Origin of the sequence: Acetobacter sp. (assembly GCF_052102375.1) — a bacterium.
In the GTDB taxonomy this organism is placed as follows: Bacteria; Pseudomonadota; Alphaproteobacteria; order Acetobacterales; family Acetobacteraceae; genus Acetobacter.
In genome coordinates, this window is sequence record NZ_JBQDXI010000005.1 from 1 (window position 1) to 57,671 (window position 57,671).

At 55.9% G+C, this 57,671-nt stretch carries 45 protein-coding genes (1 of these 45 running past the window's edge); 24 read left to right on the forward strand and 21 right to left on the reverse strand.

Annotated features, from left to right (window positions below; all coding sequences use genetic code 11):
• Positions 1–258: 258 nt before the first annotated feature.
• Complete coding sequence (locus ACTIDN_RS03160) at positions 259–1,893, forward strand: NAD-dependent malic enzyme (protein WP_415508723.1); 1,635 nt, start codon at positions 259–261, stop codon at positions 1,891–1,893.
• A gap of 94 nt (positions 1,894–1,987) precedes the next feature.
• Here ACTIDN_RS03160 and ACTIDN_RS03165 read toward each other — a convergent pair whose 3' ends face one another.
• Positions 1,988–3,967 (reverse strand): prolyl oligopeptidase family serine peptidase, encoded by a 1,980-nt coding sequence (locus ACTIDN_RS03165; RefSeq protein ID WP_441375949.1) that lies wholly within the window; start codon positions 3,965–3,967, stop codon positions 1,988–1,990.
• 329 nt (positions 3,968–4,296) lie between these two features.
• On the opposite strand from ACTIDN_RS03165, the gene ACTIDN_RS03170 reads away from it, so the two are divergent.
• Positions 4,297–4,878 (forward strand): DedA family protein, encoded by a 582-nt coding sequence (locus tag ACTIDN_RS03170; protein WP_441376016.1) that lies wholly within the window; start codon positions 4,297–4,299, stop codon positions 4,876–4,878.
• Positions 4,878–5,828, forward strand: coding sequence for an SDR family oxidoreductase (locus ACTIDN_RS03175; RefSeq protein WP_441375950.1), 951 nt, complete (start codon positions 4,878–4,880; stop codon positions 5,826–5,828). Before ACTIDN_RS03170 ends, ACTIDN_RS03175 begins: the two co-directional genes overlap by 1 nt.
• Positions 5,829–5,883: 55 nt before the next feature.
• On the opposite strand, the gene ACTIDN_RS03180 is transcribed toward ACTIDN_RS03175, so the two are convergent.
• A complete protein-coding gene (locus ACTIDN_RS03180; RefSeq protein ID WP_441375951.1) occupies positions 5,884–8,241 on the reverse strand; it encodes a helicase-related protein in 2,358 nt (785 codons plus the stop codon).
• Between the two features lie 417 nt (positions 8,242–8,658).
• Between ACTIDN_RS03180 and ACTIDN_RS03185 the strand changes: the two genes are divergently transcribed.
• From ACTIDN_RS03185 to ACTIDN_RS03200, 4 genes are all read left to right on the forward strand, one after another.
• Positions 8,659–9,516 carry a ferredoxin--NADP reductase gene (locus ACTIDN_RS03185; protein ID WP_048839176.1) on the forward strand — a complete coding sequence of 286 codons (858 nt, stop codon included), beginning with the start codon at positions 8,659–8,661 and terminating at the stop codon, positions 9,514–9,516.
• A 48-nt stretch (positions 9,517–9,564) separates the two neighbouring features.
• Positions 9,565–10,962, forward strand: a complete 1,398-nt coding sequence (gene gorA, locus ACTIDN_RS03190; protein ID WP_441375952.1) for a glutathione-disulfide reductase — start codon at positions 9,565–9,567, stop codon at positions 10,960–10,962.
• A gap of 37 nt (positions 10,963–10,999) precedes the next feature.
• Positions 11,000–12,373 carry a dihydroorotase gene (locus ACTIDN_RS03195; RefSeq protein WP_441375953.1) on the forward strand — a complete coding sequence of 458 codons (1,374 nt, stop codon included), beginning with the start codon at positions 11,000–11,002 and terminating at the stop codon, positions 12,371–12,373.
• A 99-nt stretch (positions 12,374–12,472) separates the two neighbouring features.
• A complete protein-coding gene (locus ACTIDN_RS03200; RefSeq protein WP_441375954.1) occupies positions 12,473–13,756 on the forward strand; it encodes an Hsp70 family protein in 1,284 nt (427 codons plus the stop codon).
• A gap of 82 nt (positions 13,757–13,838) precedes the next feature.
• On the opposite strand, the gene ACTIDN_RS03205 is transcribed toward ACTIDN_RS03200, so the two are convergent.
• Genes ACTIDN_RS03205 through ACTIDN_RS03215 form a run of 3 tightly spaced genes read right to left on the reverse strand, consistent with a single transcriptional unit; the run spans position 13,839 to position 17,459 of the window.
• The gene (locus ACTIDN_RS03205) at positions 13,839–14,303 is read right to left on the reverse strand and encodes a hypothetical protein (RefSeq protein WP_415508717.1); all 465 of its coding nucleotides are present in this window, start codon (positions 14,301–14,303) and stop codon (positions 13,839–13,841) included.
• Between the two features lie 13 nt (positions 14,304–14,316).
• A complete protein-coding gene (locus tag ACTIDN_RS03210) occupies positions 14,317–15,453 on the reverse strand; it encodes a DegT/DnrJ/EryC1/StrS family aminotransferase (protein WP_441375955.1) in 1,137 nt (378 codons plus the stop codon).
• Entirely contained in the window at positions 15,450–17,459 is a 2,010-nt protein-coding gene (locus tag ACTIDN_RS03215) for a polysaccharide biosynthesis protein (RefSeq protein ID WP_441375956.1), read from the reverse strand. The genes ACTIDN_RS03210 and ACTIDN_RS03215 overlap by 4 nt, the downstream gene beginning before the upstream one ends.
• 59 nt (positions 17,460–17,518) lie before the next feature.
• On the opposite strand from ACTIDN_RS03215, the gene ACTIDN_RS03220 reads away from it, so the two are divergent.
• Positions 17,519–18,550: an MraY family glycosyltransferase gene (locus ACTIDN_RS03220; RefSeq protein WP_441375957.1), complete on the forward strand. Its 1,032-nt coding sequence runs from the start codon at positions 17,519–17,521 to the stop codon at positions 18,548–18,550.
• 42 nt (positions 18,551–18,592) lie between these two features.
• Here ACTIDN_RS03220 and ACTIDN_RS03225 read toward each other — a convergent pair whose 3' ends face one another.
• From ACTIDN_RS03225 to ACTIDN_RS03235, 3 genes are all read right to left on the reverse strand, one after another.
• Positions 18,593–19,045: a hypothetical protein gene (locus tag ACTIDN_RS03225; RefSeq protein ID WP_415508713.1), complete on the reverse strand. Its 453-nt coding sequence runs from the start codon at positions 19,043–19,045 to the stop codon at positions 18,593–18,595.
• A gap of 180 nt (positions 19,046–19,225) precedes the next feature.
• Complete coding sequence (locus ACTIDN_RS03230; protein ID WP_048839053.1) at positions 19,226–19,642, reverse strand: MarR family transcriptional regulator; 417 nt, start codon at positions 19,640–19,642, stop codon at positions 19,226–19,228.
• Positions 19,643–19,803: 161 nt separating this feature from the next.
• A complete protein-coding gene (locus ACTIDN_RS03235) occupies positions 19,804–21,234 on the reverse strand; it encodes a leucyl aminopeptidase family protein (RefSeq protein ID WP_441375958.1) in 1,431 nt (476 codons plus the stop codon).
• A 106-nt stretch (positions 21,235–21,340) separates the two neighbouring features.
• Here ACTIDN_RS03235 and ACTIDN_RS03240 point away from each other — a divergent pair, with 106 nt between their 5' ends.
• The gene (locus ACTIDN_RS03240; protein WP_441376017.1) at positions 21,341–23,929 is read left to right on the forward strand and encodes a helicase-related protein; all 2,589 of its coding nucleotides are present in this window, start codon (positions 21,341–21,343) and stop codon (positions 23,927–23,929) included.
• Positions 23,930–24,098: 169 nt separating this feature from the next.
• Entirely contained in the window at positions 24,099–24,431 is a 333-nt protein-coding gene (gene fdxA / locus ACTIDN_RS03245; RefSeq protein ID WP_415508711.1) for a ferredoxin FdxA, read from the forward strand.
• 276 nt (positions 24,432–24,707) lie between these two features.
• Here the strand turns inward: fdxA and cyoD are convergent, their stop codons facing one another.
• Genes cyoD through cyoA form a run of 4 tightly spaced genes read right to left on the reverse strand, consistent with a single transcriptional unit; the run spans position 24,708 to position 28,565 of the window.
• Entirely contained in the window at positions 24,708–25,040 is a 333-nt protein-coding gene (gene cyoD / locus ACTIDN_RS03250; RefSeq protein ID WP_048839050.1) for a cytochrome o ubiquinol oxidase subunit IV, read from the reverse strand.
• Positions 25,040–25,645 carry a cytochrome o ubiquinol oxidase subunit III gene (gene cyoC / locus ACTIDN_RS03255; protein ID WP_048839049.1) on the reverse strand — a complete coding sequence of 202 codons (606 nt, stop codon included), beginning with the start codon at positions 25,643–25,645 and terminating at the stop codon, positions 25,040–25,042. Before cyoC ends, cyoD begins: the two co-directional genes overlap by 1 nt.
• A complete protein-coding gene (gene cyoB / locus ACTIDN_RS03260) occupies positions 25,645–27,636 on the reverse strand; it encodes a cytochrome o ubiquinol oxidase subunit I (RefSeq protein ID WP_441375959.1) in 1,992 nt (663 codons plus the stop codon). The genes cyoC and cyoB overlap by 1 nt, the downstream gene beginning before the upstream one ends.
• A 5-nt stretch (positions 27,637–27,641) precedes the next feature.
• Positions 27,642–28,565 carry a ubiquinol oxidase subunit II gene (gene cyoA, locus ACTIDN_RS03265; RefSeq protein WP_048839047.1) on the reverse strand — a complete coding sequence of 308 codons (924 nt, stop codon included), beginning with the start codon at positions 28,563–28,565 and terminating at the stop codon, positions 27,642–27,644.
• Between the two features lie 102 nt (positions 28,566–28,667).
• Here cyoA and ACTIDN_RS03270 point away from each other — a divergent pair, with 102 nt between their 5' ends.
• Complete coding sequence (locus tag ACTIDN_RS03270; protein WP_441375960.1) at positions 28,668–29,033, forward strand: hypothetical protein; 366 nt, start codon at positions 28,668–28,670, stop codon at positions 29,031–29,033.
• 152 nt (positions 29,034–29,185) lie between these two features.
• On the opposite strand, the gene ACTIDN_RS03275 is transcribed toward ACTIDN_RS03270, so the two are convergent.
• Positions 29,186–29,962: a Bax inhibitor-1/YccA family protein gene (locus tag ACTIDN_RS03275; protein WP_441375961.1), complete on the reverse strand. Its 777-nt coding sequence runs from the start codon at positions 29,960–29,962 to the stop codon at positions 29,186–29,188.
• Between the two features lie 193 nt (positions 29,963–30,155).
• On the opposite strand from ACTIDN_RS03275, the gene ACTIDN_RS03280 reads away from it, so the two are divergent.
• From ACTIDN_RS03280 to ACTIDN_RS03295, 4 genes are all read left to right on the forward strand, one after another.
• On the forward strand, positions 30,156–30,686 hold the full coding sequence (locus tag ACTIDN_RS03280) for a 2'-5' RNA ligase family protein (RefSeq protein ID WP_441375962.1): 531 nt from the start codon (positions 30,156–30,158) through the stop codon (positions 30,684–30,686).
• 247 nt (positions 30,687–30,933) lie between these two features.
• Positions 30,934–33,150, forward strand: coding sequence for a PQQ-dependent dehydrogenase, methanol/ethanol family (locus ACTIDN_RS03285; RefSeq protein WP_048839043.1), 2,217 nt, complete (start codon positions 30,934–30,936; stop codon positions 33,148–33,150).
• A gap of 56 nt (positions 33,151–33,206) precedes the next feature.
• Positions 33,207–34,619, forward strand: a complete 1,413-nt coding sequence (locus ACTIDN_RS03290) for a c-type cytochrome (RefSeq protein WP_441375963.1) — start codon at positions 33,207–33,209, stop codon at positions 34,617–34,619.
• A 255-nt stretch (positions 34,620–34,874) separates the two neighbouring features.
• Positions 34,875–35,462, forward strand: coding sequence for a uracil-DNA glycosylase family protein (locus ACTIDN_RS03295; RefSeq protein ID WP_441376018.1), 588 nt, complete (start codon positions 34,875–34,877; stop codon positions 35,460–35,462).
• Positions 35,463–35,490: 28 nt separating this feature from the next.
• Here ACTIDN_RS03295 and ACTIDN_RS03300 read toward each other — a convergent pair whose 3' ends face one another.
• From ACTIDN_RS03300 to ACTIDN_RS03335, 8 genes are all read right to left on the reverse strand, one after another.
• Positions 35,491–36,822 carry a glycerate kinase type-2 family protein gene (locus ACTIDN_RS03300; RefSeq protein WP_441375964.1) on the reverse strand — a complete coding sequence of 444 codons (1,332 nt, stop codon included), beginning with the start codon at positions 36,820–36,822 and terminating at the stop codon, positions 35,491–35,493.
• 110 nt (positions 36,823–36,932) lie between these two features.
• Positions 36,933–37,790: a carboxylating nicotinate-nucleotide diphosphorylase gene (gene nadC / locus ACTIDN_RS03305; RefSeq protein WP_441375965.1), complete on the reverse strand. Its 858-nt coding sequence runs from the start codon at positions 37,788–37,790 to the stop codon at positions 36,933–36,935.
• A gap of 16 nt (positions 37,791–37,806) precedes the next feature.
• Positions 37,807–38,805, reverse strand: coding sequence for a quinolinate synthase NadA (nadA, locus tag ACTIDN_RS03310; RefSeq protein WP_415508413.1), 999 nt, complete (start codon positions 38,803–38,805; stop codon positions 37,807–37,809).
• Positions 38,806–38,963: 158 nt separating this feature from the next.
• Positions 38,964–41,219 (reverse strand): FUSC family protein, encoded by a 2,256-nt coding sequence (locus tag ACTIDN_RS03315; protein ID WP_441375966.1) that lies wholly within the window; start codon positions 41,217–41,219, stop codon positions 38,964–38,966.
• Positions 41,220–41,364: 145 nt separating this feature from the next.
• On the reverse strand, positions 41,365–41,898 hold the full coding sequence (locus ACTIDN_RS03320; protein ID WP_048839036.1) for an adenine phosphoribosyltransferase: 534 nt from the start codon (positions 41,896–41,898) through the stop codon (positions 41,365–41,367).
• A gap of 168 nt (positions 41,899–42,066) precedes the next feature.
• A complete protein-coding gene (locus ACTIDN_RS03325) occupies positions 42,067–44,301 on the reverse strand; it encodes an ATP-binding protein (protein WP_441375967.1) in 2,235 nt (744 codons plus the stop codon).
• A 116-nt stretch (positions 44,302–44,417) separates the two neighbouring features.
• Entirely contained in the window at positions 44,418–45,692 is a 1,275-nt protein-coding gene (locus ACTIDN_RS03330) for a multidrug effflux MFS transporter (protein ID WP_441375968.1), read from the reverse strand.
• Positions 45,693–45,817: 125 nt separating this feature from the next.
• Positions 45,818–46,585, reverse strand: a complete 768-nt coding sequence (locus ACTIDN_RS03335) for a TVP38/TMEM64 family protein (RefSeq protein ID WP_441375969.1) — start codon at positions 46,583–46,585, stop codon at positions 45,818–45,820.
• 57 nt (positions 46,586–46,642) lie between these two features.
• Between ACTIDN_RS03335 and ACTIDN_RS03340 the strand changes: the two genes are divergently transcribed.
• The 9 genes from ACTIDN_RS03340 to ACTIDN_RS03380 all read left to right on the forward strand — a co-directional run.
• Positions 46,643–47,689, forward strand: coding sequence for a COX15/CtaA family protein (locus ACTIDN_RS03340; RefSeq protein ID WP_415508419.1), 1,047 nt, complete (start codon positions 46,643–46,645; stop codon positions 47,687–47,689).
• A gap of 337 nt (positions 47,690–48,026) precedes the next feature.
• Positions 48,027–49,613, forward strand: a complete 1,587-nt coding sequence (locus ACTIDN_RS03345; protein WP_441375970.1) for a 2-isopropylmalate synthase — start codon at positions 48,027–48,029, stop codon at positions 49,611–49,613.
• Between the two features lie 234 nt (positions 49,614–49,847).
• On the forward strand, positions 49,848–50,894 hold the full coding sequence (locus ACTIDN_RS03350) for a rod shape-determining protein (protein ID WP_415508407.1): 1,047 nt from the start codon (positions 49,848–49,850) through the stop codon (positions 50,892–50,894).
• 187 nt (positions 50,895–51,081) lie between these two features.
• Positions 51,082–51,987 (forward strand): rod shape-determining protein MreC, encoded by a 906-nt coding sequence (gene mreC, locus ACTIDN_RS03355; RefSeq protein WP_086651536.1) that lies wholly within the window; start codon positions 51,082–51,084, stop codon positions 51,985–51,987.
• A 15-nt stretch (positions 51,988–52,002) separates the two neighbouring features.
• Positions 52,003–52,569 (forward strand): rod shape-determining protein MreD, encoded by a 567-nt coding sequence (locus ACTIDN_RS03360; protein WP_415508406.1) that lies wholly within the window; start codon positions 52,003–52,005, stop codon positions 52,567–52,569.
• Between the two features lie 19 nt (positions 52,570–52,588).
• Positions 52,589–54,580 carry a penicillin-binding protein 2 gene (mrdA, locus tag ACTIDN_RS03365; RefSeq protein WP_441375971.1) on the forward strand — a complete coding sequence of 664 codons (1,992 nt, stop codon included), beginning with the start codon at positions 52,589–52,591 and terminating at the stop codon, positions 54,578–54,580.
• A gap of 3 nt (positions 54,581–54,583) precedes the next feature.
• Positions 54,584–55,741, forward strand: coding sequence for a rod shape-determining protein RodA (gene rodA, locus ACTIDN_RS03370; RefSeq protein WP_441375972.1), 1,158 nt, complete (start codon positions 54,584–54,586; stop codon positions 55,739–55,741).
• A gap of 189 nt (positions 55,742–55,930) precedes the next feature.
• Positions 55,931–57,325, forward strand: coding sequence for a sugar porter family MFS transporter (locus tag ACTIDN_RS03375; RefSeq protein ID WP_441375973.1), 1,395 nt, complete (start codon positions 55,931–55,933; stop codon positions 57,323–57,325).
• 345 nt (positions 57,326–57,670) lie between these two features.
• Position 57,671, forward strand: partial view of an efflux RND transporter periplasmic adaptor subunit gene (locus ACTIDN_RS03380; RefSeq protein ID WP_441376019.1) — a 1-nt sliver only. Its footprint extends 1,130 nt past the window's final position; a 1-nt sliver of its 1,131-nt coding sequence is all that appears in the window; its start codon straddles the right edge of the window (only 1 of its three bases is visible, at position 57,671); its stop codon lies off the right edge, out of view.

Genomic DNA, 57,671 nt, shown 5'->3' on the forward strand with positions numbered 1-57,671 from the left:
ACCATTCTGGCACATTGCGATGCCGTGCGGGGAGGACGGCAACCACCCCATCTCAAAAGGCAGCTTCGGCTGCCTTTTCTGCGTTTGGAACTGTTTAAATTCAGTTTCACATTCCCTCGTGCAGCGTAACTCACTCTTGAAAAGACCAAACGGCGACACTTAGAGTTTTGCTGCGTTCCATACTCATCACACCTCGCCCGCCTGTTCTTTGCCATACGGTTTGACCGGAATTTGTTTTCCACTTCAAAAGGGTTTGCCATGCCAACCGCTTCCGCCCCCCATGCACGGGGCCTGTCTTTGCTGAATGATGCCCGACTGAACAAAGGCACAGCCTTTTCTGCAGAAGAACGACGGCTCTATGGCCTTGAAGGCTTGCTCCCTACCCATGTGGAAAGCCCGGAGCGGCAGGTTGAGCGTGTGCAACGCCACCTTGATACCAAACCCAATGACCTTGAACGGTATATTTATCTGAGCGGCCTGCGTGACCAGAATGAAACCCTGTTTTTTAGGGTTCTGATGTCAAACCCCGCCAAGTTTGTGCCTATTGTGTACGCACCAACTCTGGCCACGGTCTGCAAGCAGTTCAGCCATATCTATCGTCGCCCGCGCGGCATGTATATCAGCCTGGACATGAGCGGTCGCATTGAAGAGGTGTTACGCAACTGGCCTGTAGAAGATGTACGGGTTATTTGCGTCACCACCGGTGGTCGTATTCTGGGCCTCGGCGATATTGGCGTAAACGGTATGGGCATTCCTATCGGGAAGCTCCACCTTTACACGGCCTGTGGCGCAGTACCGCCGGATGTGCTGCTCCCCATCCAGCTGGATATTGGCACCACCAACAGCGCCCTGCGGGCAGACCCCCTCTATCTGGGCCTGCGGCGTGAACCGCCCCCCGAGGAAGAGCTGGACGCTTTTGTGGAGGAGTTCATTCAGGCTGTCCGCACCGTTTTCCCGCGCTGCGTTATTCATTTTGAAGACTGGAAAGGCACAGACGCCATCCGGTATCTGGCACATTATAAAGACCGTATCCGCTGCTATAATGATGATATTCAGGGTACTGCCGCCGTCACGCTCGCGGGGCTGATCAGCGCCCTGAAAATCAAGGGCGAATCGCTTAAGGACCAGCGAATCCTGTTCCTTGGCGCTGGGTCTTCCGGGTTGGGCACGGCAGATATGCTTGTCTCTGCCTTCAAGCTGGAAGGATTGTCAGAGGAAGACGCGGTCTCACGCATCATGCTGATGGATGTAAACGGCCTGCTGGAAACCTCCCGCACGGACTTGTCCCCCTCCCAACAGCGTTACGCCAAGACGCTTCCTGCCTCCCGTGATCTGCTGAATATGGTCAAGACATTCAAACCTACCGTGCTGGTTGGGGTCTCGACGGCTGGGGGAGCGTTCACGCAGGAGGTGGTGGAAGCCATGACGGCCCTCAATGAGCGCCCTGTCATTTTTGCGCTCTCACTTCCTGAAAAAAATAGTGAGTGCACGGCGGAGCAGGCTTACGAATGGTCCAACGGGCAGGCGCTCTTTGCGGCTGGTATTCAGTTCCCTGAAGTTAAGTTGAACGGCAAGACCCATTATCCTGGGCAGGCCAACAATTTTTATATTTTCCCGGCTCTTGGGTTGGCCGTATACGCCACCTGCCCTGACATTATTACCGATGATATGGTGATTGAATCCGCCAAAGCCTTGGCTGATCAGGTGAGCCCTGTTTATCAGGAGCGTGGCCGGTTATTCCCGCCCCAGAGCGATATTCTGGAGGTTTCCATTACCTCTGCGGCGCGCATTGCCGAGTATATTTTTGACAAGGGTGCCGCAACCGTCGAGCGCCCGCAGGATATTCGGGCCTGGATTGAGAGCCTGACATACTCCCCACGGTACCAAAGCTAGACTCAGGGAGGCCGCAGAGCCGGAAGGCTTAGGGCACAGAGGCCGATTCTCTCTTGAGAATCGGCCTTTTCCTTATCCTGCTGAATTCAATGAATCAGGAAGCTGGCGTGAACCCGAAAACCTGTCCGTAAAAGGAAAGTTCAGCCGCTAAGGCCCGACGCAGCGTGCTTTCCTGCCGGAACCCATGCCCCTCCCCTGCGAATTCATGAAGTGTGCAGGATGTACCAGCTTTCTGAAGGGCTACGGCCATGCTGTGCGCCTGATTGGGCGGCACAACCGTGTCATCCAGCCCCTGCAACATGAGAACAGGCGCTTTGATCTGCGCTACCACGCTGATGGGCGAGCGTTCAAGGTAGACCGATTCGGCTTCCGGCCAAGGACCAATCAGCCCATCCAGATACCGGGCTTCGAATTTATGTGTTTCTGCCGCCAAAGCCCGCAGATCCGTCACCCCATACAGGCTGACCCCGGCAGCAAACAAAGAAGAAGAGGCAAGCGCCACTAAAACCGTCATCCCCCCGGCACTCGAACCACGAATTGCGAGTCGCTTGGGATCAACGCGGCCTGTGTTCACCATGTGCTGTGCAGCGGCAATGCAGTCTGCCACATCCACAACACCCCACGCGCCTTTCAGCCGGTTGCGCCATGCCCGGCCGAATCCGGTGGACCCTCCGTAATTCACATCGAGCACAGCAAAGCCGCGCGACGTCCACCACTGTACCTTAAAGGAAAAGCCTTCCTGTGCTCGGGCTGTGGGTCCACCATGCACAAGCACAATCATGGGTGGTTTTTCTCCTTCTGGTACGCGGGCTCTGCTATTTGCAGGCGCATAAAAAAAGGCATGACCAAGCGCTGGGCCATCAGGGTCAACGGGAAAGCGAATCGTCTCCGGCTTTGAAATATCGTGTCTATCCAGAGTTAAGTCAGCGGCCCGTTGCACAACATGCGCCACCCCACCCTGTGCTGTCCCAACCACTACGGCAGGCAATGCGTCACAGGGAGCTTCCAGCCATGCAAACCGGCCATCATCAAGCCGAACAGGGCATTGCTCCGGGTGGGCATGAAAACGCGTTACAGCTCCCGCTGCATCGGTGATCTGGCAGCGGGTTGTGCCATCCTGCACGGCCAGCACCACACATCCCCCCTCGGGCAACGGCTGATAGCTCCGCTGCCCGAACACCCAGGCAGGCTGACCAATTTCGCCCTCCGGAACAGGCGCGGGCGTTAAAGCAACATCACACTGCTCAAACTCCTGCGGCTGTATGCACCAGACGGTCCAACTACCAGTACGGTCAGACACAACCTGAAGCGTGCCATCCGCTGCCCAACGTGGTTCTATGAGGGATTCATCGTGCGTTGCCCCGGCCAGAACATGCCGGTTTGACAGACCAGAAATCTGCCCTTCCGGTGTACGTACCAGTGTGGCGCCGCAAAGACGTGTCGAATCCCACGGCATATTCGGGTGTTGCCACTCAATCCATGCCAGATAACGTCCATCCGGAGACACACTGGGCGCGGCCAGAAAATCCGGGCCCATATGCAGCACCTGTTCCGGGCCAGCCTGTACGCCTTTTTCAGTTGGTGTGAGCGCAAAAGCCACCAAAGCTGCTTTTGCTTCCCCCTCCGTGCGATGATCCTCCCGCACAGCCAGAAGGCAGGACGCATCCGGAGCAAAGCGCAGGTCAGCGTAGCGCAGACCGTCTGTGTGGCTAAGGCACAGCGGGGCCTCTGTATTTTTGGCAAAGAACCACAGTGCCCCGGATTTTTTCTCTGAAAATGCGACATGACCATGCCCCACTGCATACGGGGCACCGCCATATTCATGCACACGGGTGCCAACATCATACACCGCAGGCAGAACATCCTGCGCGCCAAGGTCTTCCTGCCACCGCCGCAGCACTGTGCGCCCTTTTTCGGCAGGTCTGCGTTCAAGCCAGTACACCATGGCACCATCGGCACTCACCTCAGATAGAGAGAGCGCCTTACCTGCCACTAGATCAACTGTAACCGGAGAGGGCCATGACCCACAGGGCAAAGGCTGACGGGCAGGAGCAGGCGTGGTGGAAACAGACATGGCAGTTTTCCTGACTACAGAAGCAAATGGCAAAAGCTGTTTCATGCCACATGGAAGCGACAAGACAGAGCGCCTATCTTCAGGCATGATACCGGTAGCCTCAACCCCCTTAGGGGCAGCACAGCAGAGACTGCCATGGCACCGCAGACTTTGCCCCACCATGGCACATGCTTGACACTCTGCCGTCTACAGGCTTCCTGCCTGCAAGACCTGCCATAGACAGAACTGGATGCCCTGTCCTGCTACACACTCTTGAATCCTTCTTTTCGCTTCAGCACCTCAACAGTCTGTTTGCTCATTACGGCTACGCTGTTGTGGGGATTGTGGTCATGCTGGAAAGCATGGGGTTTCCGCTACCAGCAGAAAGCCTGATCATAACTGGTGCGCTCTTCTGCGCGACCACCCATAAGCTCAGCATTACCGGCGTTATTATTGCTGCCGTGGCTGGTGCTATTATGGGCGATAATTTTGGCTACCTGATAGGGCGAGCCCTCGGCCTGAAGCTGTTGCAGAAATACGGCCCCAAATTCGGCCTGACACCTGAGCGCCTGCTGCTTGGCCGCTATGTATTTTTAAAGCATGGCGGGTCTGTTGTATTCTTTGGCCGCTTTATTGCCGTGCTGCGCATGTTTGTTGCCCTGCTGGCTGGCGCGAACCATATGCCGTGGCATACGTTTTTATGGCACAATGCGTTGGGTGGACTGTGCTGGGCTGGCGGTTACGCCATCGGCACTTACCTGTTGGGTAATGAGGTTCTGAAACTATCCGGGCCGGTTGGTATCGGGTTTGGTATCTGCGCCATCATTATCATCGGGGGCTCGTTCCTGTTCCTCAAACGCAATGAGAAACGTCTGACGGAGGAAGCCATGAAAGCCGCGGAAAAAGACGACCGTTTGCGGATAGCCTCATAATGCTGGGCCGCCATGAATGGGCCGTAACGGCCAAGCAACCCAACCTTGACGGACGGGTTGCCCTCATAACAGGTGCCAATAGCGGGCTGGGGTTTGAAGTGGCCTGTGGCTTGGCCACGCGCGGTGCACGGTTATTACTGCCTGTACGGAATGCAGAGCGCGGCACAGCAGCCCTTGCAGCGCTAAAGGCCCGTTGCCCCACAGCGCTAGTCGAGATGCTTACACTTGACCTGACATCTCTACACTCCGTAGCCGCCTGTGCAGCAGAGGTTGCCCAGCTTACGAACCGGCTGGATATTCTGGTTAATAACGCTGGTATTATGGCACCGGCCCAGCGGCAGGAAACGCAGGATGGGTTTGAAGTGCAGTTTGGCACCAACCATCTTGGCCATTTTGCCCTGACCTACCACTTACGCCCTTTGCTTGAGGCAGCACCGGGCGGTGGCGTAGTGACAACCGTTGCCAGTCTTGCTGCCTGCAAAGGGAGCATCCATTTTGACGACCTACAGTCCCGGCACCGTTACAGCCCGTTTGGGGCGTACCAGCAAAGCAAACTAGCCAACCTTCTGTTTGCACGGGAACTGGCACGCAAAGCGGGTGAAGCTGGCTGGAATATTCATTCTCGCGCGGCCCATCCGGGCTGGTCTTCTACTTCCATCATCGCCAATGGCCCGGCCTCTGCGCTGCCTGAAGCCTTGGGTAAGGTAGAACGCGTGCTGGGCGGTGCAGTTTTGCGCGTTATGGGACAGTCGGCTGCGCGTGGGGCAGAACCGTTGCTTTATGCCACGCTGGCTCCCACCGCACGGGACGGCGATTATTATGGCCCACAGGGCACCAAGGAGCGCCGGGGCCAACCGGGACCAGCGCATGTTCCTGCCGCTGCGTTAAAAGCCAGTACGGCTGAGCGCCTATGGGATGTGTCCGAACGCCTGACCGGTCTGGGTTGGTAAGACTAACAGGCTGGTAACGGTAGCGGGCTGGTTAAAGCCAGCCCGTACCTTCTGCCTATTTCCGCCGTTCGCGCCCGGATGTGGTGCGGGTGCGGCTCTGCTGTCGCAATACGCTTTCAATCCAGTCATTCAATTTGCGTGTTGTCTCCTCCGCTTCCTCCCGGTCAGGGTAGAAATCAGGGAAGCGCAACGCCAGCCAGCGCCATGCGACCAAGCGTTTATGCCGCTTTTCTGCGCGCTCAAGCTCTTCACGGCTTGCCCGCTCACTGGGTGGTAGCCTGCCTGTACCAGGTGGCATGACACGGCGGCCCGCAGCGTGATCAGCCGCCCAACCTACCAGACGCTTAATCCCGTTATCGCGGTCATCTACGGGGCACATAGCGTAAGACCAGCGGGTTGTGAGATCCAGTCCCTCCACCCCTTCCAGAGCGGACGCAATGTCAAAGGCTTGTTCCATATCCGCAAGGCGGTAATTGGGGTCATCCTTACGCAGCACTGCGCGATGAATGCGTGACAGAACGCCATAAAGACTTTCCGACCCAATTTCAGCCGCAACGGCTTTCACAATATCTGCATCAGGTTGCACATAGGGGCGCAGGTCACTCTGCTCTTCCGTATCAGCTTCAAGCTGACGGCGGATAAAGGAGGGGCTACCTGCCCCGGCCAATACGGCTACCGTACCGACCTCATGCTTTCCGTAACGGCCAGCACGCCCGCCAATCTGCTTGACCTCCTGCACAGTGAGGTCACGAGTCTGGCGGCCATCAAACTTCTTGAGTGCGGCAAAAACCACACGCTTGATGGACAGGTTAAGCCCCATGCCAATGGCATCAGTTGCAATCAGAATATCAGCAGCACCGGAGTTAAAGCGCTGGGCTTCCGCGCGGCGTACTTCCGGGCTGAGCGCGCCATACACCACGGCAACCCGTTTCCCGTGCTGCATGAGGGCTGCACGCAGGTCCAGCACTTCGCGGCGGGAGAAGGCTATCAGTGCATCGCCTGTTGTCAGGTCTGCCAACTTGACGGGCTGACTGGCTGACCGCAGCGGGCTTTTACGCTCCAGTGAAATTTCATCCACCGGGTCACCGCAGAGTTCAGCAATACGCCGCACCATAGGAATACAATCCGGCGCGCCCAGAATATACAAATGCCGCGCCGGTGCCCCCATAATGGCAGCCGTCCATGCAGCCCCACGGTCTGTGTCAAACAGCATCTGGGCTTCATCAATCACCGCAACATCAACGGGATTATAGAAGGGGCACATTTCAACCGTAGCAGCCAGATGTTTGCTGCTGGGCACCAGAATGCGCTCCTCCCCGGTAGAAAGCGAAGCCTCCACGCCACGAGACGCCAGAGCTTCCCGGAATTCATGCGCCAGCAACCGCAGGGGGGCCAAAGCAAGCCCACTATCGGCCTGCGCCAGAGCATTCAGGGCCGTGTAGGATTTGCCGCTATTAGTTGGGCCAGTTACCAGCGTAATCTGCCGATTCAAGGCACGGGCGGTACGGAAATGGGCCGCATACCGGTCTAGCGCTGCCACACGCGCGATAACGGAATTGGCCACCTTGCGGCCCATATCTGCCTGAACACGGGGGCTGCCAGGGGTTGCTGCTGCCGTACCGTCCCGCCATTCCCCCAGTTTGTCGCGCAGGGCAATTAGTTCGGCAGGGTCAAACTCCCACCGCTCACGACCACCCGATTCGCTGACCTTTCGGGCAACAGGCAGCCTGTTCTCTGCAATCCAGCGTAGGGCCTCCTTGTGGGAGCAGCGCAGCAAGCGCGGCACGTCCTTGAACGGTACGAGGCTTTCTTCCCACGCAGCGAGGCGCTGTTCTTCCTTCTGGCGTTTTTCCTGCGCGGTACGCTCAATAGTGTGGGCAGTTTTCTGGCGCTGGGCTTCGTCTCTGCGCGCCGTGTCCAGAAACGGGTCTCCTTCCGGCAGGCCAAATGCAATAGCAATGGCCATAAGCAGAAGGTCTATCTGACCGGGGGATAAAACGCGCCCTGTATCCAGCAAGTCTGCCTGAATGGCGTCAAAAACCTTGCGCGGCGTGGCGGCATAAGACCGCAGGCGCTCCTGTGCAACGGGTGCCAAGGCCCGTTCCAACACGGTATCATTCGCCTCAGGCTCGGTGATGGTGGCAACCGCCTGCTCGATCTCGTCCCGCGTCACCCAGATGCGCCCACTCCGGCGCGTCAGGTCAACAAGGCGGGAGATACGCTTTTTGCGGCGCACGGTGCAGAGAATATCGCGGAAGGTTTCATCCGGAATGTCCCGTGCATCCGGTTCCAGCGCACGGGCAACACGGCGGATAACTTCCTGCTCTTCCTTGGGGTCTACTGCAAACCCTGTGCGGGCGGAAACATGGGCAAACGCCTCGCGGGCGGGGGAAGCAAAAGGTTCTGACGTCATGCCATTACTCTTGCGCTATCACGCGGTGCGGAACAATGCCCTGCGCGCCAAAACACATGTGTTTTCACATAACCTTTCTGCTTTTCAAACACGCCCCTACAAAAGCAGAATGTGGGATTCACGCAGCGCTGCGTGACTATACCGGCACTATCCTGCCAAAAAACTGCTCTGTCCCACGCTGTAGAACGGTACTTTATTCTATTGCTAACCCCTTGTTTACGATGGAAAAGCATAGCACCCGTGCAGGAAGCAAGGAGGGGCTTTGTTCACTTTAAGCTGGCAGAAAACCGCCGCACCCCTTAGAAACGCCGCCACACTATACGCAAAAGCGCACCCGCAATCAGGAGTATAAAGCGGCCCATGTCTGACACCACGACAGAACAGCTGACCGGAACCTTCTCTGACATTCTGCCCAAAATGACGGCTGACGAAGTGCCTACAGCCCTTCTGCCGGTCGAAGGGCAGGAGGGTGTATGGCACCTTGCGCCGCCCACTAAGGAGTATGGCCACCTCTACCCGGCAAAAGTGCTGACCGTACACCATTGGACGGAACGCCTGTTCAGCTTCACCACGACGCGTGACCCCGGCCTGCGCTTTGAAAACGGGCAGTTTGCGATGATCGGGATTGAAGTGAACGAAAAGCCGCTACTGCGCGCTTATTCTCTGGCTTCTCCCAACTATGAAGATGAACTTGAGTTCCTCTCCATTGCTGTGCCGGATGGCCCGCTGACCTCCCGCCTGCGCCATGTCAAGGTTGGGGACACCGTACTGGTGGGCCGCAAACCAACTGGCACCCTAATTCTGGATAACCTGCGCCCGGGCCGTAACCTGTACTTCCTGTCCACAGGTACGGGGCTTGCCCCTTTCATGAGCCTGATCAAAGACCCGGCCTGCTATGAAAAATACGAAAAGGTTATTCTGAGCCACACCGTGCGTCTGTCTGGCGAACTGGCTTATTACAACCACATTCGCCACGAACTGCCCGAACATGAGTTTCTGGGAGAAGATATTGCAGGCAAGCTGCTTTACTACCCAGCCGTAACCCGTGAAGAGTATGCCGTAACAGACCGTATCACCAAGCTGATTGAAAACGGTCAGATCTTCCGTGACCTCAACATTCCGGAACTGGACCCTGAGCATGACCGTGTCATGATCTGTGGGTCACCTGAAATGCTGGCCGATACGGAAGCCCTGCTTCAGGCGCGTGGGTTTGATGAAGGCAACATGTCCAACCCCGGCTCTTATGTGGTGGAAAAAGCCTTCGCCGGACGCTAAGGGTCTCTTATCTCTTTTTCAGACCCAACACACCAAGGAGCCTGCACCATGTCCCACGAGTTCGATCTTCTTGTGATTGGTGCAGGGTCTGGCGGGGTACGCTGTGCGCGTATTGCCGCCAGCCATGGTGCCAAAGTTGCTATTGTTGAAAGCCGCCACTGGGGTGGCACCTGCGTCAATCTGGGCTGCGTCCCTAAAAAACTGATGGTGCAGGCCAGCGAATATGGTGACTTGGTGGATGACAGCCATGCTTTTGGCTGGTCCAGCACACGCGGTACCCACGACTGGGCGACCCTGATAGCCGCCAAAGACAAAGAAATTACCCGCCTGAACGGCATTTATGTGTCCATGCTGGAAAAAGCAGGCATCGCCCTGTTTACCGGCCATGCACGGTTTGAAGATGCCCATACCGTTGTGGTTGAGCCATCGCCGCTGGCTCCTGAGGAGACCCCGCGCACGGTAACAGCCCAACGGATTGTCATTGCCACTGGCTCTACCCCACTCAAGCTGGATATTCCGGGCGCAGACTACGCCATTACTTCTGACGAGGCCTTCCACCTGACTGAGCGCCCGCAGCGCGTGGTGATTGTAGGCAGCGGCTATATTGGCGTGGAATTTGCCGGTATTTTTGCAGGTCTCGGCTCTACCGTTGATATGGTGCAACGCCACGATCTACCCTTGCGCGGTTTTGATGAAGACCTGCGGAAAGAATTGAAGGATGCCATTGCCGTGCGTGGCATCACCCTGCACTGCAACGCCTCCCCCACACGTATAGAAAAGACAGGCACCGCCTACACCGTCAGCCTGAATAACGGCCAGACGCTGGACGCAGACTGCGTGTTTTTTGCCGTAGGCCGCCGCCCGAAGATCGATTCGCTCGGGTTGGAGAAAGCTGGCGTCAGCACAGCCAAGGGTGGCCGCATTGCCGTGAATGACAGGCAGGAAACCAGCCAGCCAAACATTTACGCCATTGGCGATGTAACAGACCGCCTGAACCTGACCCCCGTTGCCATTGCAGAAGGCCATAATCTGGCAGACAGCCTGTTTGGCAAGGAGCCGCCGCGCACCTGGTCTCTCGACACCACACCCAAGGCGGTCTTTTTCTCTCCTCCACTCGCATCAGTCGGTCTGACGGAAGAGGAAGCCGCCAAAAACGGTGTGCTGGATATTTACCTGACCCGCTTTACCCCCATGCGCCACACCCTGAGCGGCCGTAAAGACCGCAAAACCATCATGAAACTGGTTGTGGACCAAGCCAGCCAGAAAGTGGTGGGTGCGCATATTCTGGGTGATGATGCTGCCGAAATGATGCAGGGCGTAGCCATTGTCGTGACTGCCGGCCTCCGGAAAGTGGATTTTGACCGCACGGTTGGCATCCACCCGACCTCCGCCGAGGAACTGGTCACTCTGCGTACCCGCACGCGCGAAACACCAAAAGCCAGCTAAGACGCTTTTTACCACGCCCCTGACAGGAAAAAGCCCCATGCCCCTTTCCAGCACCCCGCCCCATGCCGCTGCTACGGCCCACGACTCCTATGATCTGGTCCTGAAAGGCGGCTCCGTTGTGCTGCCGGACGCCACGGTCATAACGGATGTCTATGTGCGCAATGGCCTGATTGCCGCCATTGGCGGGCAAGGCAAAGTCGAGCGCACGCTGGACTGCACAGGGCTGACCATTCTGCCGGGCGTCATTGACACACAGGTTCATTTCCGTGAGCCGGGGGCTACGGAAAATGAGGATCTGGAAAGCGGAAGCCGCGCCGCTGTACTCGGTGGCGTGACAGGCGTTTTTGAAATGCCCAACACCAAACCCACCACATCCACGCCCGAAGCTGTGGCAGACAAGCTGGCCCGCGCCAAAGGCCGCATGTGGTGTGACCACGCATTTTATGTGGGGGCCACCAGCGACAACGCAGACCAATGTGGTGATCTTGAAAAACTGCCGGGCACAGCAGGCATCAAAGTGTTTATGGGCTCTTCCACCGGTAATCTTCTGGTCTCTGAAGATGATATGCTGGAGCGCGTCTTCCGTTCCGGCCGCCGCCGGGTGGCCATCCATGCAGAAGATGAAGCACGGCTGAAAGACCGTGTGGACTACCGGGTGGAAGGCGACCCCTCCTCTCACCCTGTCTGGCGGGATGATGAAACCGCCCTGCGCGCCACAACCCGCGCCCTCCGCCTTGCGCGTAAAACGGGCCGCCGGGTTCATATCCTGCACATCACCACACCGCAGGAACTGGAACTGATCTCACAGCATCGGGACATTGCCACCTGTGAAGTCACTCCCCAGCATCTGACGTTAGCGGGTGAGGAAGCCTATGCCCGCCTTGGGACGCTTGCGCAGATGAACCCGCCCATTCGCTCCGGTGCGCATCGTGATGGGCTGTGGCATTGGGTGAGTCAGGGCATGCCGGATGTTATTGGGTCCGACCACGCTCCGCATTCCCTTGCCAACAAAAACAAGCCTTATCCGGCCTCTCCATCCGGTATGCCGGGGGTACAAACATTGCTGCCCCTCATGCTGGACCACGTGGCCAATAACCGCCTGACCCTGCGCCGCCTTGTGGACCTGACCTCCGCCGGGCCACAGCGCCTGTTCGGCCTTGTGCGCAAAGGCCGCATTGCTGTGGGATATGACGCTGACTTCTCCATTGTGGACCTGAAAACCACTTGGACCGTGGAGCAGGATTGGCTGGCTTCCAAATGTGGCTGGTCTCCCTTTACCGGCACGCAGCTTATGGGCCGCCCTGTTGGCACCATTGTGCGAGGGCACCAGGTCATGTGGGAAGGTACGCTGGTTGAGCAGGCCATTGGCGAACCTCTGAAATTTGACGCGACAGACCGCCCTGCGGTCTGATAAGCAGCCTTTTCCTTTTTAAGGTCCTGTTCTTTTTGACACATCCGGGCAGCTACTGCCCGGATGTTTTTTGTCTTTTATCGCCTGACGGATTGCACAATGCCCACGCCTGACAAAACCCTGAAACTCGGTCTGGATTTTGGCACAACCAACAGCGTTGTTGTGTTGGCCCACCCTGATGGCAAAACGGAAACCCTGCGTTTTACCTTCCCTGAACACCCGACCTCAGACACCTGCCGCACCCTGCTGTGTTTCTGGCAGGAAGAAGTGGGAGCCCGCATTGTCCAGCAGGAGGCCATAGGCGCTGCCGCCATTGATGCATATCTGGAAGATCCGGCGGATTCCCGCATGATCATGTCCATGAAGTCTTATCTGGCGCAGAAATCTTTTCGGGAAACACAGGTCTTCAGCCGCCGCCTGAGTTTGGAAGCGCTTATTGCGCATTTTCTGGCCAATTTGATGAAAGCTGTGGGCGTCAACCCAAACGGTGTGCATGTGACCGTAGGGCGGCCCGTCGAGTTCGCAGGTGACTTTCCTGACGATGCGTTGGGTGAACAACGGTTACAGGACAGTTTTAAAGCTGCCGGTTTCTCTCACGTTACTCTGGCGTGGGAACCAGAGGCCGCAGGCTGGCGCTTTGCCCAGCGCCTGACGGAACCCACCACCATTCTGGTAGGGGACTTTGGTGGCGGCACCAGTGACTTCTCGGTCATGCGGTTTGACCCGGCCAAACCCGGCCACGCCGAACCCTTAGGCCATGCCGGTGTTGGCATTGCCGGAGACCAGTTTGACTACCGGATTATCAATACAGTCATTGCCCCTCTGTTAGGCCGGGACTGCACCTACCGTGTCATGGGCGGAGAGCCTCTGCCTGTACCCATAGAATGGTATGCAAGTCTGGGCCGTTGGCACCGTCTGGCCCTTATGCGTACACCCCAGACCCTGCGCGCCATGGAAGATGTTGCCCGCACGGTGTCAGACCCCGCCAAGCTACGGGCCTTGATTGATCTGGTGCAGGACCAGCAGGGGCAGGCCCTCTACCGTGCCGTTGGGGCCGCCAAAAGTGCTCTCTCCAAAGCTGAAAGCACCGAGCTATGCTTCCAGCACAGAAGTTTTCACGTCAAACACACCATTACCCGTGCGGATTTTGAAAGCTGGATTGCGCCAGACCTTTTACAGTTTGACCGTGCGGTTGATCAGGCATTGGAAAATGCCGGTTTACCGGCCTCCGCAGTTGACCGTGTGTTCCTGACCGGCGGAACCTCTTTTGTTCCAGCAGTACGCCGCCTGTTTACTGACCGTTTTGGCGAGGAGCGCGTGGATATGGGCGGCGAGTTTGTGTCTGTAGCCGAAGGGCTTGCCCTTATGAACGGTCAGGCCTGACCCGTTACAACCCACCATAAAAAAGGCCATGAGGAATACTCCCCATGGCCTTTTTTATATCTGTGGTACGCCAGCGCAGCGCTTACGGAAATGATGTCCGCTGGAACTTGAAGCGATCTACCAATGCGCGGAGAGGGGCAAACTGTTCTTCTGAGAATGTCTCAGTGTGCACATGTTGGCCATCCGGGCTTTCAACAAATACGGTTGCGTTCCAGTCTGCCGCACTAATGCCGGTCCATAGGGTCAGGTCCAGCACTTCCTGCCCGTTCTGATCTTTCAGGCTGACGCGGGAATCCCCTGAAGACGGAGGGGTACGGTTCAATGGCCCCCAGCCTCCCTTATGGCCTTCAAACCATGTGTTGAGGGTTTTTACCTCATCGGCTGTCAGCGCACGTTTGTGCCGCATGGGTCCTACCTCAATCTCGCCGCTCGCCACCTGTGGGAACGTGATGGGCTTGAGGTTGGGGAGAGCGAATGTCCAGATCAGACTCGCGGTACCAACTGTCAGAATAAAAAAGCCGATCAGAAAGACCGTTTCTTTTCTCATGCCAATGTGCTCCTTACCCGCGCACCGCAGCGATAACACGCGCCACCTCGGCATCGGTCAGCTCGGGATGAATGGGCAGTGCCAGGATGCGCGTTGCCAGATCCTCTGAAACAGGCAGAGCCACGCCATCATGGTGTGTTTCGTACGCTGGTTGCTTATGCAGGGGCAGCGGATAGTAAATGGCGGATGGCACGCCTTTGTCTTTAAGCCGTGCCTGAAGAGGCGCCCGCTCCGCCGGGTCTTTCAGCAACACAGCGTAAATAGCCCATGCGCTTTTGCTATTGGGAACGCGTACAGGTGTCTGCACAACATCTTTCAGCCCGGCATCATAGGCTTGGGCAATCGCATCGCGCCGCGCCAGTTCCTGCTTAAAGCCGTCCAGCTTTGCCAGAAGCACAGCAGCCTGAATGGTATCCAATCGTCCATTCATACCTGTCCGGAGCACCTGATACCGTGTTTTGCCTTCACCGTGCGTCCGCAGGGAGCGGTACAGGTCTGCCCGCTCTGCATCGTCTGTCAGAATTGCTCCGCCATCCCCGTAGCCACCCAGTGGTTTGGACGGAAAGAAGGAAAGTGTAGTGGCCGTCGCTTCCCGCCCCAGCGGTTTCCCCTCAAGGTCCGCGCCAAAGGACTGAGCACAATCCGCCAGCAAAAACAGGCCTTCTTCCTGCGCGATGGTACGCAATTCGGCCCATGGAGCAGGCTGACCAAACAGATCCACCCCAACAATGGCGCGGGGCGTCAGTTTACCAGCATCACGCACGGCACGGATACGTGCACGAAGATGCTGAGGGTCAATCTGGAATGTATTTGGGTCAACATCCACAAAAACCGGGGTAGCGCCAAGCACAAGCGGGACTTCTGCCGTGGCGGTATATGTAAAGGCTGGCAGGAAGACAGCATCACCACGGCCAATATTTTCGGCCATCATGACAATTTGCAGGGCATCAGTCCCAGAAGAAACACCGACGCATTCCTTGGCACCACACCACTCTGCCAGACGTTTCTCCAGCTCAAAAACTTCCGGGCCCATGACAAAGTGGCAGTGGTCAAACACCGCATCCACACGCTGGCGCAGCCCCGGCCCCAGGCGCTTTTGCTGCGCTACCAGGTCCAGAAACGCAATCGGTTTATCAGTCTTATCGGTCATTGAACCACCTGTTCTGTGCTGCCTGAATGTAAGGGAGGCGCGCCCTCCGCCACAACCTTCTGTGCAGAGGCCGGGCTGGGATTGCCGTCGGGATTATGAGTGAATTCGGGGACCAGCAACGTCAGAATACGCAAGGCTGCCTCAACATTGCCTTGTCGGGCAAAGGCCGCAATCTGATCGACCGCATGGGAGACCTCCTGCAGGTCCACCACGCGCGGTTTTGCCATCAGCAGTCCCGGGTTATCCGTTGGCACAGGTGCTTCCCGGCCATGGAACAGCTCTTCATACAACTTTTCACCCGGACGCATGCCAGTAAAGCGGATGCCGACATCCTCCTCTGGACGCAGCCCGGCCAAGCGGATCATCTGGCGGGCAAGATCCACAATTTTGATCGGATCTCCCATATCCAGCACAAATATACCGCCACCACGCAACAAGGTATCCGTATCGGACAGGCCCGCCCCATGTGTGCCCCGCACACTGGCTTGCAGCACAAGACCTACGGCTTCTGACACAGTCATAAAATAGCGTCGCATATCTGGGTGGGTGACCGTCACTGGTCCCCCACGCTCTAACTGACGGCGAAAGAGGGGTACGACAGACCCTGTAGACCCCAATACATTCCCGAACCGGACAGTAATACACCGCATGGCCTGCGCATTGCCCGAAGCCCGGGCCTGAATGTCCAGCGCCTGACAATACATCTCCGCTGCCCGTTTGGCCGCTCCCATAAGGCTGGACGGATTAACTGCCTTGTCTGTGGAGATCACCACCATGGCCTGTGTACCGTGCCGCGCTGCGGCATCAGCCACCACACGGGTACCGTGCACGTTGGTGAGGAGGCCTTCCGCCGGGTTCGCTTCTACAATCGGCACATGCTTGAGGGCTGCTGCGTGAAAGACAAGGGCAGGCTTATATGCCGCCATAATCCGTTCAATACGGTTCTCATCCCGAATATCGGCCACAAGCGCTACACGCGGCACATGAGGGGCCTGCTCGGCTAACTCCGTATCAATTTGCCACAACTCAAACTCACCATGATCCAGCAGGATAAGACGGGCTGGGCCAAGGTGTGCAATCTGCCGCACCAGTTCAGACCCGATACTGCCTCCGGCCCCAGTGACCAACACTGTACGACCGCCGATCATGCGTTCCATGCCGTCTCGATCCAGAGGGACCTGCGGGCGGTTCAACAGATCTTCAAGCGGGATAGGGCGCAGTTCTACCCGTTCGGCCGGGGTCAAGGCTGTCAGAGCGGGCGTGCGCAACACCGCAATGCCGTGCGCTGCGGCTGCATCCAGCACCTTGGTAAGCCCCTCCCCCCGGAATGTTGGCTCTGTCACAACCAGAGATTCCGGTAGGGTGTGCATCCGTGCCAGACGGTCCAGAATTTCGGTCACATCTTCAATATGCCCGAGGATAGGCACGTTATGAATGCGCCGCCCTGCCTGATGCGTGCCCAGAGCAATCAACCCCACAACCCGGATACCGTCTTCCGGGTTACGCTCAATGGAACGCAGGTACAGATCTGCCACGGCATCAACGCCAATCAGCACAACACGTCGCTGGCCAGCCTTGCGGAGCGCCCGCCCATAGGCCAGCCGGTAGCAGACACGCAGCCCACCTAGCATGACCAGCAAAACCAGCGCGTAAATAACGGGAAAGGTTGGGCTGGGGAGATTATGTTTGCCTATCAGCAGCGCTAGCGAAAACAGCAACGCACTGGCAGCGGAAGCACCGGCAATGCCAATAAGGTCTGAAACCCCTGAGAAGCGCCAATATTGCTGCGGCATACGAAAAGGCACACCGCTCACCACCAGCGTTATGGCCCCTCCTGCTAAAAACCACAGAGGGTGCAGCAGGCCATCCTGCGGGGCGGCAAGCCACCGTGCCAGCGGCGCAGCAATAGCCGCCAACAAACCGTCCAGAAGGATGTTGACCAGAATTCTATTGAGCGGACGCAGCTTGGGACTACGATGAAAAGGCTCTGAGCGTTGCGATACCATTACCTTGCACCTATAGCGTAGCACTTGCCATCCTAGAAGCTGCACATTACCGCGATTATATGCCCATGCTCCTCTCTGACCCCATTCTGGCTGTTTTCTGCCTGCTTTGCGCTGCATTTTTTGCGGCAGGGCTGGTGCGTGTCATGATTAATCTGGCCGTATTGGACCATCCAGGACACCGCAGCGCGCACGAAACCCCTGTCCCCAAAGGGGGTGGCGTTGGGGTGATGGCGTCTTTTTTTCTTTTTTTCCCCCTCGTTCAGGACATTACAGGCCATAGCGTTTTGCAGGCCGATGTTATTCTGACAGCCGTGGCCACGGCGCTGCTGGCCTGCGTGTCTTGGGCGGATGATCTGTACCAGTGGCCTGCCTCCATTAAACTGGTCGCGCAGACTGCGGCTGCGGCCCTGGTTATCGCTGGCGGCACGGCCACGTCATGGCCAGCCCCATCTTATGGGCTGGTGCTTTCATTATTCTGGCTTGTTTTTATTACCAACGCCGTCAATTTCATGGATGGGCTTAACGGCCTTATTTCGGGCTGTCTGATTGTCGGAAATCTGTTTGTTGCCGCAACCGGCACTTATTTTGGTCTGCCAGATCTGGTGTGGCCAGCCCTGATGCTTGCAGGGTGCCTGTGCGGCTTTCTACCCTTCAACTTTCCAAAAGCCCGCATTTTTTTAGGGGATGTCGGCAGTCAAGGCTGTGGCCTGCTGGCAGGTACAGCCGCGCTTTACATGACTCGTCATACCAGTCAGCCTTCTGGCTGGGTTTTGGGGCCAGCGCTTCTTTCGCCCTTGATTTTTGATGTCCTGTTCACGCTTGTACGGCGCAAGATTGCGGGGCATTCCCTTATGCAGGCGCATAGGGGCCATTTGTATCAGGTACTGCACCGCAGCGGCATGAACCCCGTGCTCATCACACTGTGCGAATGTGGGTTTGTTCTCTGGGGGGGTATGGTTGCCGTGTACACAGCCCCCTTCCTGCCGCTGAAGGCAGCCTGCATTGCCGTTCCGTTACTGGCGGCACCGCAATTAGGGTGGTTGGCACTGGCTATTATAAGAACACGCCGCCATCCGGTTGGCCCGTGGTAGCGGCGCGTCTGTCACAGCCATTTCGGCTGTGGCAAGTAGTCTTTAGTTTTTAAGTTCGAAAGTCAGGCCTTCAGCAGAGCTTGCGAGACGAGCTCCTTTGGTTGCCGTTTCGATCTTGATGCGGACGCCATTCTTGTTTTCAAGCACCATACCGCCCAACCCGTTACCCAACGTGGCTTCACCATGCGCGGCTGCGTAGGTGCCAGCGAAGTCTTCAGCCTTATGCAGGTTGTAAACCGTGCCTTTGCCCTCGATGTGAGAGAAGCCGACGGCTGCGATCGTTCCACCGGTGATAGAATATTTGTAGGTTTTACCACCAAAACGCAGTTTGGCATCACCCCAGGTGTACCCGAGCCCTACAGCGGCTGACTTGGCGGAAAGGGTTATGGTGCCCGTTTTGGTCCCCATGGCATCGCCTTCAGCAAAGGCGGCTGGAGCCAGAGAAGCTGTTGCAAAAGTGAGAGCCGCAGCGGCGGCAAATGAAGCAAACCGCATTTGAACGTTCCTTTAGTTAACAATCTCGTCTCAGATACAGTTGCAGGCTTTAAAATACCCTGAGTGCTGCATTTGAAAGTTGTTTAACAAAACGTCCTGATAGGCGGAAAAGTTGCCTTATGGCCGTTGAAGCACAAAATTTTCTGCATCAACGGCACAAGTGCATGGTTGCAGTCTGGCTTAAGCAGCGGCTACGCGGCGCAGGCGGCGTACTGGCTGTTCTTTTTTCTCAGCCTGAGTTGCCTTCTTGGCTTCATCATCCGCAGCGCTACCCATGATGGAACGAATTTCCTTCAGGTAAGACGCGCCTTTTGGTGTGCGCTGCACCAGCACAGAACGACGGTCCAGCGGGTCCACCTTACGGCGCGCCAGATCCAGCTCTCCCAGACGGTCCAGCGCACGGGTGATGGCAGGCTTAGAGACATTCAGGCTGGAAGCAAGGCCCCGCACCGTGTGGCCGGATTCGTCCAGATAGCAGGTCAGGAATACGGCAAGCTGGCGGGCAGACAGGTCCGGACCATCGCCACGCACGAGAGACACCACGGTGTCCCGAAGGGTTTTTACCAGTTCTTCTGCGTGGGCTGCATTCTGTGCCATCGCGTTTCATCCTTGTTTTGATACCGATGGTCAGCCCGTAGCAGGCGCGGCATCGGTCTTGGTAACCGTTATCCGGCAGAGTAGATCCGGCTTATATAGGAACCGGAACAGGTATTTAAATCCTGTAACGATAAAATAGTTCCGCCGGCGGTCACTTTTCTTTACGCATCCGCTCCGTTCTGGCTTGCGAACAATTTTTCAAGCATGGCAAAAACAGCCCTAACCCCAGGAGAATCACCACCTTCTGGCCGTCCGGGGCGGCTGGAATCATTCCATGCATAGGTGTCGATATGCGCCCACCGCTGACCTGCCTTTACAAAACGCTCAAGAAACAGTCCGGCCGTTACTGCACCGGCCATAGGTTTAGATGAAATATTATTGAGGTCTGCTACTGAACTGGACAGCCATCCAGCATAGCCTTGCCAGAGTGGTAACCGCCATAGAGGGTCTGCCTGAGCATGACTTACTGCAAGAAGGGCCTCCGCCACACCATCATCATTACAGAACAGGCCGGGCAGATCCGGCCCCAATGCAACCCGCGCGGCACCCGTCAGGGTGGCCATATCCAGCAGGAGGTCTGGAGTCGTTTCTCCCGCCTCAGCCAGCAGATCACACAGCACCAGACGGCCTTCCGCATCCGTATTGCCAATTTCTACTGTCAGCCCTGCCCTACTTTTCACCACATCCAGCGGGCGCATGGCGTGACCGGACACACTGTTTTCCACACAACCAAGCCGGACTTCCAACTGTATAGGCAGGTCTTGCGTCATGATCAGGCGTGCCAGAGCCAGAACGGATGCCGCCCCGCCCATATCTTTTTTCATCCGCAACATGCCCGCAGATGGCTTGATGTCGTACCCACCAGAGTCAAAGCACACACCTTTGCCTACCAGTGAAATAAGAGGGGCCTTCTTGCCTGCCTTACTGCCACGCCACCGGGCTACGGCAACACGGGGGCCACGGTCAGAGCCGTTACCTACATGCGCCAACAGAGGGTAAGCCTTGTCCAGCGCCTTCCCTTTTATAATCTCGACCTCAGCCCCAAGCGGGGCCAGTGCATCCCGCGCCGCGTGGGCCAGTTCCGTTGGGCCAAGCAGGTTGGCGGGCGTATTGATCAGGTCTCGTGCCAACCAGATGGAACGCGCCGTTTCAACCGCGCGCCCTGTTTTTTCTTCCTCAGTAACAACCAGTTTCGGCTTTGCCATCTGCTCGGCAGCGTTGGCTTTCAGGGAAAACTGGTAGGAGCCCAGACAAAAGCCCAGCACGACATCGTCCCGCTCCACATCATCAGGAGTATGAACCTGCCAGTTACCCGGCGGCAGTTTTCCTGCCAGTGCACCAAACTGGTAAGGGTCCTTCACACTAGCAGGAGCAATCCCGAATACGGCTGAAAGCTGCCCTGCTGTATTTGGCACAAGTGCGATATCTCCCGGCTTGCCGGTAAAACCACATGCCTGCACAAAAGCCAGTCCTGTCGGGCCAAGATGAGTCTTGAGGTGACCTATGTCAGGTGCTCTTACCGCGTAAACGGTGTGCGCTTTCTTCTGGTTACGGCGTAAAACACTCAGGCACTCTGCATCTTGAACGGGCATGAATTTTTCCTCCTACACCCGAAATTGCCTGCCTGCGGGTGGGGATGCAATGGTTAAGAAACACCAACAGCTTGCTTTTAAAAGCATACCGGCTGACCATAGCGGCATGATGGATACCCCCCGCCGCCCGGCCCCCCGTGTGCGTGCCCTTACCGCTGATGATGAAACGCCGGTCAGAGCCATTCTTGGCCCGACCAATACCGGCAAGACCCATCTGGCTCTGGAGCGTATGCTGGCCCATCACTCCGGTATCATGGGGTTTCCGCTCCGCCTGCTGGCGCGGGAAAACTATGACCGCATGGTTCAGTTGAAAGGGGTACGGGCCGTAGCCCTCATTACTGGGGAAGAGAAGATCATTCCCCCCGGTGCCCGCTGGTTTTCCTGCACGGTTGAAGCCATGCCTGTAGACCGCAAGGTGGACTTTGTTGCCGTTGATGAAATTCAGCTCTGCGCAGACCCCGAACGCGGCCATATCTTCACGGACCGCCTGCTGAACGCCCGCGGCGAGTCCGAAACGCTGTTTCTGGGCGCTGAGACCATAGCCCCCCTGCTCCGCACCCTGATACCCAAAGTGGAGATTGAGACACGCCCACGCCTCTCCAACCTTGAACATACGGGTTATACGCGCCTGAGCCGCCTGCCACCCCGCACGGCCATCGTGGCGTTTTCAGCCGGTGATGTGTACGCCATTGCAGAACTGATCCGCCGCAGGCGCGGCGGCTGTGCGGTTGTTATGGGGCAGCTTTCCCCCCGCACCCGTAATGCACAGGTTGCCCTCTATCAAAACCGCGAGGTGGATTATCTGGTTGCGACCGATGCCATTGGCATGGGGCTGAACATGGATATTCACCATGTCGCCTTTGCTGGCATGTCCAAATTTGATGGTTCCCGCAGACGTATCCTGACCCCGGCAGAAGTAGCCCAGATTGCAGGCCGTGCGGGCCGTGGCACGCAGGATGGCACCTTTGGCACAACCGGAGACTGCACACCCTTTACAGAAAATCTGGTTGATGCGGTCGAGAACCACCAGTTCGAGCCTCTCCACCACTTATACTGGCGCAATAGTGCGCTGGACTACACCACTCTCCAAACCCTGCATGCCAGCCTGTGCCGGAAAACACCCGCACCCGGATTATGGGGGGCTGATCCCTCCTCCGATCTGCTCGCTCTGTCTGCGCTGATGCGGGACCCAACTATCCAGAGCCTGTGCAAAAGCCCGGAGCACACGCGCCTGCTCTGGGAAGTGTGCCAGATACCCGATTTTCGTAAATTGGGAGAAGACAGCCATATCCGCCAATGTGCGCAGATTTTTGTAACCCTTGTGCGCAAAAATCAGCTTCCATCCTCATGGCTGGAAACGCGGCTGGTCAATCTGGAGCGTACGGAAGGCGATATCGACTCCCTCATGCAGCGCCTGATGGGCATAAGGCTCTGGGCGTATGTCGCGAACCGTGCAGACTGGGTTGAGAACCCGGAGCTCTGGCGTAGCCGGACCCGCACTGTGGAAGATGCTCTATCCGACATACTGCATGAGCGTTTGGCCGCACGATTTGTGGATAAACGGGCCACCAGTTTAGCCCGCCGCTTGGAAGAGGCTGATAGTCGCCCGCTGCTTTCCGCTATTACGCGCACAGGGGAGGTGAGTGTTGAAGGCCACCCGGTCGGGCAGATGCAGGGCTTTGCCTTTCTGCCAGACCCTGAGGCCGCCCGCTCAGACCAGCCATTGCTGTTGCGTGCGGCTCGTCGGGCGGCCCGTAGCGAAATACCACGCCGGGTCACACAGTTTCTCCACGCGCCCGATGACACGTTGCGCCTTGATATCGCAACGGGTGTCCTGCTGTGGCACGATGACCCGATTGGTCGGCTCCAGAAAACGGATGAGCTCCTTAAACCCGCTGTGCATGTAACCACAGCCGAGTTTCTGGATGCCGCACATCGGGAGCGTATCCGCCTTAAATTGACGGATTTTGTAACCCGCACCATCCAGCTTGGTCTGGCCCCGCTCTTTAAGGCAGCGGACGCCGTGGCGAACGTGCCTGTCTTACGTGGCCTGATGCACGGCCTGCTGGAGCATGCTGGTGTCATGCCCCTGCCGCCCCGCGAGTTTCTAACGCCGCGCAATGCCGCAGCCTTACGCAAACATGGGGTACTATCAGGCCCTACAGCATTATTTTGCCCTGCTGTGCTCCGACCACAGGCCATGGCACTACGGGCTCTGCTTTTGGCCGTGCAGGGTGGTTACACGCCGTTTGCCCTGCCACGGGCTGGTGCGGTGTCCTTCAAAGCCGAGAGCCTGACCCTTCCTTCTGAGCAAGCACAGTATGCGTTGCCACGGATTGGATGGATAGCAGCAGGCCCGCTATGGGTCCGACTCGATATAGCAGAAGAGATAAAGCGCTCTCTGCACCATCTGGCGGAAAAAAGGCCTGTCCCACTGCCTACGGGCTTGGCAAACAGACTAGGGGCAACCTCTGCCATTCTGCCGGATGTTCTGATGGGTTTGTCTATTCCGCTGCAATTACCAGCATTACTTGGCAAAAAGCAGTACGGCCCCCCTGCCCCCATACTGATAAAACCTGCAAAACAGGCTATACCGCATAAACACCGCACTCAGCAGACAAGGCGCCAAAGGCATAGGCCAGCACCTGTATCCGGTGCATTTGCAGCATTGGCAGTGTTGCAAAAACGCCTATAAACTGAGCCACGCACACCCGGAAAGGGCGATACCTTGTGCAAGCGGGTTGCCATTGGCCGCAAACGCCCTCATATCATGCGCCATCCTTGGTGGTATGTGCCTATCGTGCCATGCCATTTGACCCCCGGCCAGACCCTGTTCAGGCCTTCAGATAATTTCGGAGATGGCAATGACCTACGTGGTCACTGAAAACTGCATCCGCTGCAAATTCATGGACTGTGTTGAAGTCTGCCCTGTTGACTGCTTCTATGCTGGCGAAAACTTCCTGGTTATTAACCCGGATGAATGCATTGACTGTGGCGTTTGCGAGCCGGAATGCCCTGCTGAAGCCATTTTCCCTGACAGCGATGACCGTGCAACAGCTTGGGCTGAACTTAACGCATCCTATTCCACCAAGTGGCCGAACATTACCCGTAAGGGCACGGCCCCGGCAGATGCGGAAGAATGGAAAGATAAGCCCAATAAGGCTGAGCTGCTTTCTCCAGAGCCCCACAAAGGCTAAGACCACCACCCTTTTCCGTGGTTGTTTACTCTGGCGCGCCTACCCCTGTGGTAGCCGCGCCATTTTTTTTGGCCTGCTCTTAAAAACCCTCACCGTTTCAAACGCGGCCTTCATGGAAAGAAGGAACGTCTGCCCAGTGCGGCTTATGCATGAAAAACGGCGCATAATGCCTGCGCGCTCTGCCTGACAACAGGCACAAAAAAAGCCCCGGAGTTACCCCCGGAGCTTTTTTCGTCATGTTCTGGCCACCCCGAAGGCTGGCCAGAAAACCCGATATTAGCGGGACATCATGTGGATAGCTGTGTTGTTCATGATGAACAGTGTGCCAATGATGAAAATGGCAACAAACCCAACAGTGAACACAAAGCACATGTTGTTCCAGCGCTGTTCAGACCCACCACCCATGTGAAGGAAGTAGTGCAGGTGAACAACCACCTGAACAAGAGCCAGAACGGACAGAGCCAGAATTGTACCAGACGGAGACAGGCTGTGCGTTGCAACAACTGCAAAAGCCAGAACCGTCAGGATAACAGCAAGAACAAAACCAATAACGTAAGACGTTACGCTACCATGGCTCTCGCCGGAGGAGGATGTGTGAATTTCGCTCATCAGACCATGCTCGCCAGATAGACATAGGTGAAGACGCAGATCCAGACGATATCCAGGAAGTGCCAGAACAGGCTCAAGCAGGTGAGCTTGTTCATCATGCGTTCCGGAATAGCGGTTGTACCCATGAGCTGAACGATCAGGGTTACAATCCAGATCAGACCACAGGTCACGTGCAGACCGTGGGTCGCCACCAGCGTGAAGAAGGCGGACAGGAACGCACTGCGGTCCGGACCTGCGCCTTCATGGATCATGTTGGCAAATTCGTTCACTTCCAGACCAACGAAGCCGAGGCCAAGCAGGAAGGTCACGCCAAGCCACATGATGACTTTGCTGATCTCATTCTTATGGGCAGCAATCATGCCAAACCCATAAGTGATGGAAGAAATAAGCAGCAGGGCGGTTTCAATCGCCAGACCACTAATTTCGAACAGTTGGTGGCCGGAAGGGCCACCGTTGAACTGGTTACGCAGGACTGCAAACGTGGCAAATAGTGAGCCAAAGATAATGCAGTCGGTCATCAGGTAGACCCAGAACCCGAACACCACCGGAGATTCGTGATGGTGTTCGTCGTGGCCCGCGGTCTGAACAGTTGTGTCGTGTGCCATTATTCAGCTGCCTGTGCCATCAGTTTACGGGAATGCTCGTTCTCGATCCGGGCAACTTCTTCAGCAGGGATGTAGTAATCGATATCTTTGTTGGCACTACGGGCAATAACTGTCCCGATCACACCAATAAGACCGATTGCTGCAAGCCACCAGATGTACCAGACGGCAGCAAAACCAAACACCAGACTGAAACCACCCACGAGAAGACCAGCAGCCGTGTTTTTCGGCATGTGGATTGCTTCGTAAGGGCCACCAGCGCAGCGGGTATCAATACCGTTTTCTTTGTCATGCATGAAAGCATCAAGCTCATGCACGTGCGGAACGATAGCGAAGTTGTAAATCGGAGGCGGTGAAGAGGTAGACCATTCCAGAGAGCGGCCGTTCCATGGATCACCAGTAACGTCGCGGTTCTGCGGCAGGTTACGGTCACGGATGGTGACGTAAAGCTGCGTCAGCTGGCAGACGATACCCAGCAGGATCAGCACTGCACCAACTTCAGCAACCAGCAGCCAAGGGTACCAGGCAGGGTTGTCGTAGTGGTTCAGACGACGGGTCATGCCTTCGAAGCCGACAACATACAGCGGAACGAATGCAAAGTAGAAACCAACGAACCAGAACCAGAAAGCACGAATGCCCCAGCTTTCGTTCATCTTGAAGCCCATCACTTTCGGGAACCAGAAGTTCATGCCAGCGATGTAGCCGAAGTACACACCACCAATAATCACGTTATGGAAGTGGGCGATAAGGAACAGGGAGTTATGCAGCACAAAGTCTGCACCCGGAATAGCCATCATCACACCGGTCATACCACCGATGGTGAAGGTCACCATGAAGCCGATAACCCAGTACATGCAAGCATGATACTCGATACGGCCCTTATACATGGTGAACATCCAGTTAAACAGCTTCACACCCGTTGGGATCGAAATCACCATGGTTGCAATGCCGAAGAAGGCGTTCACGTCCGGGCCAGCGCCCATTGTGAAGAAGTGGTGAACCCACACAAGGAAGGACAGAACCATGATGGCGCAGGTTGCGTAAACCATGGTGCCGTAACCAAACAGCGGTTTCTTTGAGAATGCCGGAACAACTTCAGAGAATACGCCGAAGGCAGGAATAACAAGAATGTAAACTTCAGGATGGCCCCAAGCCCAGATCAGGTTGAGGTACATCATCTGATTACCACCACCGTCATTGGTGAAGAAGTGCATGCCGAAGTAACGGTCCAGACCCAGCAGTGCAACCGCAACGGTCAGCACAGGGAAGGATACCATGATCAGGATGGAAGCGCAGAAAGCGGTCCAGGTGAAAACCGGCATTTTCATCCAGGTCATGCCAGGAGCGCGCATCTTCACGATGGTCACAAAGAAGTTCACACCGGTCAGCAGCGTACCAACACCAGAGAGCTGAATAGCCCAGATGTAGTAATCCACACCCACGCCAGGACTGAACTGAGATTCGGACAGCGGCGGGTAAGCCAGCCAGCCGCACTGCGAGAATTCACCGATGAACAGGGAAACGTTCACCAGGATAAACGCAATAGCGGTCATCCAGAAGCTCAGGTTGTTCAGGAACGGGAATGCAACGTCGCGGGCACCGATTTGCAGCGGCACAACGAAGTTGAACAGACCGGTCATGAACGCCATGGCCAGGAAGAAGATCATGATCGTACCGTGAGCGGAGAAGATCTGATCGTAGTGATGGGGTGGAAGGTAACCGGGGTTACCTGCGTAAGCCAGCGCAAGCTGGGTACGCATCATGATAGCGTCCGCAAAACCACGGAACAAAGCAACCAGCGCCAGTACGATGTACATGACAGCCAGACGCTTATGGTCAACAGAAGTGAACCACTCTTTCCAGAGATAGCCCCATTTACCCAAATAAGTAATCAGCCCCAGAACCGCGAGGCCAATGATGACAACGCCAGCAAATGTACCAATAAGAATTGGCACATCAAACGGGATGGCCGATAGAGATAGTCTCCCTAACATTGATCCTATTCCTTCATATTCATGTCGGACATCGCGGACTGCATCTGGAGCATTTGCCCAGTCTTTTTGTCCATGACCATGCCGTTGTTGTACTTGGCCACAATCGTGTCGAACATGCCGGTCTCTACGTGAGAGAAGTATTCAACAGGATTGGCTTCGCTCGGAGCAGCAAGCTTAGGATACGTCTGGGCATCCAGCTGTTCAGAGGAAGATTTGACCTTTTCAACCCAGGCATTGAATTCGTCACCGCTTACAGCAAGCGTACGGAATTTCATGTCCGAGAAGCCACGACCGCTATAGTTAGCGGATTCACCCAGATAGTCGCCCGGTTCGCTAGCCAGCAGGTGAAGCTGGGTCTGCATACCGGCCATTGCGTAGATCATGGAACCAAGACGCGGGATGAAGAAAGAGTTCATCACGGAATCGGAAGTGATTACGAAATCAATGGGGGTGTTTACAGGAATAGCCAGCTGGTTAACTGTCGCAATACCCTGTTCTGGGTAGATGAACAGCCATTTCCAGTCCAGCGCTACAACTTCAACATGCAGCGGTTTGGTGTTGGCTTCTGCTTCCAGCGGTTTGTACGGGTCAAGAGAATGACACGTCTGGTAGGTGATCACTGCCAGAAAGATAATGATCAGGGTGGGAACGCCCCAGATGATCAGTTCGATCTTGTTGGAGTGGCACCATTTGGGGAGATATTCTGCACTGGTGTTTGACTGACGATAATGCCAGGCAAAATAAAGTGACAGAATAATGGTCGGAACGACCACAATCAGCATTGCGATTGTTGAGGTCAGGATGAGCGACTTAACGCCCTCCCCAACCGGTCCTTTCGGGTCCAGAACATCTAATTCACACCCGGCAAGCAGCAACGCTGACGATAGGCCGCCCAATCGCGCCATTCTCGCCAGTAACTTGTTTTTCATCGCACGCCTCTTGGTTCTGACATCAACTTAGCCTCACAAAGACTCTCTTGTTCCTGCTGCCATAGAAGCCGGATAACAGCAAGAAACTACGCTCATCTCCCCATGAGGCTCAAACACCATGAAACCGGCAGGAAATCCGCCACTTCTTTCAGAAAGAGTGACAGGCTTCATGCCGGAACAATGCTTCAGCTCCACGGGCAGTGGAAACGCCTTGGACGCTACTTTATTCCTAAAGGCCAGATTCTCAATGTCAGAAAAGTGACAGCAGCCCTTCACCACACCGAGGTTCCTCCCGTAGGAATGTCCTATCCCGGTGTTATTCCGCTGTTTTTGAAGCCCGACAAGGCTTCACAATTTATTTCAAAATGTTACAAATTTTTGGATTTTTCTGAGAAATCTTTTTTATATCAAACAGTTGAGTGGTGTTTTATGAAATCACAAACCTGTTACTCACCTGTTCGTGCTTAGTATAAGTCTTATTTTTGTCGTATTCCAGACCAAAACAGTCCTTTTCTCTTTATGCATAGCTGCTGTTGCAAAAAAGCCCGACCTTTTACGGTCGGGCTTTTCATAATGGTGCAGACTCCTACACCGCAGACTTTTCGTTTGGGTGCTGCCCTTTAGTCGTTAGAGCTACGAACACCCATGAATTGCAGCAGAAACTGGAACAGGTTGATGAAGTTGAGGTACAGGCTCAGCGCATCGTACACGCTACGTTTAGCGGCTTCATCCGGTCCTTCATACGCAGCGTATTGCGGGTAAGTCACACGGATACGCTGGGCGTCAAACGCACTGAACGCCGTGAAGATAAGCACCCCTACAATGCTATAGACAAAATACACTGCCGGGCTTTTCAGGAAGATATTCACCAGACCAGCGATAACCAGACCAAAAAGCCCCATCATCAGGAACGAGCCAAATTTGGCCAGATTAGCTTTGGTTGTGTAGCCCCACAGCGAAGTAGCTGCGAACATGCTGGCGGTTACCAGAAAGACGCGAACAACCGAAACACCCGTGTAAACTAGGAAAATGCTGGAAAGACTAGCGCCCATCGTGGCGCAGAATGCCCAGAACAGGCCTTGCGCACCCTGACGGGACAAACGGTTCACACCAAAAGACATGACCAGCACAAAGCCCAACGGCGCGATCATGGCAGCACCGCCCAGCAACGTGGGGTGCACAGCCAAACCGCCAGCAGTTGGCACAACCTGGAAAAACAGATTGCGCAGCCCTGTGAAGGCAACAGCATAGGCCACAATGCCTGTCAGCAGCAGGCCAGAAGCCATCCAGTTATAAACACGCAGCATGTAGGCCCGCAGGCCTGCATCCAAAGCTCCGGCTTGAGCATTCCAGCCAGAAGCTGCAGCGGGTGAACGATAGTCGTGACCAAACGACATGCTTTCCTCTCCTTGTCCGGCTTGACCGGCTTTGCTTTATACTTGTGGCTGCCCTGCCCCTACGTCAAGGGTTGCTGCCTGATGATTCCGTGATTCAAGGGAGAGGCTTACAGAACATAAGCCTTGGGCCATGCATGCTCTTACAGTACATCATACTGGCTCATTTTGTCAGAACTCAGGCATAGGTTGTTGTATGCACCTCATTCTCGGCGTTGCTCCGCCTGACAGTCTCCGCACCCAGCTTGTAGCACTCCAAAGCCAGTTCTGGAGTGATGCGTGGGAGCCTGCCTCATTTCTGATGCTTCCCTTGTGCAAACTTGGTGAGGTTACTTCCCCCCTTATTCTGGAAGAGCTGGACCATGGCCTTTTGGGGCTGCGGGGCAAAGGCCCGGCCACGCTGGCGGCTGACGGTTTTGGCGTCTTTACGCGCAGGGACCGAATCTCGCTCGAACTTAAAATACGCGCCCCTGTTTTACATCACCTTTCCGTGAAAATTGGAACGCTAGCCAAACGGGCTGGCGTGAAAAATCCTCATGTCATGACCCCTCTCTCCATCCCGCTGGCAACCATCACAAACGTGGACGCGGAAGACGTGAGCGCATGGTTACAAGTGCATCATTCGCCCCCTTTTGAAGAAGACACGATTTCGGAAATTACCCTTTTCAGCACTTGGAAAAATTCCGAAACAACTTTTTATACAGCGGAAACTGAATACCCTTTCTAAGAGAAATTTAGCTTATTTTATCAAATGTTATAACAGCTATAACGGTATTTTCAGACGCACTAAGAAGCCCCCGCAACACCCGTCACGGCCGTTCCAACTGTCGCAAATTCGCGACAAGAATGGAGGCAGCCATTCCGTGGGCGTGATTGACAGAAACAGGGTGCATTGGCTGAGTGTCTCCTAAACCGGAATACCGGCTTTTATTGTCTTTTTTCCTCACCTTAATACCAGTCGAGGACACTATCATATGACCCGCCCCGCCTCCGCCAAGAGACGTTCGCTGCTAGGAATTCTCGCGGCTGGAACGATCTGTGCCGCTCCCTTTCTTCCCGCCCACGCTGATGGGTTGGGCGATACGGGACAAGCAATCGTCCATGCTGATGACCATCCTGAAAACTGGTTGAGCTACGGCCGCACCTATACCGAGCAGCGCTACAGCCCGTTGGAAGACATCAACAAATCCAACGTTGGTAACCTCAAGCTGGCTTGGTATTTCGACCTTGATACCAACCGTGGCCAGGAAGGCACCCCGCTGGTTGTTGATGGTGTGATGTATGCCACCACCAACTGGTCCAAAATGAAAGCGCTGGACGCCGCAACCGGTAAACTGCTGTGGCAGTATGACCCGCGCGTGCCCGGCAACATTGCTGACAAAGGCTGCTGTGACACGGTTAACCGTGGCGCTGGCTACTGGAACGGCAAGGTCTTCTTCGGGACGTTTGATGGTCGACTGGTGGCACTGGATGCCAAAACCGGCAAACGCGTTTGGGAAAAGAACACCATCCCCAAAGAAGCCTCTCTTGGCCAGCAGCGCTCCTACACGGTTGACGGTGCCGTGCGCGTTGTCAAAGGCCTTGTGCTTATCGGCAACGGCGGCTCAGAATTTGGCGCCCGTGGTTTTGTGTCTGCATTTGATGCAGAAACCGGTGAGCTGAAATGGCGCTTCTACACGGTTCCTAATAACAAGAATCAGGCTGATCATGCCGCTTCTGATGAAGTGCTCATGAAAAAGGCCTACAAGACCTGGAGCCCCACGGGCGCATGGACCCAGCAGGGCGGTGGCGGCACCGTTTGGGACTCCATTGCTTATGACCCAGTGGCAGACCTTGTGTACCTGGCTGTTGGGAACGGCTCCCCCTGGAACTACAAATACCGCTCTGACGGGATTGGCGATAACCTCTTCCTTGGCAGCATTGTTGCCGTTAAGCCGGAAACCGGCGAATACGTGTGGCACTTCCAGGAAACGCCAATGGACCAGTGGGATTACACCTCGGTTCAGCAGATCATGACGCTGGATATGCCCATTAACGGTGAAACACGCCGCGTTATTGTGCATGCCCCTAAAAACGGCTTCTTTTATATTCTGGACGCCAAAACGGGTGAATTCCTGTCCGGCAAAAACTATGTGTACCAGAACTGGGCACAGGGTCTGGACCCCAAAACGGGCCGTCCGATTTATAACCCTGACGCACTTTATACCCTCAACGGTAAAGAATGGTACGGCATTCCGGGTGACCTTGGCGGCCATAACTTTGCAGCCATGGCTTACAGCCCCAAAACAGGTCTGGTTTACATTCCGGCCCAGCAGGTTCCGTTCCTGTATAAAAACCAGGTTGGTGGCTTTAAAGCTCACCCGGATTCCTGGAACCTTGGTCTGGACATGAACAAGGCCGGCCTGCCGGATACCCCTGAAGCCCGCACAGCCTTCATGAAGGACCTGAAAGGCTGGATTATCGCTTGGGACCCCAAAAAGCAGGAAGCTGCGTGGAGTGTTGACCACAAGGGTCCATGGAACGGTGGTATTCTGGCAACCGGTGGTGACCTGCTATTCCAGGGTCTGGCAAATGGTGAATTCCATGCCTATGACGCAACCAACGGTGCAGACCTGTTCCACTTTGACGCTCAGAGCGGCATTATTGCACCGCCTATTACGTACAAGGCACAAGGTAAGCAGTACGTTGCGGTAGAAGTGGGTTGGGGCGGCATTTATCCGTTCTTCCTTGGTGGTCTGGCCCGTACATCCGGCTGGACAGTCAACCATTCCCGCGTTGTGGCCTTCTCTCTGGATGGCAAGGCTGAACTGCCTCCGCAGAACGACAAGGGCTTCCTGCCGGTTAAACCGCCAGCGCAGTACGATACCAAGGTGACCGATAACGGTTACTTCCAGTTCCAGACCTATTGCGCCGCCTGCCATGGCGATAACGCAGAAGGCGCTGGTGTGCTGCCAGACCTGCGTTGGTCCGGCTCCATCCGTCATCAGGACGCCTTCTACAACGTGGTTGGTCGTGGCGCTCTGACGGCTTATGGCATGGATCGTTTTGATACGAGCATGAAGCCTGACGAGATTGAAAACATCCGCCAGTTCATCATCAAGCGTGCCAACGACACCTATCAGCGTGAAGTCGATGCACGAAAGAATGACAAGGGCATTCCTGAAAACGCGACCCTCGGCATCACGCCGTAATGGTCCGGCGAGTCATGACGTCATTCGGCACACAAGCGAGATAGTGGTAAAAAACGATGATTAAAGGACTAAAAACCGCTCTGGGAGCGGTCACCGTCGGGCTTCTGGCTGGTGCTTCACTGGCCCACGCTCAGGGCGCTGACACTGAACTGGTGAAAAAAGGCGAGTATGTTGCTCGCCTTGGGGACTGCGTTGCCTGCCATACCGCACTGCATGGTCAGGTGTATGCAGGTGGCCTGACGATCGAAACTCCGGTCGGCACCATCTACTCCACCAACATCACGCCAGACCCTACTTACGGGATTGGCTCCTACACGCTGGAAGACTTTGACAAAGCCATCCGTCATGGCGTGCGCAAAGACGGCAGCAGCCTGTACCCGGCAATGCCTTACCCGTCCTTTGCCCGCATGTCGGATGAAGACATCAAGGCGCTCTATGCCTACTTCATGCATGGTGTGAAGCCGGTTGCCCAGCCCAACAAGCCAGTGGGCATCTCATGGCCGCTGTCCATGCGTTGGCCGCTGTCCATCTGGCGCTCCACATTTGCCCCCACACCAAAACCCTTCACCCCGGCTCCCGGCACCGATGCTGAGGTCGCACGTGGTGAATATCTGGTGACAGGCCCAGGCCATTGCGGTGCGTGCCATACCCCGCGTGGCTTTGGTATGCAGGAAAAAGCACTTGATGCGTCCGGTGGTGCAGACTTCCTGGCTGGCGGCGCACCAATTGATAACTGGATTGCTCCCAGCCTGCGTAACGACCCGGTTGTTGGTATTGGTCGCTGGTCTGAAGAAGACCTGTACCTGTTCCTGAAGTCTGGCCGTACAGATCACTCCGCTGTATTTGGCGGCATGGCAGACGTTGTTGGCTGGAGCACCCAGTACTTCACGGATGCAGACCTGCGAGCCATGGCGAAATACCTGAAGGCTCTGCCGCCAGTTCCACCGTCACGTGGCGACTACACGTACGATGCTTCAACGGCACAGGCGCTGGATTCCGGCAATACATCTGCACCGGGTGCCGCCACCTATGTTGAACAATGCGCAATCTGCCATCGTAATGATGGGGGTGGCGTAGGCCGTATGTTCCCACCACTGGCCGGCAACTCCGTTGTGGTAACGGATAACCCGACTTCTGTGGCGCATATCATTGTTGCCGGTGGCGTTCTGCCTCCGACCAACTGGGCACCTTCCGCCGTGGCTATGCCGGGTTACAAAAGCGTTCTGTCTGACCAGCAGATTGCTGATGTGGTCAACTTCATCCGCACGTCATGGGGCAACAAGGCACCTGCTAACGTCACAGCTTCCGACATCCAGAAACTGCGCGTTAACCATGCTCCAATTTCCACCACCTCATGGGGTTTCGGTGGAGATGCAACGGCAACATGGGGTGTGTTCCATCCGCAGCCATATGGCTCAGGCTGGACCTTTGCTCCGCAGACCCATACGGGCGAAGACGCAGCTCAATAAAACAACAACCTTGCGGGCTCTCTGGCAACAGAGAGCCACAGGGAAAAGCGCCGCCGTGGCAACATGGCGGCGCTTTTTTTATGGCTGCGTCTTAAAGGGCCTTACCTCACATCTTGCAGAGAAGCGTCCAGCACCTCATATGCTGGTCATGACTGGTAACCGGCCCCTTGCACAATCTCTCCCTTACACAGACATACTCTACTGGAAGATACGTGTGTGATGGATCTTTTTACGCAGGGTGCCGCTTTATCTGACATGCCATCGCAGGAGGAGATCTCCTGCTTTCTCAAGGAAGTGCGGCACTGCACTGCCTGCGCTGGAAAATTGCCTTTCCCACCAAGGCCTGTTCTCAATTTCTCGCCAGATGCTCGCATTCTGATAGCCGGACAAGCACCGGGAACGCGTGTGCATGAAACAGGCATTCCTTTTAATGATGCCTCAGGCGAGCGCCTTCGGTCGTGGCTGAACATGAGCCGAGAAGAGTTCTATAACCCCCACAAAATAGCCATTGTTCCCATGGCTTTTTGTTACCCTGGTGTTCTACCAAAAGGCGGTGACACCCCCCCACCCCCAGAGTGTGCAACATTATGGCGACAACGCGTATTGACGCTTCTTCCCAACATTCGGCTTACACTTCTGGTGGGGGCGTATTCTCAGACTTATGCGTTGGGAAAAGGTAAGGTTTACGAAAGAACTCTTGCGTTCCGAGACTATTTACCCCGGTATTTTCCGCTACCTCACCCGTCATGGCGCACAGGCGCGTGGGAGCGACACACTCCCGCCTTTCAGGACGATGTTCTTCCTGCACTCAGGCAGGCCGTCACGCAGGCTTTAAGAGAGTAAATCCCCAAAGCCTGCCTCCAACCTTGCCTTACTGAATAAAAATCAGACGAATATCATTCACATTGACCAGTGTTGGCCCCGTCATGATCAGATCATTTAAAGCCTTAAAGTAACTGTAGCTGTCGTGGTTTTTTAAGAACTTTTCTGCATCGAGACCTGACTTTTTCCCACGTTTCAAGGTGGTGGGGGTTACAATGGCGCCGGCTGCGTCTTCTGTGCCGTCAATACCATCGCTATCCCCTGCCAGCACCCAAACTCCTTCTGCTTCACGCAAAGATACTGCACAGGACAGAAGAAATTCGGTATTACGGCCTCCCTTTCCGGGCTTTTCGCCTTTCTGAATTGTCACTGTGGTTTCACCTCCACTGAGCAGAACAGCAGGCCCTTTCACAGGCACCTGATGCTGTTTGGCTGACTGGGCAATACCCGACAAAACAGTACCCACTACACGGCTTTCGCCTTCCAGCGCATCCCCTAAAACGAGAGTTCTTACCCCGGCTTTTCCGGCAACCCGCGCCGCTGCCTGAAGGGCCAGATAAGGGGTTGCTATCATATGCACACTATTTTCTGGGTGCATGGTGGCCTGTTTCTCTGTTGCATCTTCCTGCTGCCGCAAATGGTTTTTGGCACTTTCAGGCACAGAGATCTCGTATTTCTCCAGAATAGCCAGCGCATCTTCTGCTGTGGTGGGGGAGGAAACAGTCGGACCGCTAGCTATAACCGCAGGGTCATCACGCGGCACGTCACTCATGACAAACGTGACAACACGCGCCGGGAATGCGGCCTGCGCGAGGCGACCGCCCTTAATGGCAGACAAATGCCTGCGCACGGTATTCATTTCTGAAATTGTCGCGCCAGAATGCAAAAGCTCCTGACCAATACAAATTTTATCTTCCAGCGTCATGCCTGTAACAGGCAAGGTAAGAAGAGATGACCCACCACCAGAAATAAGCGCGATTACCAAGTCCTCTTCGCCAAGAGCACTTACTGCGTTAAGCACTTCCTGCCCCACCTGCACACTCCGGGCATCCGGCACGGGGTGGGATGCCTCAAGAATGGTAATATGCTGCGTAGGCACCGCATGCCCATCCCGCGTAACCACAACACCTTCCAGCGCAACATCGGGCCATGCCTCTTCCAGCGCTGCGGCCATGGCGGCAGAGGCTTTACCCGCTCCCACCACAATGCATCGGCCTTTGGGCTTTTCCGGCAGCGCCTTGGCTAAAATACGGGACGGTTGTGCACTGGCAATGGCGGCATCAAACAGACTGCGTAGAAAAGCACGAACCTGCTGGTCAGACCACGCCTCCGGTGCCGTATTGGTAAAGTCTGGCACCTTATCCTGTTGGGAAACCCGCATGGAAAGCCACTCTTATTGTTGTGTTTTATGGACCAGCACCCTTGCATAAGAGCCATACAAGAGTCTGTTCAAAGATTGTTGATGGCTATTAGCCTCCAAACAAGGGAACCTTACAGCGCCTTTTCAAAATCCAGCCCAAAATCCAGCGCAGTGACAGAGTGTGTCAACCAGCCGACGGACAGAAGGTCCACGCCCGTTTGAGCAATAGATGGAGCCGATTGCGGGGTAATGCCACCGGATGCCTCAACCACCATAGCACCCTGCACCATGCTGACGCAGGTTTTCAGGTCCTGCAGAGACATATTATCCAGCAAAACGGCATCGACCCGCTCAGCCTGCATTAGTTCTTGCAACTGCTCAACTGTATCCACCTCTACTTCTATTTTCACCATATGACCTGCATAGGCGCGTGCCTTAGCCACGGCACGCGCTACGCTGCCGGCAAGCGCAATATGGTTATCCTTAATAAGGATGGCATCATCCAGCCCCATGCGGTGGCTTGCTCCCCCACCAGCTTTTACAGCGTATTTTTGAAGGGCCCTCATGCCCGGAAGAGTTTTGCGTGTACAGCAGATCTGCGCGCCACTGCCCTGTACGGAGCGCACCATCGCTGCCGTTGCGGAGGCAATGCCACTCAGGTGAGACAGAAAATTCAGGCCCACTCTCTCGCCGGTCAAGATAGAACTGGCTGGTCCTTCTGCTATGGCCACAACATCCTGCGGGGCAACAGTAGCGCCTTCCTGCATCAGGCGTTCAAACTGCACAGCAGGGTCAATCAGGTGAAAAGACAAGCGCATCAGATCAAGCCCCGCCAGCACCCCGGCCTGCCTGCTACGCACAGCAACACGGACCCGCTCCTGCGGGCCAATAAGTGCATTGGTCGTAAGGTCTCCCCCACGGCCAAGGTCTTCAAGCAAACCGGCTCTTACCAGTGGTTCCAGCATGATATCTGGCAAGGATGGCACCATGGGAAAGGCTCCTGATTTAAACTTTTACAGCCAACATGCGCTCAATAGACTGTCGGGCACGGTCTGCTATGGCGGCATCAACCTCTACCTGCCCAGACATCGCTTCCAGTGTCTGCCTGATAGCCGGAAGGGTAATACGCTTCATGTGCGGGCACAGATTACACGGACGCACAAACTCCACTTCCGGATGCTCAACCGCGAGGTTGTCGCTCATGGAACATTCCGTCACCAACAGTACGCGTGCCGCTTTGCCGGATGAAACAAAGTCTGACATCCCAGCAGTGGAGCCTGCAAAATCAGCCTCAGCCACGACCTCTGGCGGGCACTCTGGGTGAGCCAGCACCACAATATCCGGAAAAGCCTTACGCCACTCCCTGATTTCTTCAGGGGTAAAGCGCTCATGCACTTCACAATGGCCTTTCCATGTAATGACCTTGACCCCGGTTTCTCTGGCAACATTCTGCGCCAGAAACTCATCCGGAATCATAATCACTTCCTCAACACCCAGACTTTCTATGACCTGACGGGCATTGCCAGACGTGCAGCAGATATCGCTTTCAGCTTTTACCGCAGCCGAGGTGTTAACGTAGGTGACAACTGGCACACCGGGGTATTTCTGCCGCATCAGCCTGACATCCTCCGCCGTAATGGACTCAGCCAAAGAACACCCAGCCTCCTGAGATGGGAGCAACACCATTTTGGAAGGGTTAAGCAGTTTTGAGGTTTCGGCCATGAACTCAACGCCTGCCATCACCATAACATCGGCTTGCACGGTCTGAGCCTTGCGCGCCAGAGCCAGTGAGTCACCAGTAATATCTGCAACGCAGTGGAAAATTTCTGGTGTCTGATAATTATGGGCCAGAATAACGGCGTTCCGTTTTTCCTTCAGTTCCAGAATAGCCGCAATATCATCCACAAAAGTGGCCCACTCCATAGCAGGCACAACATGCTTCACGCGCTCATAAAGCGCGTTTGCCTTGTCATGATACAGGGACGAGTCAGAAACCTGGCGCATCTATTTTTCCAGCCACAAGGGTCAAAACCAAGATCTTGGTTTTACGGCACCCTTTTCCCGAAAGCCACCACACACCGCATGGATGAGTTTCTTTTAACCAGACGCGCCAATCAATAACTTTCAAAAGTCCTATACCAAATAACGAAGAAAAATATTTTTTAGGATTTTTCCGCCAGTTCAGGCTTGGGAAAAGCCTTATCAAGATACGGTGTCGAGGCATCAAAAAAGGCCTGATTCTGCGCAAGCTCCGTCTCAATAACCCGCAGGCACGCCAGAGCACGCAGCATTTCCAGCCGGACAGACAGGTTTGTTTCCGTCTGCTCACAGTTCACAAGATACCGTACAGCTAGGTGCGTTGCGCGAGCAGTGCGCCCATATTGGCCACCATAGCGGCCAGAAAAGCGCTGCATACGGCTCATCATGTCCTGTGTGGCTCTGTGCGCTCCAGCAGGCAACACACCCCGAGCCAGAATATCGCGCAGGCGCAGGACATTCAGCCCTATGGTCATACTAGCCAGAACGCCGCTTAAATAGCGTTCCAGAACAAAAGACCCTTTGTTGCTGGACATGGAAGATAGGCGCACAAAATTATCAACACCCCGCCCCACAACTTCGGATGGTAGTGGGGGTGTGCGCCATGTGGCCAGTCTGCGCAACCAGTGGAGAATGTCCATCCGCATGTCCCACCGCAAACCATCCGGGTCAAACGGCAGAAAAACACGGTACATCCACATGGCAAACACCATGGCCAGCAGGAGTGGCAAGGCGGTGTTGAAATACATGACCTCATCCATCCGGCCCTGATTAACAGGGCCTATCAGGATGGGCAGAAAAAGATTATAGGCCACAGCGCCCAGAATAAGGGGCAGGTACGTAAAAGCCAGCCCCCCTATCAACATGGGAACAGCCAGACATAGCGCAAGCATTTCGTAAGTTGTGGGCTGGGCAATCACCCATAGGTCCAACAACGCGCCCATGCCTATGGTGCATATAGTGCCATGCAAAAAGGCCTGAGTTGCCAGTGCCGGTTGTTCAAGTGTTGAGAACAGAGCGCACACGATGGACACAAACATCATGAAGGTCAGCCCATCCGGCCACGCTGTGACAACCCAGATCAGCCCGGCACAGAAAATAGTGACCGAAGCACGCAGGCTGTTGGTAAAGGCCATGCGCCAGTCACGATATGTTTGCATTCCATAATGGAAATGGTCATGCGGTTGAGGGTTCCGGCTCATTTCAAACTGTTGTAGCGCCAGAGAAAGTTCATCCAGCATTTCACTCAGTTTGTGCAGAATCTGCCCCTCACGCGACAACTGGCGCTCAAGCGGAAGATCAACTGGAGGACGCGTGGCCGCAACCATTTCTTCCTGCAAGCAGGTTGCTGCCAGTTCACGGCAGGTTGCCCGTTGCAGGGACAGTTCTGCCAACACTGGCTGAATAGGCAATTGCCCCTTTAAGCGTTGGGGCAATGTTTGCAAAAAGTTGCTCACCTGTTCAGCTGTTTGGCGGTAATGACCGCCCTGGCTGTTGGGCACAGCCAGCAAGGCCGCCAGTTCCAACCCACGAGACATCAGGACTGTCATGGCCGCCAGAGCTGCTCGTGCATGGTCGCCTTCATGTTGGTGGCGGCCCATTTCAATTTCTGCAAACTCGACCTGATCGCTCAGTGTCAGGATCGTGCCAAAAATATCTGTAGAATGTGCAACAGCCTGCCGCTCGCCCCGGAGCAGTTTGCTCAGGGCGCGCGTTGCTCCCCCAAGAGCCTGTACGAAATTGGTAGCCAGACGGTCCCTTGCCCGGTTTTCCAGCCGATACTGGAAAAGAGAGGAAATAGTCGTTTCAACAACAATGCCCAGCGTAATATAGGTGGCGCGCGCCATGGCAATTTCAAAAATATGGTCGGGAGCCAGTACGCCATCCAACGCAATGATGGCATAGGTAAAGCCTGAGGCCCGCATACCGTGAATACGGTAATTGGTCATGGCCGCAGGGCCCGGCAGAAGGGTACCTATAAAACAGAAGGCTCCTATGCCCACAGCAAGGCTGAACACATACAGCAACGGCGCTTGCGGCATACATGCAACAAGCATAATGGCGCATACAGTGCCCACCACCATGCCGAACATATGCCAACGCGCCTTGGCAATAGACTTGCCACGAGTGCCCTGCGCAACCATCCAGACTGTCAGCGCCGCCCATTGGGGGCTGCCCAGCTCCCACCATAACGCAATACCCAGCGCTATAAGGGAAGAAATGGTCGTGCGGAGCGCATACCCGAAGGACAAGAGATCTGGCGCAAACAACCAGCGTAAATGGTCAAGTTTGCGCGGTGGCCCTTCCCCCAGCAGCGTTTGCCGGGCCATCTCTGCCAAAGCCAGATAAAACTGGTGTGCAGAGAGCACCGCGCGCCTCATGCAACCTGTCTTGATAAAAGGGGAGTCTGTGCCTGTCGCATGGGGTTTTACATACCCCATGCCGGCGTAAAACTGTACTCACACCTCGTATGTGCTCTCTGCCTAGATCAGGCTTTCACGGCACAACACGATGCAGAACAGATTATTAATCTTCGTAAGAGAGCAGGCTTTTTACGGGCACATCCAGTTTGTTGCGTCCACCAAGACCTGTCAGTTCAACAAGCAGAGAGGCCCCAACAACATTGGCGCCCGCTTTCCGCAAAAGCGCAACCGATGCCGCCAAAGTGCCGCCTGTTGCCAGCAGATCATCCATGACTACAACGCGCTGGCCGGGCTTTACCGCATCAGCCTGAATCTGGAGGGTATCGCTGCCATATTCCAGATCATAAGTATGGGAGATTGTCTCACCCGGCAGTTTGCCCGGTTTACGCATCATCAGCAGGCCACATCCCAGACGATCTGCAAGGGGTGCTGCCGTCAGAAAACCACGGGATTCCACTGCGGCCAGAATGTCCGGCTGCCACGGCGCAACCTGCCGGGCCACACGCCCCATAGCAAGCTGCCAGGCATCAGCGTCACGCAGAAGGGTGGAGATATCGTAAAACAGGATACCGGGTTTAGGAAAATCCGGAATATTCCGAATATAACGCTTCAGATCAATCTCTTCGTGCGTCGTCATGTTCGGTCTTTTCCTTCCTGTCTGAAAGCTGCGGAAAGAGCCTGATAGTCCCGCAGTTTTCTTTAAAATGATATTACGTATAGCCCACAGCCATAACCGGCTGTTTCAAGGTCGGCACACGCTCTAGCCCGTGAAACACCTTTTAAGCAAGAGAAACCCACCCTAAAGCTACACGCGGGCCCGTGCGCCAAGGGCGGTTGTAACAGCCTGCATCAACCCGTCGCGCCGGAAAGGTTTGGCCAGCAGACGTGCCCCTTCTACAGCGCCGGGCAATGACACGGTTTCAGGCGTCAGGTCGCCGGACATATACACGATCGCCATAGACCGATAACGGTCTGACAGAACACGAGACAAAGTCAGGCCATCCAGTGGGCCGGGCAGGTTTACATCCGTTACCAGAAGATCAATCTGCCCTCCGGCGGCGGCGGCCACATCAAAAGCCTGCTCACCATCTGCCGCATCCAGCACGCGATGGCCCGCCATACCCAGAATGGTGACGACAATATCCCGAATAGCGGCATCATCTTCCACCACCAGAACCTGGAGCTGCCGGGGCTCAGTGCTGGCGGCTGGGAGTTTTGGCAATGTCAGCGCAGCATCCTGCACCTCTGCCGTGGCGCGCGGCAACCAGAGAGACACTGATGTGCCCTGCCCCATACCCGTTGCCACCATCACACGCCCGCGCATCTGTTGTGCAAACGCCATGACCATAGCCATGCCCAACCCGGTGCCTGCCCCCTCCGCCTTGGTGGTGAAAAACGGTTCAAACAGGTGGTTCAGCACATCGTCTGTCATACCACTGCCGCTATCAATCACATCCAGACGCACCCAATCCCCGGCTGGCAAGGGCATGATGTCTGACACGACACGACGATTCCGCCCTCCCTCAACCGGAAGGCTCATAAGGTCTGCATTAACGGGGAAGGTTATGTTATGGGCCTCAATACGCAGCCGGCCGCCCTTGGGCATGGCATCCCGCGCGTTAATGGCCAGATTAAGCACAGCACTTTCAAGCTGGGCAGCATCCGCCCGCACGGTCCATACCCCTGTTGCATCAAGGCACGTGACCTCAATACGTGAGCCGATAATACGCCCCAGCAACCCATTCAAAAACGAAAAGAGGTCTGAAAGGGAAAGCGAGTCCGGGGTACTTCTCTCACGCCGCATGAAGGAGAGAAGCTGGCCCGTCAGGGCTTCCGACCGTCGGCCTGCATGCGTTGCCGCAGACAAATATTCCTGACGCTGCTCTACATGTTCGGGCTGGTCGTAATCCGCTGCCAGTTCCAGATTACCCAGAATAACTGTCAGCAAGTTTTTGAAGTCATGCGCAATACCTGCGGTCAACTGACCGAGGGCTCGCAGCTTCTGGGCTTCACCCAACGCACGTTCACTCCGCAACCGCATACTGATGTCGGCTGCGGTCAACACAAAGCCTCTTTGGCCTGCGGCACCATCGGGCGCAAAAAACAGGGTCCGGCAGAGTTCAAGGTCTGCCCCATTGGGGCCTTTACATTCAGCCACAACCGGCGGCACCGCTTTGCCGAGAGCAAGGCTTTCCTCAATATGTTCAAAAGGCTCCAGAAGAGGCACGCCGCCTACGACCAACACCCCACTCAGTGCATCATAAGGCAGGCCGAATTTGAGGAAATCTTTCTCCAACCCCAGCACTGTGCCCAGTTTTTCGTTCCAGTGCCACAGGCGGCCATCTGCCCCAAAAACAGCAACACCCAGACTGAGGCTGTCCAGCGTAGCGCGCAAACGAAGCGCCAGATCACGGGAGGATGTTTCAGCCCGCGCAGCAGCAAGGGAGGAACGGTCCAACACCCAGCCGGAGGCAATAAGACTGAGCACACCTGTCAAAATACCTAAGAGCGCCAACCTGCGCTGCCAGCCGGTATTCCGCAGCATGTTGGCCACACGGTCTGCCTGATCAAGCGTGCTGACACGGCTGAGAACGGACAGGTTGTCATCCAGCGTGGCCAGCACACCCTCTCCATTGGCAGGGATGGCTACAGCGTCCTTTTTCCAAGACGCAATCCGGGCAAGTTCCTGCTCAATGGCCTTCAGGGGTTCCGCACGGTTGGAGCCTTCCCGCTGGTGCACCGCCTTGAAGGCCTCAAAGCCAGACTGTGCATCCCCAATCTGGGTAACGGCATGGCTATAGCAGGCGGCATCGCTCTGCTGTTTTTTGGCTTCCCACGCATAATGGCAAATACGCGCCTGACTGGTGGCATGGTGCAGGGCCCGCAGGTAACTGCCTGCGGCTGTGCTCTGCCTGTCCATGTCACCATGGCGGGCCATTTCATTGCCTAGCTCTATGCCCATTGTGCCAAACGTCACAATAAGCAGGCCTGCGCCAATTAAGGCGAGTATATGGGCTCTTCTTGCTGGGTGCCGTGCCATGCGGTGTACAAGCTCCCTTAACCGCCACGCGAAAAGTCAGGACTGTGCAGCCCTGACCCAATCCGTCAAGCCTTAGGAGTGCATAATGCTTTTTCTAGGCGGGTATTTGAGAGTTTTTACGCCTGCGGGGTAGCTGCACTCTTTGGCCTGAACTGGCACATAACAAACATCATAATGGTCCCGAACAGCATGCACCCTGCCATGGGCAATGCAGAGGTTGTTGCAAATTGCCCAAGGGTAAAGCCTGCCAGTGCGCCCAGAACATATTGCATGGTGCCCGCCAGTGCGGCGGCAGCCCCTGCAAGGCTTGGATGATCCGCCAACGCCCCCATCATGGCATTGGGGAAAATAATACCAGTAGGAGCCAGCGTTAACAGCATGGCGGCAATGATGAACCAGACCTGATGCTGCTGCCATACAGGGCCAGCATACCATTTGCCCCAGATAACCAGAGCAACAAGCAAAACGCCCCCCAGCATGGATACCAGTACTGCGCCTGAAAGCAGGCGGCTGGAATCAATACGCCCCACCAGCAAACCGTTGATCTGTGACGCCCCGATCATGAACACCGAGAACACCCCAAACAGCATGGAAAAATGCAGAGGGGAGAAATTGAACATTTTGATGAACACAAAGGCAGCAGCCGTCAGGTAACTGAACTGCATGAAGGTGGAAAAACCGGTCACCAGAGCATGAGATGAAAATGCTCTGTCTTTCAGAAGTGTCGTGTAGCGTGCGATCAGCGTGAACGGAGATAGGCTCACACGCTTCTGAAGCGGGAGCGTTTCCGGCAACAGAAACCACACCAGACCAACACACAACGCGCCATAAACAGCCGATGCCCAGAAAATAACCCGCCATGACACAACTGCTACGACCATCCCCCCCAACATGGGGGCGAGGATAGGCACAACACCCATAACCATAACCAGCCGTGAAAGCATTTTGGCACCGGCATTACGGTCTGGCACCATATCCCGCACACAGGCTGTTGGCACAACCAGACTGGCAGATGCCCCAATGGACGCTACAAAACGGGCGATGGAAAATGTCAAAATATCAGGCGCAAAAGCACAGACCGCCGACGCCACCGCATAAATGAAATTGCCCGCCAGCATGGGGCCGCGCCGCCCAAAACGGTCAGACAGGGGGCCAACCGTCAATTGCCCCAGCGCAAGCCCTATAAACCAGATGGACAATGTCATCTGCACATTGCCCGCATCCGTATGGAAACTCTGCTCCATGGCGGGAAAGGCTGGAAGGTAGATATCTGTTGAAATTGGGCCAACAGCTGTCAGAAAACCAAGCAGCAAAGGAACCCAACCGGGGATTGCTCGCTCAGAAGGGATTGCTTGTGCAGCAGAGTCTCGAGAGACAGAGGCAGAAGCCATACGGCGCTCCAAAACAGGTCAATTTCAGAAAAAAGCAGAGATGCTGTAGTAATACGGAGAGATAATCAGAACATCCCTTCATTCAAGGTGTATTCTGATAGTATTGAGTGGCAATTGTGAGACGTTTATTTTTTGCTTTCTTCCGTCTGCGGCAACAAACTGATCATGGTGGAACGCCGCCACAACCACATACCAAACAAAGCGGAGACAAGGAACAGCCCTCCGCCCAGCACAGTTTGCCACACAGCATTCAGGCGCACACCCGACCCCAGCAGAACGGCCACCAAGTTCTGCGGCAACCCGCCCAGAACCGTTCCCCCCACAAAAGGGAGCAGCCGCATACCCGATACACCGCCCAGAATATTGAGCAGCAAAGCAGACCCAACTGGTAGCAAGCGTAAGGTAAGAATGCTCAGGAAGGGCTGCTTTGTCAGCATGGCATCCATACGGGCAAAACGAGTCCCCAGCTTGGTTCTGGCCCAGTCTCGACCACCCCATCTGGCCCAGTAAAAACCGGCAACACACCCCGCGGTGGAGGCTACGGTAATCAGCACGGTGCCTTCCCATAAACCGTAGGCAAGCCCGGCAGCAAATCCGGCAACCTGACGCGGCAAACCAAAGGCGCACCATGCCGCAGCCCCCGCCAGAAATAGCGCCCGGCCCTTCAGCCCAGCTCGCAACAGGTCTGTACTTTCCAGCACATGCCTAAGGCCGGGAATGTGCCGCAGCAGGAGAGCGCCGCCCACCAGAAAACCCAGCATGAGCACAGGCCGCAGAAAGCGCGTTACGGGCCGTGGCGGCGCAACAGGTGAAGAAGGCGGGGCAGGTTCCATACTGGCGGCGCTAGCATCTTCTTGCCGCAGGCCGCAAGCAGGGTTTAAAGCCTTCAGCACACGATGTCTCACCTTGCAAAGGCTGCCATGTCTTCCTCTCCTGCACGCCATGCTGACATGGCGCCCCACCATCGCCGTCTGATTTCAAACTGGCTCTTCGTTCTGTGCTTCATGCTGCTGGGCATGATTGCCATTGGTGGCATTACGCGCCTGACAGGCTCCGGCCTGTCCATTATGGACTGGCAGCCGGTCAGCGGGTTTATCCCCCCCCTGTCCCATGCTGAGTGGGAGCGCCTGTTTGCCCTGTACCAGACCATTCCGCAGTATCATTTACAGCATGAAGGATTTGGGCTGGAAGGGTTCCAGAAAATTTTCTGGGCTGAATGGATCCACCGCTTCTGGGGGCGTCTGATGGGCCTTGTGCTCATTGTGCCGCTTATCTGGTTTACCATTCGCGGCATGATTACGCGTGGCCTCGCCCTCCGGCTGTTCCTGTTCTTTATTCTGGGTGGGCTTCAGGGTGCCATCGGATGGTTCATGGTGGCATCCGGCTTTCGTCCGGACAGCACGGCTGTGGAACCTGTGCGGCTTGTCCTGCACCTGAGTGCCGCGCTCATTCTTTACAGTGCCGTGTTGTGGACCGCTTTTTCCATCCGTTGGCCAGAACCACAACCCAGCGTGGCCTCGGCTGGCACACGTTTGACCAAAAAACTGGTGTGGTGTGGCACCGGCCTTATCTGCCTGACCATTATAGCGGGCGGCTTTACAGCAGGCACACACGCCGGTTTTGTTTACAACACCTTTCCACTTATGGACGGACGCCTGATCCCGGCAGACTATGCCAACCTGACCCCACTCTGGCTGAACTGGGTTGCGAACAAGGCTGCTGTTCAGTTTGACCACCGCCTTCTGGCCACCCTGACTGCCTTGACTATTGGGGGCATTCTGCTGGTGGGCCTGAAGAATTTTGCACCCGGTAGCCGCGCCCATAGTGCCCTTATGGCATTGGGGTGGGCTGTCGCCATTCAGTACGCATTGGGTGTCACCACTCTCTTGCTAGTCGTTCCGGTCTGGGCGGGTACGGTGCACCAGACCTTTGCTGCGGTCCTGCTGGGGGTCATGTTGTACGTGCTGCATGGCCTGCGGGGTGCCTCTGCCCGCTAAAAGCAGAACAACCACGCATGAATTGGGCCGTTTTTTGCAGGCGGCCCTGCTTTTTCTGCGGTTGCTTTTACAGTTTGAGGCTGTATGGTGCCTTGTATGACCTCCGTTCTGTTCACGTCAGACCTACCGCACAGTGCCGATATGGCGCAGGCGGGCGGCGTGAGCCTGCGTCTTCCCCTCCTCCTTCTTCGACTAATCTGCCCCTGAGCGATCAAGGCGGCCTCGTGCTGTCGCGCTTAGGGGATGAATGAAGTGATTTTTCGCATTCGTGCGGGAGCAGGGCGTGCGTTACCGCATGCTGAAACCAGACAAGACAGATTCCAAGGACAGTCCTTTCATGTCAGCCACCCATACCATTACCCATCCTTCCTTTGGTCAGATGAGCGCAGATCGGGTCATTATTTTTGACACCACCCTGCGTGATGGGGAGCAGTCTCCCGGCTTCTCCATGAACCTTGCCGAAAAGCTGCGCATGGCAGAAGCGCTGGCCGCACTGGGTGTGGACGTCATTGAGGCAGGTTTTCCCGTAGCCTCCAAGGGCGATTTTGAGTCCGTCAGCCAGATTGCCCGTAACACAAAAGGGGCTGTTATCTGCGCTCTGGCGCGTACCGGTGGCCCGAAAGATATTGTGGCTGCGGGTGAAGCTCTGGCCTCGGCTGAACGCAAGCGAATCCACAACTTCATCTCCACCTCCCCGCTGCACATGAAATACAAGCTGCGGATGGAACCAGAGACAGTTCTGGACCTGATTACAACCGGCAACACGGCAGCCCGCAACCTGACTGATGACGTGGAATGGTCGGCCGAAGATGGCTCCCGCACGGACCCGGACTTCCTGTGCCGTTGCGTTGAAGCCGCCATCAAGGCTGGTGCCAACACCATTAATATTCCCGACACGGTAGGTTACGCCACACCAGAAGACATGGAACGTATCTTTGCCATGCTGCTGGAGCGCGTACCTGGGGCAGAGAAAGTCATTTTCTCCGCGCATAATCATAATGATCTGGGTCTGGGCGTTGCCAATACACTGGCCTCTGTCCGTGGGGGGGCTCGCCAGATTGAATGCACCATCAATGGTATTGGTGAACGCGCAGGCAATGCCGCTCTGGAAGAAATTGTCATGGCCATTCGCACCCGCCATGACCAATACCCCTTCACCACCGGCATTCACACGCCCAGCCTGCTGAAAGTGTCCCGTATGCTGGCGACTATCACCAGCTTTGATGTTCAGCCTAACAAAGCGATTGTGGGCCGCAATGCTTTTGCACATGAAAGCGGTATCCATCAGGATGGTGTGCTGAAAAACGCCGCCACCTATGAGATCATGACACCGGAAAGCGTTGGCTGGAGCCGTTCTTCTCTGGTTATGGGCAAACATTCCGGCCGTGCCGCCTTCCGCGATAAGCTGAAAGCGCTGGGGTATGGCGAACTGGAAGACAGCAAGCTGAATGATGCCTTCTCCCGCTTCAAGGATCTGGCTGACCGCAAAAAGGTTGTGTACGACGAAGATATTGTCGCGCTGGTTGATGACGAAGTGCGCGACCACGACCGTATCCGCTTTGAAAGCCTCAACCTGTCCTCCCGCTCCGGCAAACCGTCTGAAGTTGAGCTGGCCTTGCAGGTTGATGGCAAGACGGTTGCAGCCCAGTCTTCCGGCAACGGTCCGGTAGATGCCGCCTTTAATGCCCTGCGCGTTGCCTTCCCGCATGAGGCCCGTCTGGCCCTGTTCTCCGTAGGTGCGGTCACCGAGGGTACGGACGCACAGGCCCTCACAACAGTGAGGTTGGAAGAAGAAGGCAAACTTGTTGATGGTCAGGGTGCCGATGCTGACACCGTAGTTTCAGCCGTCCGCGCTTACGTGCACGCCCTCAACAAGCTGCTGGTCAAGCGTGACCGTGCAGAGCCAGAAGCCCTGACGGCTTAGTTTCTCCCTTCCTCCAAAGGTACCGGCATCATTCTGCCGTGCCTTTGGAGCCTAAACTGGACAGGCTGCCATCTTTCCGCCCAGTTTGTTGAGGAAAGGTCTTGTGCCACAGGTTGCGGGTCGTTAATGCCTGCCCCACATACACCAACACGATCGACCCAAGTTAACTTCCTGATTGGCTTGCACTTGGCCTGATCGTACTGTGCCGCCTTTCTCTCAAGCCAGGAGTCCTGGATGTTTTCTCGTCTACTCGGTCTTATGTCTGCTGACATGGCAATTGACCTGGGTACTGCCAATACCCTCGTTTATGTCAAAGGACGCGGCATTGTTCTCAATGAGCCGTCCGTGGTGGCCATTGCCGATGTGCGAGGGAAAAAACAGCTTCTTGCCGTAGGTGAGGAAGCAAAGCAGATGGTGGGCCGTACCCCCGGCAATATCACTGCCATCCGTCCCATGCGGGATGGTGTTATTGCGGATTTTGATGTCGCGGAAGAAATGATCAAGCATTTCATTCGCAAGGTTCATAACCGCCGTGCTTTTACCAGCCCCCAGATTATTGTGTGCGTGCCCTCCGGTTCAACCGCCGTTGAGCGCCGTGCCATTCAGGAAAGTGCGGAAAGTGCTGGCGCACGCCGTGTCTTCCTGATTGAGGAACCCATGGCTGCCGCCATTGGTGCGGGCCTACCTGTCACAGAGCCATCCGGCAGCATGATTGTTGATATTGGCGGCGGCACAACGGAAGTCGCCGTTATCTCTCTTGGTGGCATTGTCTATGCACGTTCTGTGCGCGTGGGCGGTGACAAGATGGATGAGGCCATTATCTCCTATATCCGCCGTACCCATAACCTGCTGATTGGTGAAAGCTCTGCCGAGCGCATCAAGATCAAGCTCGGCTCCGCCATGATGCCGGATGACCCGGAAGACCCCGGCCCGTGGCTGGACGTCAAAGGACGTGACCTGATTAATGGCGTCCCGCGGGAAGTGCAGGTATCTCAGGCTCAGATTGCGGAAAGTCTGCTTGAACCTGTCAGCCAGATTGTTGATGCCGTTACCACTGCCCTTGAAAACACACCGCCAGAACTGGCTGCTGATATTGTGGACAAGGGCATTGTGCTGACCGGCGGCGGCGCATTGCTGTACCGCCTGAGCGATGTGCTGCGCCTTGCTACCGGCCTGCCCGTTGTTGTGGGGGAAGACGCTTTGTCCTGCGTGGCGCTTGGTACTGGCCGCGCACTGGAAGAAATGAAGCGGCTGCGCAACATCCTGACCACAATGTATTAAGCCCTCGTCAAAACTTATCGTTTACAGACTTCGCAACTCCTGCGCCTTGCTGCCTGCTATGGAAGGGCGATCATCCCGTCAGCCTGACTGACAGAAAGGACATATCACAGGTCATGTGGGGTAAGAGCATCCATACCCTGAACGCTTACGGTGCGGCAGCCTTCCTGCCGCCCAAGGCTTTGTGCGCGTGATTCCTGTTTCCATTCAGCTCCGTCAGGCTCTTGGCAAACTTGTTCTGCCCCTTCTGGTCCTGCTTTCTCTGGCTATTCTTATTGCCGGTCAGGCAAACCGTAAGCTGGCAGACAGGGCCCGGATGTACACGACCGATGTCCTCTCCCCCTTCTGGTCTCTGGTCAGCATTGGTCAGGAACGCGCGGTTGCCATTACCCATAACCTGCAAGAAGCCGGGCAACTGGCGCAGGAAAATGCACGACTGAAAGCAGAGAACGAAAATCTGCGCCGATGGTACGATGTTGCGGTCTCCCTCACGCGGGAAAACGACTCCCTCAAAACCGCATTGCACTGGATTCCCGAACCAGCACCCGCCTTTGTAACCGGCCGCGTTGTGGCAGATAGCGGCGGTATTTATACACGCGCCGTGCTGCTGGTAGCGGGCACGGATAGCGGCGTGCAGGTTGGCAACATAGCCCTTGCTGCAAATGGTCTGGCCGGCCGTGTGACGGAAACAGGGGCGCACTCCGCGCGTATTCTGCTTATTACCGATATTGCCAGCCGCCTGCCTGTCATGCTGGAGGCCAGTCAGGCTCCAGCCATCATGGTAGGGGACAACTCCCCCATGCCGCGCCTGATGTATTATGCGCAGGATACCCGCCCGGTTGAGGGGGAACGTGTTGTGACAAGCGATCAGGCAGGAGCCTTCCCTGCCGGTCTGCCTATTGGCACGGTCCATTACGTTGCCGAAGGTCGGCCTGTTGTGGCCCCTTTTGCGCAACTTGACCATTTGTCCCTGTTGCGTGTTTTCAACTTCGGACGCTCACAGGTCGAACCGCCGGACGCACCGGGCCATGTTCCTTTGGCCCCTCCACACAAATCCCTTGATCTGCCATTCAAAAACCTGCTGGGGCAGGAATGAGGAGGAGCCTGAGCCATGATGCCTGACCCCTCCATGCGGGCATGGGAGCCTGAAATTCAGCCACGCCAAACTATCTGGCATCGGCTGGACCATGGTGCCCGCCGGTTACTGCCCACGTTGTTTTGTGCGCTGGTTATTGTGGTGCTGTCAGCACCGCTTCCCATACCCGGCATTGCAGAACTTATGCCCGCTATTGTCCTGACCACCGTATTTTTCTGGTCGTTCTGGCGGCCAACCGGTATGCCCAGCCTTGCTGTGTTTTTGCTGGGCCTGTTTATGGACCTTGTCGGGTTTACCCCGCTTGGGGTCAGCGCCCTGTTACTGCTGCTTGTGCATGGCGTGGGGCTCTATGCCCGCTTTGGCCTGATGCGGCTGCCCTTTCTGCTGGTTTGGGGTGTATTCTCACTTGTTGCGCTGGCAGCCTGCCTGCTGCAATGGGGGCTGGCCTGCCTGTTCAGACTCACTGTTATGGACCTGCCTCCCGCTTTATTTGAGGCCTTCCTGTGTATTGGTCTCTATCCCCCTCTTTCGGCCCTGTTTTCATCGATCCTGAACCGGCTGGACGACAAGGAAGACGCCTGATGCGCCGGGGAGACGTGCCATGCGGCTAAAGCGGCGCAAGCGCGAAAACCAGCGCCTCATGCCTATCAAGAACCAAAAAGACCCGGCGCAGGGTGTCTTTACCCGCCGTGCCCTTCTGCTGATGGCTGTTCAGACTGGCGCATTGGGCACTCTGGCCCACAAGCTTTATACGCTTCAGGTCAAGGATGGTGACCGCTACGCCCGCATGGCGGCTAGCAACCGTATGAGCAAACGCTATCTGGCCCCGCCACGCGGCCGGATTGTGGACCGTTACGGGGTTCCGTTAGCCAACAACAAGGAAAACTGGCGCGCCCTGCTGATGCCGGAAGAAACAACGGATGTTGCGGGCACAATAGAGCGCTTTTCCACCATGATACCGCTGGATGACCGCGACCGCGCCCGCATTGCGCGGGAAATGCGCCACCAGCGCCGCTTTGTACCAGTCATGCTCCGAGACTTCCTATCTTGGGACGAGATGGCACGTATTGAACTGAACGCTCCCTCCCTCCCCGGTGTGCTTATCGATGTGGGTACACGGCGCGTCTACCCGGAAGGGGAGTTGCTGGCGCATATTGTGGGTTATGTCGCCCCACCAAACGAGAAGGACGTTGCTCGCTCCGCCCTGCTCGCGTTGCCCGGTATGCGGGTAGGGCGTGCTGGTATTGAGCAGAGCCAGGACGAGAAACTGCGTGGCACCGCAGGCTCGGTCGAAATGGAAGTAAACGCTATAGGCCGTGTCATGTCTGAACTGAACCGTGAAGAAGGCGCAGCGGGGGCAGAAATTGGCCTGACCATAGACCGTGGCCTGCAACAAAAGGTTCTGAATCGCATTGCAGACCAAACGGCCTCCGCCGTTGTGATGGACTGCCGGAATGGTGAGGTGCTGGCCATGGTCAGCACGCCCTCTTTTGATCCATCCCTCTTTGACAGCGGTGTAAGCCACGCCCAGTGGGTAGAGTGGACTAACAACGAACGCACACCCCTTATCAATAAAACTGTGGCCGGTGTTTACCCGCCCGGTTCAACCTTCAAGCCTGCCGTGGCTATGGCGGGCCTGCAATCTGGCTTGTTCTCCCCTTCTGACCGTGTGTTCTGCCCGGGCCATCTGGATGTGGGGGGTACGCGCTTTCATTGCTGGTCACGCTGGGGCCATGGGTCAGTAGACCTGCATCAGGCGCTCAAATTTTCCTGTGACGTCTATTTTTACGAAATGGCCCGCCGCGTTGGCATGGACCGTATTGCGGAAACCGCTCATCAGTTCGGGCTGGGAACACAGCTTGATATTGAGCTGCCCCATATTCGCTCAGGCCTCATTCCCACTCCGGCATGGCGGCAAGCCCACCACCACCACTGGAACGGGGGGGACACAATTGTCAGCGGTATCGGGCAGGGCTTTGTACAGGTAACCCCCCTGCAATTGGCAACCTATACCTCCCGGCTGGCAACGGGGCGCGCGGTACAGCCACATCTGGTACGCGCCCTCAATCGGGACATCGGGCCACAAGCTACGCCAGACCACTGGCCTGCGCTGGATATGCCTGCCAAATATCTGGAGGCCCTCCGCTCAGGCATGTTTGCTGTGGTCAATGAGCCGCACGGTACAGCCCCCAAAGCCAAGCTGAACCTGCCTAACATCACCATGGCCGGAAAAACCGGCTCCGCGCAGGTGCGGCGCGTCTCCCGCGCCATGCGGGAAAGCGGGCACTTCAACTCCGCCAACCTACCGTGGGAATATAGGCCGCACGCGCTGTTCATCTGTTTTGCGCCCTACGAAAACCCACAATATGCTGTGTCTGTTGTCATTGAGCACGGCAACACGGGGGCAGACGCAGCAGCCCCTCTGGCGCGCGACATCATGATTGATACCCTGCAACGTGACCCTGCAAACCGTACAACCCCTGCGCCAGATCCCGTACCCCCCCCCCCACCCGATACCGCGCCAATTCCTGCATCTGAGCCTACGCCTGCTTCTGGAACTGAAAAAGGGGATGTTCCCCCGGACACGGAATAACCAATGAAGTTTCACAAACGCCTTTTGCGGGATGAGCCCAGCTTCCGGTTGCTGTCCAAACTCTGGCGCATTAGTTGGTTGTATGTCCTGCTTATCTGCACACTGGCCGGTGTTGGGTATGTCACCCTGTACTCTGCTGCGGGAGGTGCACCCTATCCTTTTGCAGCGCCTCAGGCGGCACGCTTTGCGGTGGGGCTAGTGCTCATGATAACCGTAGCCATGCTTCCCCCTAAAATACTGGTCCGGGGGGCTTGGCCTCTTTATATTGTCTCCATCATCCTGCTGATTGCCGTTTTGCACATGGGGCATACCGGTAAAGGCGCCGAGCGCTGGCTGATGATAGGCGGCCTACAGGTTCAGCCTTCCGAATATGCCAAAGTGGCGCTTGTATTGGCGCTGGCATCCTGGTTTTACCGGATCAATTACCGCCGCATGGCCAATCCTCTCTGGCTTCTTCCGCCTGCCAGCATGGTGCTGCTGCCCGTAATACTGGTTCTCAAAGAGCCCAACCTAGGAACAGCCACCATTATTGGCGGCATTGGTGCGGCCCTGTTTTTTGCCGCGGGTATGCGGCTCTGGCAGATTATACTCCTGCTACTGCCTGTCCCGTATCTGGCTAAATTTGCCTACACACATCTGCACGATTATCAGCGCGCGCGTATCACCACCTTCCTGAACCCGGAAAGTGACCCGCTGGGTGCTGGCTACAATATTATCCAGTCCAAAATTGCGCTCGGGTCAGGCGGCATGTGGGGGCAAGGTTACCTGCATGGCTCACAGGGTCAGCTCAACTTCCTGCCGGAAAAACAGACAGACTTCATTTTCACCATGCTGGCGGAAGAATGGGGTTTTGCGGGCGCCATTACTGTTATTGGGCTGCTGCTGCTGCTTATTCTGGGTGGTATGGTCATGGCCATCCGAAGCCGCAACCGCTTTGGCCGACTGGTGGCACTTGGCATCAGCATGAATTTTTTCCTGTATTGTCTGGTTAATCTGTCCATGGTGATGGGGGCTATTCCCGTAGGGGGGGTGCCACTACCATTGGTCTCCTACGGGGGGTCAGCCATGTTGAACGTCATGCTGGGGTTTGGCCTGCTTCTCTCCACATGGGTGCATCGTGATTCCCGTTTTGGAGAAATTAACGAAGAAGATACCCAGTAACCTGCTGAACAACCACACGGACAAGGCGTTGTTTTACCCACACGCTATACAGCAATACTATTTTGGCTAATAATAGGATGGTAAAGACTACAACACTTTTTTGAGCCTACCTGCCCTTATACGGTTGGGGACCATGCAAGTGGTCTTTTAGAGAATAACAAGAACCAGAGCCGGAAATCTGATCACCCCATGCCCCAAGACCTTTCAGCTTCGCCCTCCTCATCTTCTTTCCATATCAGGAGCGCTCTGATTGGTACTCTGGCGGCAACAGCAGGCCTGATGTCCGGGCTGGATATCGGGGTGATTTCTGGCGCGCTGGACTTCGTGGCAAAAGACTTCAATGCATCCACCATGGCGCAGGAATGGATTGTCAGCGCCATGATGGCCGGGGCAGCCATAGGAGCCGTCACCGCGGGCTGGCTCTCACGGGTTACGGGCCGCAAATGGTCGCTTGTGCTTGGTGGCCTTATTTTCATTCTGGGCTCGCTTGGCTGCGCTTTGGCGTGGTCCGTTGCCAGCATGATTGTGGGGCGCGCACTGATGGGGCTTGCCATTGGGGTCGCAGCTTTTACGTCACCGCTTTATCTGTCGGAAATTGCCAGCGAGAAAACCCGTGGAGCCATGATCTCCACCTACCAGCTCATGATTACCGTGGGTATTTTTCTGGCTTTTCTGAGTGACACGCTGTTCAGCTATCACGGGCAATGGCGCTGGATGTTCGGGGTTATTACTATTCCCGGTGTGCTTTTTGTTATCGGCGTGGTGTTTCTTCCTTACAGCCCCCGCTGGCTGATGATGCGCGGCCGCAGGGAGGAAGCCTTTAATGTCCTCTCCTACCTGCGCCCCAAGTCACACGATACACACGGGGAAATTGAGGCCATTGAGGCCCAGCTTCAGCAGCGGCAGGGCGGGTTTGCCCTGCTGCGCTCAAACCCCAATTTTCGGCGGTCGATTGTGCTGGGCATCCTATTGCAGATCATGCAGCAGTTTGCTGGCATTAACGTGGTTATGTATTACGCCCCCAAAATTTTTGCGCTGGCCGGTTTTGTTGGGGCAGCACAGCTTTGGTGCACTGCCATTGTCGGGTTTGTAAATGTGCTGGCCACCATTGCCGCTGTTGGGCTGGTGGACCGCTGGGGCCGCAAACCCATCCTGTATTGCGGCTTTGCCACCATGACAGCAGCACTGACGGCACTGGCATGGCTGAACTACACCGGCATGGAAACGCAAACGGCCAAATTCCTCTGTGTAGGGCTTATTATTGTCTTTATTGCCGCACATGCCATGTCTGCCGGTCCCCTCATGTGGGTACTCTGCTCTGAAATCCAGCCAATCAAAGGGCGGGATCTCGGCATTACCATCTCCACCCTGACCAACTGGATTTCCAACATGGTTGTGGGCGCATCCTTCCTGAGTGTACTGGGCTGGCTTGGGGGTGCCAATACATTTGGGCTTATGGCGGCGCTCAATGCCGTGTTCTTTGCACTGACATTCCTGTTTGTTCCCGAAACGCGAGGGGCTTCTCTGGAGCGGATTGAGCAGAACCTGATGGCCGGTAAAAAACTGCGCGACATCGGGCAATAAACCGCCCCTCTCTTCCCCTTTTCCCTTTTTGACGCTGCCTTGGGGCCAGACGGCCGTGCTTGTTAAAAGCACGGCCGTCTGGCGTGTCTTCTCTTGACTTATGTCAAAAGCGCTCTTAGCTTGCCTCGGAAAAGGTAACAAACAGTACTGTTTTTATTCTTTCCCCCCATAACGCTTTTCGTGCGCACTGGCTTTCTGTTCGTTCTCTCCCCGAGGCCGTAGGGCCCGACCCGTCTAACAGAATGCCCGAGCGCATTTTTTTGTGTTGTTTTTCAAAAAACAGGATTTGCCAGAGTGACAACGCACCGCTTTCCCCTACGTCCGCTTCTGGCATCAGCTGTAGCTA

Bases quoted from the DNA above. Each gene is read 5' to 3' on its own strand.
- ACTIDN_RS03230 (WP_048839053.1), bottom strand. From the start codon at position 19,642: ATGGCACAGAATGCAGCCCACGCAGAAGAACTGGTAAAAACCCTTCGG.
- ACTIDN_RS03160 (WP_415508723.1), top strand. From the start codon at position 259: ATGCCAACCGCTTCCGCCCCCCATGCACGGGGCCTGTCTTTGCTGAAT.
- ACTIDN_RS03290 (WP_441375963.1), top strand. From the start codon at position 33,207: ATGATTAAAGGACTAAAAACCGCTCTGGGAGCGGTCACCGTCGGGCTT.
- cyoC (WP_048839049.1), bottom strand. From the start codon at position 25,645: ATGGCACACGACACAACTGTTCAGACCGCGGGCCACGACGAACACCAT.
- ACTIDN_RS03195 (WP_441375953.1), top strand. From the start codon at position 11,000: ATGCCCCTTTCCAGCACCCCGCCCCATGCCGCTGCTACGGCCCACGAC.
- ACTIDN_RS03235 (WP_441375958.1), bottom strand. From the start codon at position 21,234: ATGCCCGTTCAAGATGCAGAGTGCCTGAGTGTTTTACGCCGTAACCAG.
- ACTIDN_RS03360 (WP_415508406.1), top strand. From the start codon at position 52,003: ATGATGCCTGACCCCTCCATGCGGGCATGGGAGCCTGAAATTCAGCCA.
- nadC (WP_441375965.1), bottom strand. From the start codon at position 37,790: ATGGTGCCATCCTTGCCAGATATCATGCTGGAACCACTGGTAAGAGCC.
- ACTIDN_RS03170 (WP_441376016.1), top strand. From the start codon at position 4,297: ATGCTGGAAAGCATGGGGTTTCCGCTACCAGCAGAAAGCCTGATCATA.
- ACTIDN_RS03300 (WP_441375964.1), bottom strand. From the start codon at position 36,822: ATGCGGGTTTCCCAACAGGATAAGGTGCCAGACTTTACCAATACGGCA.
- ACTIDN_RS03320 (WP_048839036.1), bottom strand. From the start codon at position 41,898: ATGACGACGCACGAAGAGATTGATCTGAAGCGTTATATTCGGAATATT.
- ACTIDN_RS03330 (WP_441375968.1), bottom strand. From the start codon at position 45,692: ATGGCTTCTGCCTCTGTCTCTCGAGACTCTGCTGCACAAGCAATCCCT.
- mrdA (WP_441375971.1), top strand. From the start codon at position 52,589: ATGCGGCTAAAGCGGCGCAAGCGCGAAAACCAGCGCCTCATGCCTATC.
- ACTIDN_RS03175 (WP_441375950.1), top strand. From the start codon at position 4,878: ATGCTGGGCCGCCATGAATGGGCCGTAACGGCCAAGCAACCCAACCTT.
- ACTIDN_RS03350 (WP_415508407.1), top strand. From the start codon at position 49,848: ATGTTTTCTCGTCTACTCGGTCTTATGTCTGCTGACATGGCAATTGAC.
- ACTIDN_RS03200 (WP_441375954.1), top strand. From the start codon at position 12,473: ATGCCCACGCCTGACAAAACCCTGAAACTCGGTCTGGATTTTGGCACA.
- ACTIDN_RS03270 (WP_441375960.1), top strand. From the start codon at position 28,668: ATGAGGCTCAAACACCATGAAACCGGCAGGAAATCCGCCACTTCTTTC.
- ACTIDN_RS03375 (WP_441375973.1), top strand. From the start codon at position 55,931: ATGCCCCAAGACCTTTCAGCTTCGCCCTCCTCATCTTCTTTCCATATC.
- ACTIDN_RS03295 (WP_441376018.1), top strand. From the start codon at position 34,875: ATGCCATCGCAGGAGGAGATCTCCTGCTTTCTCAAGGAAGTGCGGCAC.
- ACTIDN_RS03315 (WP_441375966.1), bottom strand. From the start codon at position 41,219: ATGAGGCGCGCGGTGCTCTCTGCACACCAGTTTTATCTGGCTTTGGCA.
- ACTIDN_RS03180 (WP_441375951.1), bottom strand. From the start codon at position 8,241: ATGACGTCAGAACCTTTTGCTTCCCCCGCCCGCGAGGCGTTTGCCCAT.
- ACTIDN_RS03285 (WP_048839043.1), top strand. From the start codon at position 30,934: ATGACCCGCCCCGCCTCCGCCAAGAGACGTTCGCTGCTAGGAATTCTC.
- fdxA (WP_415508711.1), top strand. From the start codon at position 24,099: ATGACCTACGTGGTCACTGAAAACTGCATCCGCTGCAAATTCATGGAC.
- ACTIDN_RS03165 (WP_441375949.1), bottom strand. From the start codon at position 3,967: ATGTCTGTTTCCACCACGCCTGCTCCTGCCCGTCAGCCTTTGCCCTGT.
- ACTIDN_RS03345 (WP_441375970.1), top strand. From the start codon at position 48,027: ATGTCAGCCACCCATACCATTACCCATCCTTCCTTTGGTCAGATGAGC.
- ACTIDN_RS03280 (WP_441375962.1), top strand. From the start codon at position 30,156: ATGCACCTCATTCTCGGCGTTGCTCCGCCTGACAGTCTCCGCACCCAG.
- gorA (WP_441375952.1), top strand. From the start codon at position 9,565: ATGTCCCACGAGTTCGATCTTCTTGTGATTGGTGCAGGGTCTGGCGGG.
- ACTIDN_RS03185 (WP_048839176.1), top strand. From the start codon at position 8,659: ATGACGGCTGACGAAGTGCCTACAGCCCTTCTGCCGGTCGAAGGGCAG.
- ACTIDN_RS03340 (WP_415508419.1), top strand. From the start codon at position 46,643: ATGGCGCCCCACCATCGCCGTCTGATTTCAAACTGGCTCTTCGTTCTG.
- ACTIDN_RS03275 (WP_441375961.1), bottom strand. From the start codon at position 29,962: ATGTCGTTTGGTCACGACTATCGTTCACCCGCTGCAGCTTCTGGCTGG.
- rodA (WP_441375972.1), top strand. From the start codon at position 54,584: ATGAAGTTTCACAAACGCCTTTTGCGGGATGAGCCCAGCTTCCGGTTG.
- nadA (WP_415508413.1), bottom strand. From the start codon at position 38,805: ATGCGCCAGGTTTCTGACTCGTCCCTGTATCATGACAAGGCAAACGCG.
- ACTIDN_RS03215 (WP_441375956.1), bottom strand. From the start codon at position 17,459: ATGGTATCGCAACGCTCAGAGCCTTTTCATCGTAGTCCCAAGCTGCGT.
- cyoB (WP_441375959.1), bottom strand. From the start codon at position 27,636: ATGTTAGGGAGACTATCTCTATCGGCCATCCCGTTTGATGTGCCAATT.
- ACTIDN_RS03210 (WP_441375955.1), bottom strand. From the start codon at position 15,453: ATGACCGATAAGACTGATAAACCGATTGCGTTTCTGGACCTGGTAGCG.
- ACTIDN_RS03325 (WP_441375967.1), bottom strand. From the start codon at position 44,301: ATGGCACGGCACCCAGCAAGAAGAGCCCATATACTCGCCTTAATTGGC.
- cyoD (WP_048839050.1), bottom strand. From the start codon at position 25,040: ATGAGCGAAATTCACACATCCTCCTCCGGCGAGAGCCATGGTAGCGTA.
- ACTIDN_RS03225 (WP_415508713.1), bottom strand. From the start codon at position 19,045: ATGCGGTTTGCTTCATTTGCCGCCGCTGCGGCTCTCACTTTTGCAACA.
- ACTIDN_RS03205 (WP_415508717.1), bottom strand. From the start codon at position 14,303: ATGAGAAAAGAAACGGTCTTTCTGATCGGCTTTTTTATTCTGACAGTT.
- ACTIDN_RS03240 (WP_441376017.1), top strand. From the start codon at position 21,341: ATGATGGATACCCCCCGCCGCCCGGCCCCCCGTGTGCGTGCCCTTACC.
- ACTIDN_RS03220 (WP_441375957.1), top strand. From the start codon at position 17,519: ATGCCCATGCTCCTCTCTGACCCCATTCTGGCTGTTTTCTGCCTGCTT.
- cyoA (WP_048839047.1), bottom strand. From the start codon at position 28,565: ATGAAAAACAAGTTACTGGCGAGAATGGCGCGATTGGGCGGCCTATCG.